Raw genomic sequence first — 57671 nt, 5'->3', positions numbered from 1 at the left:
TTGATTTTTTCACCATGCTGTCCGTAGCGACCGTTGCTGTTTTTCTCGGTCTCGGTCTTGTTGACGGCAGCATCTCGCTGGAGCCGGCTCTTGCCATTCTGATTCTTGCCCCTGAGTTTTTTCTCCCTGTCCGGGAAGTCGGCAATGACTATCATGCTACATTGAACGGACGCGAAGCCGGTAAAGCGATCAAGGCGATATTGGATTCGCCGGGTTTCAAGGATGAGGCGCCTTTAAGTCTTGAGCGATGGTCTGACGACGATCAAATCGAGTTCAAGCATGTAGATGTGCGGCATGAAGATGAGGAAAACTGCTCTTTATCCGGGATTTCTCTTTCATTTAAGGGAAAGAGAAAAATCGGAATCATCGGGGAAAGCGGTGCCGGAAAATCTACGCTTATCGATGTGCTCGGCGGCTTCCTGGAAACGAAAAGCGGCGTTATCAAAGTCGGGGGAAAAAAGAGAACGCATTTGCAGACGGACAGCTGGCAAAATCAGCTCTTGTATATTCCGCAGCATCCCTATATCTTTCCGGATACGCTCGCAGCCAATATCCGTTTTTATCATCCCGCCGCTTCTGACGAAGACGTTGAACAGGCAGCAAGAGCTGCCGGGCTCTCGGAGCTGATTGATCAGCTTCCAAACGGCTTGAAAGAGCGGATCGGTGAAGGCGGGAGGGCATTAAGCGGTGGACAGGCGCAGCGTACAGCCGTTGCCCGGGCTTTCCTTGGCAACCGTCCGATTATTCTTTTAGATGAGCCCACTGCTCATTTGGATATCGAAACAGAATACGAGTTGAAAAAAACGATGTTAAAACTGTTTGAAGACAAGCTGGTTTTTTTGGCAACCCATCGCCTTCACTGGATGCTTGATATGGATGAAATTATCGTGCTGAAAGATGGGCAGGTGGCTGAAACCGGTACACATCAAGAACTGATTGAAAAGCGGGGCGTTTATTACGAGCTCGTGAAGGCGCAGTCGTTTGGAGGTGCATCATGAACAATGAAGACGGGTGGATTCTGCCCTACATCAAGAAAAATACAAGGCTTTTGATCATTGTCGTGCTGCTTGGCGGGTTGACGGCATGCTCGGCGGCTGCTCTCATGTTTACCTCCGGTTATTTAATATCCAAAGCGGCTACGCGTCCGGAAAATGTTTTGATGATCTATGTTCCGATCGTAGCGGTTCGCACCTTCGGGATTCTGCGCTCGGTGTCGCGCTATGTTGAGCGGTTGACAGGGCACCATATCATTTTGAAAATTTTATCCGATATGCGCGTCAGGCTTTACAGGATGCTCGAACCTCAAGCTTTAAAATGGCGTGAACGTTTCCGAACGGGGGATATGCTCGGCATTTTGGCCGACGATGTTGAACATTTGCAGGACATGTATTTGAGAACGGTATTTCCCGGGCTGTCGGCTCTTCTTTTATATGGCGTATTCATCGCAGCTATCGGCTTTTTTTCATGGCCTTTTGCTGGACTAATGGCGGTCTATGCCGCGGTTTTCGTATTTCTTGTTCCGCTTGTTTCCCTGCTTGTGACAAGGGCAAAAAATGTTGCGCTGAAAAGAGGACGGAGCCACTTGTACCGTCAGCTGACAGACGCGGTCATGGGGGTGAGCGATTGGGTTTTCAGCGGCCGGCAAAACGACTTTGTCCATTCGTATGAAGCGGCAGAACATGAATGGCTGGCGATCGAAAAGAAACAGGTGCGCTTCAGTCGTTGGAGGGACTTTGCCATGCAATGCCTGGCGGCAGGACTTGTTCTTCTGATGCTAATATGGGCGGGCGGCCAAAGCGCGGAAGGGGCTCTGGCTCCTGTGTTTATTGCGGCGTTTGTCCTTGTTGTGTTTCCTTTGACGGAAGCTTTCTTTCCGCTTTCGGACGCAGCGGCTTCAATCCCTGAGTATCAGGATTCTTTAGAAAGAATGGACGGTCTGCAGCCGCCGAAAAGGGGGAACGGGGCCGATGTTCAGCAGGAACGGGCGGAGGCTGTAGGTTTGGACGATGTCACGCTTCGCTTTGAAGACGTTTCTTTTTCTTATGAGCAAGGCCAGCCGGTGTTGGACGGTGTTTCATTTATATTAAAGCAGGGTGAAAAGACCGCTTTGCTAGGCCCGAGCGGTGCGGGTAAATCGACCATCTTGTCGTTGATACAAGGGGCGCTTGCTCCTTCTAAAGGAAACATTACATTGAACGATATTTCTGTGCAGTCTCTTCAGGGAGAAATTTCACGCGTAGTCTCCGTTTTCAATCAGCAGCCGCACCTGTTTGATACGACGGTTTTGAATAATATCCGGCTCGGGAACCCTGACGCGAGCGATGAGGACGTGTATTGGGCGGCGCGCCAGGTGAAGCTTCACGATTATATTCAGTCTCTTCCCGATGGATATCATACATCTGTACAGGAAACGGGCATCCGTTTTTCAGGTGGAGAACGCCAGCGGATTGCTTTGGCGCGGATTCTGCTGCAGGACGCACCCATCGTCGTGTTGGACGAACCGACCGTAGGCCTTGATCCTAAAACAGAGAAGGAGCTTCTTTCAACGATGTTTCAAGTACTTGATGGAAAGACCGTTCTATGGATTACACACCATTTGGCAGGAGCCGAAGCGGCCGACCGGATTCTGTTTTTAGACAAAGGGAAGCTTGCAATGGCAGGGAGCCATCAGCAGCTTTTGGAAAACAATCCGCGCTATTCAAGACTTTATCGTCTGGATGCGCCTGTCAGCCGGCTTTTTTAGTCGAAAACGCCAAGCACAGCTTCAAGTTGTGAAGCTGTCTTTTTTATATGAACGTAAACTGATCCGTTCATCAGTGCTATTTTGCATGTTAAAGAGCAGTGAAGGGTATGATTCAGTTACAATTTAATTAAACGTTTGTTTAAACTATATTGAAAGGTGTGATCCGGGATGTCTGCAGAACAATTGCCGATATGGACGAAAGACTGCGTGAAGGGCTCATTGCCGAAAAGGGGAAATGATAGTCATAAAGGAACTTATGGAACCGGCCTTTTGCTCGCGGGAAGCGATGATATGCCGGGAGCGGCTCTCCTTGCAGGAATCGGGGCGATGCGGAGCGGTCTAGGAAAGCTTGTCATCGGAACGTGCGGGAGTGCGATTCCGCTGATCCTCCCCGTTCTTCCTGAGGCGACGTATTGGCGGGACGGCGCCGAAAAGGCGGCGTCAGGCGAGATTGCCGAACCTTACCGGGCGATTGCGATCGGGCCTGGGCTGCCGCCTTCGCAAATGACTGAGCAAGCGGTTCAAAGCGTATTAGCGAAAGACTGCCCGGTTGTGCTTGATGCGGGTGCTCTTTCAAAACGATCGTATCATGAACGGGAAGCGCCGGTGGTATTAACGCCGCATCCGGGCGAATTTTCGAAAATGACAGGCTTGTCCATTCGAGAAATTGAAGCAAACCGGGCCGGTTATGCTCGAGATTATGCGGAGGAACAAGGTATTACCCTTGTCTTGAAAGGCAATGAAACGATCGTTGCTTTCCCCGACGGCGAGTGCTGGAGGAATGTAACGGGAAATGGGGCGCTGGCAAAGGGAGGAACGGGGGATACGTTAACAGGTATGCTTCTCGGGATGCTGTGCTGTCATGAGAATTCGAGAGAAGCGGTGCTGAATGCTGTCCACTTGCACGGCGCATGTGCGGACGCATGGACAAAGACCAGATCGGCTCATGCGCTTCTTGCGCATGAACTTTCCGATCTGCTGCCAACGGTATGGAAAGCGTATGAGGATGGAAATAAGTGAAACGCCCGGAATGCCCCGGACGTTTCACCTCAAAGCTTATGGATTGATTTTGCCGACTCCGGCATTTTGCTTGACGATTGATTTTACATTGTCGACATTGTCGAGTGAGTAGCTGTATGGCGGATTATAGGTTGTAGTAGAGGTAGTCGGCATACTGCCCCTAGAGTTTACAAATTTGTTGTTGGATACATGCCAATAGCCCGGTGAACTGCTGTACCAAGAGACAATCGGATCTTTGGCGTTTTCAAAGAGGTTGTTCTCAATTCTGATGCGCGCGCCCATCCTCGAATTAATTCCGCTGTCGATGATTTTATTGAAATAGTTGTTGTAAATATGGCCTTCTCCGAAACGGAATGACGGCACACGCGAATTCAGATTCTCAAACCAGTTATGATGGAATGTAATCGTCCTGTTGTAATTATCGCTGTCCGATGAACCCATCAGCATTGATTTCCATCCATCGTGCACATAGTTCCAAGAGAATGTAATATATTCCGCATCTCTTTTGACGTCAAATAATCCGTCATAGTAATCTTTGTCAACGTTCAGGCTGTGGTAAAGCTCATTATGATCAACCCAAATGTTTTTAGAAGGGCCTTCAATGCCGATCGCGTCTTTATCGCCTGAGGCGACCTCGTGAATTTTCAAGTTGCGGATGATGATGTTGTTGGCCCGCCATATTTTGATGCCGATCCCTTTGAGTTCCCCTTTGGTCCCTGATCCGACAATCGATACGTTTGACACGTCTTTGACGTCAATCTTTGATGCGGATGTATTTGATGTTGTAATGGTGCCGTTGACATAAATTTTTAAAGGCGTATTTGCATTCTTATTTTTTAATGCCGCAATCAGCTGATCTCCCGTTGTTACGGTTACCGTCTGACCGCCTTCTCCGCCCGTTGTTCCGCCGTTTAGTGCGGCAAAGCCTTTTAAGCTGAAGTCGGCAAGCGGATTTACTTTGCCCGAGTTTAAGGCAGAAGCTGCTTCTGCCGAAACCGCCGCTGTCAATGACCCGACAACCCCTAATACAAAGATAAAGATGATGCTGATTAATTTCTTCATTATATTCCTCCTATTGTTTCTTTTTTGATGCCAACGCTGAATGGGAAGCGCTTACAATTACGGCGGATACTGAATGGTGGGCACCGATCATCCCTCCCTTTTATTGGAATCAGAGAGAGCATAGCATGTATTTCTGAATTGTCTGAATAATCATGTTGTGAGTTGGATTTGCTCATAAGCTGGTGATTATGCCAAATGACACGAATCTGAGAATAAGCGCATTTGGATGAAGGTCTTTCATCGTAATGTTGCAAAAAAAATCTATGGATGAAAATCCATAGATTTTGATTTTAAAACACGTTTTCTCTTTTAAAAGCTTTGCTGTTCTTTTTGATAAGCGCTTGAGGCGGACTGAGCTGAAGCAGTTCCGGCAGTTCTTCTCCATATTGGCATTGCAGCATGCCGTAGCCGACTCCGCTTAAACCAAGCATGAGCCCGGCTGAATCCACACCTCGTGATACCCCTTTACTGAATGGATTTTCTTGAAAATATGTCAACAGCCGATCTTCCGTATTCTGTATAATGGTGTTCAGTTCGCTGAATTCTTCCCTGAACCCTCTTAGGATTTCGAGTTGGCCGAAATCGCCGTGACAGAATGAGCGGTTATTGCCGAACCCATGCTTAACAGTTGTTTCAAGAGCGTTCAAGATGTCGGTATGCAGCCCGGGATCATTGACTCCGTTTTCTCGGAGGATGCTTCTCGACAACAATATGCCGGCAGCGCCATGGCACCATGCAACTGACAGTTGTTCTCTTCCTTTTGATCCCCAATTTTTTTCGGAAGCGATGTACAGCTGCTTTTCAAATGCCAGGCATTGCGAAATGATTTTTTTCAGTGATTGCGAATCAAACACTTTATTGAATCGGGATAAAGCTGCGGCGATGCCGGAAGTGCCGTGGGCAAATCCTGTGTAATAGTTTTGTGTATGAGGATCTTTCCAGGCCGCTCCGTTTTCAATATTTGTTTTATGCTGAAGCAAATGGCCGGCGCACTTTTCGGCGAGCTTTAGAAAAACCGGGTCATCCAGTTGTTCATACAATGACATCAGAACCATTAGAGCACCGGCAGAACCGCTGATGATATCGCAGTTTTCGTCTTGTTCGATGACAGCTTCAAGGACTGGCAGAGCTTCATGTATGAGTTCGATCCATTCGTTTTTTTTCTGAACCGTTCCCGCATGCTGCAGAAAATACAGATAGCCGGAAACCCCCGTGAATGCCCCAGAGTCGGCGTACTTCAGGAATTCTTCTTTTTCCTTCAGTTCATTCAACGCTCGCTGAATCGCAAATACACACTGCTCGGTTATATGCGAGTAAGTCTCCGGCCGTTTTGCGAAGCGGCTCAGATAGCTCATAAAAAATCCGATGCCTGCATTGCCATTATATAAATCAAGACTGACAGGGGAGATCGTCCAAGAGATTTCTTCGACGCCTTCAATAACTGTACTGATCCAAGTGACGTCCTTTCCATCATTGCCCTCAATTCGCTTTTCAGCCAAATCGTCAGCCGCTTTCTCAGCGATGGCGAGCGGCTGCAAGGCGCCTGATCTAGGACTCGGGTGATTTTGGTCTATATCAATTGCGTCTTTTTCATGTCTCGCGTTATATGCAGCCAGAATCGACATGCGTATGACATTCGCTTGTTCCTTTAAGTCCTGGTCTGAAAATGATGAGATCTTCTTAATTACTCTTGTGAAGGACGGCGTTTCAAAATAAGCGGCAATCGGTTCTTCTTCGCCATTGAGCAAATAGGTATCTAAAGGCTTCGACAGAAAATAGGGGATGTCTCCCCGAATGAGCTCTTTCAGCTCTGTTTTTGCCGCTGCAATATCTGTGTCTGCATCTTCAAACTTTTCCACCCGGCATAAAAACACTTCACGGTCTACCGCATCCCTGAGAAAATCAGGGTGGTAGCTTTTATTCAAAAGAGAGGCGTAGTGCGCTGTCGGCTTCAAAATATTTCGAACGGTGCAGTTTTTAAAATGTTCAATCGTAGCCAGGTAGCTTTCGCCATGATCAGAAATCAGACGGTATACTGCTGAAAATCCTTCGATGATACAATGAAGATAATCTGCGACAGGGACATGCTGGTGATCTAAAGTCGGCAGATTTTTCGCCTCGCCGATTTCAAAGCGGTCATGCTCCAGGCGAATGTCATCGCGGAAAAATCCTTTGATTTGAAGCGCCTGAAACGGTGATTCCTGAGCTTCCTGCCCCCCCATTCCGCTGATGTCCACAACTTTATCCCGGTTTTTCCTTCCGAAGTAAAGGTTGAACGGCAGGATTCCAGTAGACCGTACGGATCTGGAAAGAATGTAGTTTGCTTTGTCAACGGCGGTCGAGCCGGGTTCGTCTCGTTTTTTATATTGATGAAAAATTGATTCAAGATCGATTAAAACAGGATGCTCGCCGGAGGCGATAATGTTTTCGTGGTGAAAGTCAACGGCATCGATGCTGTATAAAACGGCCAAAAGTTTGCCGAGGCGTGTATAGTAGCCTTCCAGTTCTTTTTTCGTATGGCACGTTTCGTGAGGAATAAACTCGGACCATCCGTACCGTTTTTTATTGATTAATCTCAAAGTTTTTAAAGGGCTGCCTGAATTTCGGTCATTGATCCATGATAGAAGAAGTTGAAATGCGTCGTCAACATCATGGCTTCTCGGTTTATAGACAATCTTTTTTCCATCGGAATATGTAAGGATGGCTGCCATCTTTCCTTTATTGTGCGAGTCTCCCACCCCAAGCTCAATATGGACAGGATCGCCGGCAATATGAAATGCAGCCTGCAGCTGTTCGCGGTCCTGCCTCAGCCTCTTCCACAGTTCAGAAAAGTTTTGAACCCAGTAATCGGTTTTTGTGCACAGAAGGCGCAGCAATACGGGATACTCGTTGAACAGGGTCCGCAGGTATCCTGGATTGACTAAAAAGTTATCATTGAAATCAAGATAGCGCATTTCGGGGGTGTCGCCCTTCAATTGATCTTCAAGCCTTAAAATGTTTAGTTCCAGTATTAATGTTTGATGGGCAATTTGAAGAAGCGTCTGTTTTAAATGTGTCAGCACCTGCCGGCAAAGAGGAGGAGAAAGTATGATATTTTGTTCCTCCAAAGCATCTTGTGCTGCAGACGCAAAACGGGTCAGCAGGGAGTCGAACAGCAATTCTGAATCTTGCAGAGCAGAATCCTTGTAGGAAAAGGGCGTTTCAAAGATCCGCTTTTGCATCTTCTGCCATGGGCCGCGACGGCTGTCTTTCAGCCCGACTGACTGGGATACCGAGGATTGTGCGATGGAGGACAAAGGGTCATGGCTTAATAATGAAACTGCTTTATTGAGCCATTTATCATCATCGCCGAAAAGGGAACGCCAATACTTTATCTTATCGTTTACGAGCGGGGATTGAGTTTGGGCGACGGGAAGCCGTTCGTGATATCCGGCGGATTTTTCATTCATTCTATCGACCTCTTTTTCTATCAATATGCCAACGCGGGAGCAGGGCCCCCGCGTTGGGAACTTAGTTACAGCTTGGCATGCATTCTTTTGTCACTGTACACAGGTATCCGTTATTTCCTAACGGCTTGCTCAAGATGGCACAAGTGCTGAGCGTGATTGTGCCTCCGGCGATGCTGTGCTGTTCCTCTTCCTGGAGTTCTTTAAGGATGTTCCCTGCTGGATGATAAGAAGATTCAGTGCGATACATAGGATTTTTCCATGAAAGAATCATTTCCTTTTTTGACATATATTCCACCTCCTAGAAAATTTATAATTTTTTGTCGATTTCTTGATGTACTTATAGTATAATTTGACTGGAACGGCGAGTCAATTCTAAATTATAGGAAAATTTCGATAGTTTGCCCGTTCTAGGAGGTGAGAATCATGAAAACAATGAAAAATTCAGCTGCCCGTGAAGCCTTCAAAGGAGCCAATCATCCGGCAGGGATGGTTTCCGAAGAGGAATTGAAAGCTTTGGTAGGAGGAAATGACGTCAATCCTGAAACAACTCCTGCTACAACCTCTTCTTGGACTTGCATCACAGCCGGTGTAACGGTTTCTGCTTCATTATGCCCAACAACTAAGTGTACAAGCCGATGCTAGGGAATCATAAAAAATTCAAAAGAATCCATCCTTGCAACGGAGTTGCAGGGATGGTTTTCTTCGCCAAAGGGATGACGAGAATGAGCATGAAAGAATTCGAAATTTATCTGTATAAAGCTCTTTACAGCAATGAACGAGGCGGTCAAGGTCAAGAACATCCGTCCGGCTTTTTTCCGGAAAACGGAAAAACTCCGTCTCGTCCTACGGATTTTCACCTTTCTTCTGTCCAACATTCACCCAATGAGCCTGTGCAGCTGCAAGGCAAAATGCCGGAATGGGCTGCCTGTTTGTCTGAAATTATGAAATACAACCCTAAAGCGGTTTCCGAATTAAAACACCCGCTTCCCCACATGTCATTTGTCACCTTCTTTGTTCCTTTTCTTTTATTTGCACAAGAACGGATGTCGAAAGCTTTTTCTGAATTTGAGAAGCAGGAAGGCGGTCTATCCGGCATAATCGACGCTGCCGGCTATCAAGACGGCATCATGTCTGAACTTCACCAATGCCTTGATAAGCTGGCGACGAGAACACTTATCACAGAGCTGAATGTAGCCCGGGAAGACGGCCGGCTAAAGGGGGCGTCACCGGAAGAGCGATATGTTTACTTTGTTGAACAATACATTTCCGATCCTGAAATTTACCGGGAATTTTTCGAGCTTTACCCTGTGCTTGGCAGGCTGATGGCTGAGAAGGTTCTCAGGGTGCTCGAGATTCATGAAGAAATTATTGGGAGATTTTTAAGCGACCGCAGCCTGATTGCGAAAAAATTTAAGATCGCTTCCCCCGAATTGGTTGGATTTGAAGGGGATTTGGGAGATTCCCACAAAAACGGGCAGAGTGTCAAAGTGCTGGTGTTAAACAACGGAAAGCTCGTGTATAAACCGCGGTCCTTGTCAATTGACGAACATTACAGGGAGCTGCTGAACTGGCTGAACGGACGGGGAATGAAGTACAGCCTCCGTGCTGCGGAAGTGCTTGACAGGGGAAATTACGGCTGGCAGGAATTTGTAAAGCATGAAGGCTGTTCTTCAGAAGAAGAACTGGAAAGATTTTATTTCCGGCAGGGCGGACATTTGGCGATATTGTACGGATTGCGCTCCGTCGATTTTCATAATGAAAATATCATCGCCTCAGGCGAACACCCCATCCTGATTGATCTGGAGACTCTTTTTGACAACCATGTCAGCATTTTCGCTCAAAATCAAAACCTCCATGTCACCGCATTGGAGCTGAAGCATTCCGTGCTGTCTTCGATGATGCTTCCGGTCAAATTCAAACATGATGAAGTGCTCGATTTTGATTTAAGCGGGATCGGCGGCAAAGGCGGCCAGCAGTCAAAGAAAGCGAAGGGCTACGCCGTCCTGAATTACGGTGAGGACAGGATGTCTTTAAAAGAAACATCGCTGACCACCGAGGAAAAATTGAATGCGCCCAAACTAAATGGACGTCCGGTGTCCGCCGTTTCCTATACGGACTTTATCGTGGAAGGATTTAAAAATGCTTATGCCATTATGATGAAACATAAAGAAGAACTGGCAGGACCATCGGGGTTTTTGAATCTGTTTAAGCACGACGAAGTCCGCCACGTCTTCCGGCCGACACATGTGTACGGCAAGTTTCTCGAAGCGAGCACCCACCCTGACTACTTGACCGCCGGAGATAAACGAGAGCAATTATTTGATTATATGTGGATGCTCGCCAAACAGTCGGAAAAGGCAAACGTGTTTATTCCGGACGAAATTGTCGATCTGCTGCTCCATGATATTCCCTACTTTACTTTTTATGCTGGGGGCACTTCCCTGCTCAATTCAAGAGGGGAAGAATCGGAAGGTTTTTATGAAACATCAAGTATTGATTTGGCAAAGAAAAAAATTCAATCTTTCTCGGAAAAGGATTTGAATCATCAGCTCCGCTATATTTCTTTATCAATGGCGACGTTGATTGAAAATGTCTGGGACCATGCAGAAAGCGGGCTTGGACAGAAGGAAACGGTCGCTGATCTCGGAAAAGAGGTCAAGCATATAGCTGATGATTTGCTGCAGAAGGCGATCTATTCAGAGCGCGGTGAAGGTCCTTTCTGGATCAGCAATAATGCCGGAGACGAAAAAATGGTGTTTTTGTCGCCGCTTCCTATGGGGCTTTACGACGGAATGGCAGGGCTGGCAATATTTTTTGCACAAGCAGGCAAGGTTCTGAACGAGCAGGTATATACGGATACGGCAAGATCAATGATAGAAGAAATTCAAAAGGAAGAAAGTTATTGGGTTCAAAATGGGAATTCCCATTCTGCTTTTTTCGGCACAGGCTCATTCATTTACCTGTATTCCTATCTTGGCAGTCTATGGGAAGACGATTCCTTATTGGAAAGGGCGTTGAACCTCATTCCCCGAGTTTTGGAACAGCCGAATCAAACACAAAACCCGGATTTTATCGCAGGGGATTCAGGATTGCTGACAGTGCTTGTTAATCTGTACGAAATCAAGCAGCACCCAGCAGTATTGGACTCTATAAGACAGGTACTGAGCAGATTGAATGATCGAATTGGCCGCTTACTTGATTCAATCGAGCAGGATGCCGTTTCGTTGACGGGATTTTCACACGGCTTGACGGGGATCGCATTTTCTATCGCAAAGGCGGCGAAGGTGATACACGATGACAGCTGCAAAGAGCTTGTCCTAAAGCTTGTCGAAGAAGAGGACCGCTATTTTCAAAAGGATCATCTAAACTGGCTAGATTTACGAAATGATTCGCATACGCTGTCCCCAAGCTACTGGTGTCATGGAGCTCCCGGGATTTTGCTGGGGAGAGCGCACATTCAGGCTTTTATTCCTGAATTGACTACCCGGACTTTAAAGCTTCAAGAAGCGCTTCAAAGTTCTTTAAATCTAGCAGACTGTCAAAATCATTCGCTGTGCCACGGTTTAATTGGGAATTTGAACATTCTGCTGGATATCAAAAGGCTGAACCGGGAACTTCATGTCCCTGATGATATATTTTGCATTTATAAAACGAAAAACCGGGGATGGAAAACGGGTTTGCATTCCGATGTGGAATCGCTTGGCATGTTTGTCGGGACGGCAGGAATAGCCTACGGGCTTTTGCGGCTCCTCGATGAATCTGTTCCATCCGTATTAACTCTCGATATTCCGACGGGCAGGTGAGATAAGGCTTGTTTTTTCATAAGACACCGTTTATAGAACAGATGCAGCAGACGGAATGCGGACTGTGCTGTATGGCGATGGTAGCCGGACGGTATGGTTCGCATCATACTCTGCATGAGCTGAGGGATTTATCGGGATGCGGCAGGGACGGTATGACCCTTTTTCATATGCGTCAGCTCAGCGAAAATCTGGGATTTGACGCAAAGGTGTACAGGGCAGGCGCGGCAGAACTTCCACATGTGCGTCTGCCGGCAATCGCTTTTTGGTCCGATAATCATTATGTGGTTATTGATCAAATAAAAGACCGGCATGTCAACATCATCGATCCTGCGATTGGACGAAAAAAACTCAGTATCGAAGCTTTTCTCGAAAATTACAGCGGGATCGTGCTGGAGATGATCCCTACCGAGCGGATCAGGCCGAAGAAAAAACCGCCCGTCTGGAGGCATTTTCTTTTTCATTTAAAAGAATCCCCTTCTCTGCTTGCGACCGTGCTGTTGTTTGCGATGATCTTTCAGCTCGTTTCATTAGGCATACCGATGCTCGTGCAATACCTGATCGATGACATCCTTGCTCAAAATCAGCAGGCTCTGCTGCAAACATTTATGACGGGCGTTCTTGTTTTAATGCTCGTTCAAGGCACGGTTCAATTGATCAGGGGTCAATTTATCATTAAATTAAATAACTTCCTTGACAAACGAATGATGAGAACATTTTTCTCGCATATTCTGAAGCTTCCCTATCAATTCTTTCAATTGAGGTCGTTCGGGGATCTCCTTTTCCGCGCGACAAGCCTCCGGATTGTCAGGGATATGATGTCTTCCCAATTGGTCCTCGGCGTACTCGATTTTGGCGCACTTTTATTTATCTCGTTTTATATGTTTTATAAATCGCCGCCTTTAGCAGGGCTGGTTATTCTGCTGGCTCTTCTGAATGTCGGGATCACGGCGCTCAGCCGCGGGAAGCTGAGAGAAAAAAACCAGGACGAAATCGCAAAGACTTCGCAGATTCAAAGCTATCAGACTGAGTTTTTATATGGGATTTTTGGTATTAAGACTGCGGGAATCGAAAAAGAAACGTATCAAAAATGGGATCACTATCTGGGGGAACTGATCGGGGCATACCGACGCAAGGAAGGGTTTCTTAACATCGTGAACTCTCTGACAGGCACGATGCAGATCATATCACCAATGCTGATTTTATGGATTGGTGCAATGCTCGTGTTCGAAGGGAATTTATCGGTTGGGGAGCTGGTGGCATTTCATGCTTTATCCACACAATTCTTTAATACAAGCAGCTCGATCGTCCAAACCGTCAACTCGGTAATCTTGACGACGTCTTATCTTCATCGGATACAGGATATCCTTCAAAGCCCGATTGAAGAGACACCTGGAAATAAAGACAACTCCCCGATTAAGGGGGAGATCCGGCTTGAACGGGTTTCGTTCCGTTACAGCCCGCACAGCGAAGAAGTTATTAAAGACGTAAGCCTGCATATCAAGCCTGGCGAAAAAATCGCTATCGTCGGACAATCCGGGTCCGGAAAAAGCACGCTGGCAAAACTTATTCTTGGCCTCTATATGCCTACAAAAGGCAGTGTGTTCTATGATGGCGTGAATATTAAAAACAAGGATTTAAGCGCTCTTCGCAAACAAATTGGTGTTGTTCCCCAAGATGTAACGCTGTTCAACCGCAGCATTAAAGACAACATTTCTTTATACAGTGAAGATGTTGACATTGAGCGGATACATGAAGTCGCAAAAATGGCGCAAATATACGATGACATTCAAAATATGCCGATGGGCTTTAATACGATGATTTCTGAAATGGGGATGAATATTTCGGGAGGGCAGCGCCAGCGGATTGCCTTGGCCCGTGCACTGCTAAACCGCCCCGCTGTGATGCTGTTGGATGAAGCGACGAGTTCGCTGGATCATCAAAATGAAAAAAAAATCGACGCCTTTTTAAGGGAGCTGAAATGTACAAGAATTGTCATCGCGCATAAACTGACTTCAATCATGGATGCCGATAAAATCATCGTTTTGGAAGACGGCATGGTTTTAAATGTGGGTACGCATGAAACATTGCTGAATGAGAGCAAGTTTTACGGAGATTTTTATCGAAAGTTCCTTGAAAAAGAGCAATCTGCAGAGGTGATGATGTGAAAAGAATATATATTTTTCTCTTATGTTTTGCAGTCCTGCTGCCGGTCGGCGGAAAGACGGCTCAAGCAAAAGAACAAGCAGGAGAACAGTATCTTTTGCTTGAACATGTAAAAGATAAATCGAAACTGCTGGACACGGCGGAACAATTTCACATCCATGCCGATGTCATTGAAGAAATCGGATTTGCAAAAGTGACCGGTGAAAAACAAAAGCTTGCTCCTTTTACAAAGAAGCTTGCTGAAAAAGTCGGGGCTGACGTCATTGAAAAGCCGATTGCAAATACAGCAGTAAACGAAACGGAATCAGTCATCAGCGGTTCGCCTGCATGGGGGCTTGACGGTATTTTGGAACTAAAAGAATATCTATGGTTCGCTGCAAAGCAGACGGATTCCTATCGCACGTATCAAATCGAAAGAGGGCATCCGGACGTCAAAGTTGCCTTGATTGACAGCGGACTGGATCTTGACCATCCGGACTTAAAAGCGTCCGTCAATACAAATGGCGGCTGGAATTACATTGACGGCAAGCCTGTATCCGGAGATCCGACAGGACACGGAACACAAACAGCCGGGATGATCAATATCATTGCGCCAGATGTGACGATAACGCCTTATCAAGTGCTGGACGAAAAAGGCGGAGACAGCTACAACATCATGAAGGCGATGGTTGATGCAGTCAATGACGGGCATGAAGTCATCAACATCAGTACGGGAAGCTATACTTCTCTTGACAGGGAAGGAAAAGTGCTGATGAAAGCTTATCAAAGGGCTGCAAACTACGCTGCAAAGCATCAGGTGCTGGTCTTCTCTTCCGCCGGCAATAAAGGAGTCAACCTTGATGAGATGAGGAAAACGGAAAACAAGGTGCATTTGCCGAGCGCTTTGAAGCACGTCGTATCAGTCGGCAGCAATATGAAAAGCAACAATATTTCCCCATACTCCAATCAAGGGCGGGAAATTGAATTCACAGCCCCGGGAGGATATTTGGGAGAAACGTATGATCAGGATGGGATGGTTCGTGTGACAGACCTCGTACTGACAACGTATCCGAAAGGGAAGGACAACACCGCATTAGACCAGATGCTAAACATCCCAAAGGGATATTCCCTCTCATACGGAACAAGCTTGGCCGCCCCGCAGGTAGCTGGAACAGCTGCACTGGTTATATCTGAATACCGGGAGCGCCATCACAGGAAGCCATCGGCTAAACAAGTGCATCACATCCTGAGGAAATCGGCATTAGACCTGGGCAAACCGGGGAAAGATGTTATATACGGCTACGGGGAAGTACGCGCTTATCAAGCGCTGAAAATGATGAACAAGGAGTGAAGGGTATGTATGAATATCAAACAGTTTCAATCGCTGTAGGAGCATTCAACGGAAAACTTGAGAAAAATTATTCTGATGTGATTCATGAATATGCTGAAAAAGGCTGGAAGCTTCACAGCGTCTTTTCTGTTCCATCAAGGGCCGGAGGCCAGGTTTCTTCTATCGAACTGATTTTTGAAAAACCTAAATCTTGATTGTCGAAAAGATCTTCACACAATCATCACGTGAAGATCTTTTTTTAGTCTGTTTTGGTAAAAAACTTTTTACTTTTTGTTATAAACTCTTTACAATGTGTAAAAAACATTGTACTCTATATATGTAAATGATTTGCAAATAAAGAGGGTGATTGAGATTGAAAAGCAAAGCGGGGTGTTAACCAACCGGATTCCTGTGCTGCGAGCAGAGAAAGGGTGGACGCAAAAGCAGCTTGCCGATCTATTGGGTGTAACAAGACAAACTGTGATTTCCATTGAAAAGAATAAATACAAACCATCCCTGTTAATGGGGTTTCGCATTGCCGCGTTATTTGAGAAGGACATCAACGAGGTATTTCAATACCAACTAGAGGAGGATGATCGCTGATGCTAGAAATGATCAATTCAATTGGTGCTGTCGCAGGATTTGCGGGGTTTATCGGAATCATTATTTTAATCAGCCTTGACGGAAAGGATGAACGCGGGGCATATATTCAAAACAAATTCTTTCGGGTGATGTTCTTTTTGCTTACACTTGGAATATCCGCCGTTATTTTTACAAGTTCATGGGTCGATTTGTCGTTCGCCAATTATAAAAACATGGTCACACTGGCTTTTTCGCTGCCGTATTTCATTGGATTCTTCATTTTGTTGGGAATTCGTTCAAGGGTGTAGCCATGGTTGAGCTTCCAATTGTCATGAACCATGTTGAGGTGCGGGCGGGAGACAGGAAACTTCTTGAAAACGTCAGCCTTGCTGTGGACAAAGGGAGCCGGGTTTTGCTCAAAGGAGAAAACGGATCGGGAAAATCGACGTTTCTTAAAGCAATTACCGGCTTGTCTTTATTTGCGGGCGAAATTTTGATTTACGGTCAATCGATTATCCAAAACAGGGAAGCTGCTGTCGGGCATATCGGCTATGTCAGTGACGAAGTGCCGCTTCATGAGCACCTTACTGGAACGGACAATCTGAGAGTCCATGCCTTGCTTCACGGAATAGATGACGATGACCGGATCTATTCTGAACTAGAGCGGTTCGGTATCAATCCGGCTGATGACACGAAAGTACAGTACTATTCAACAGGCATGAGGCAAAAGCTGAAGATCGCAATGGCCTTATTTCATCAGCCTTCCATCTTAATATTGGATGAGCCTTTAAATGGGCTCGACCGAAAAGCGCAGGAAAGCGTTGTAGACATCATAAGGCGGTATGACGGGACCATCATGGCATCAAGCCATTGGAACGAAACTTTTATCGAATTGTTTGATCGTTTTCTAGCCATAGAAAGCGGGCGTTTAAATGAAATTGTTTAAAGTTTATTTTTGGTTAAGCTGTCCCGAAGCGGTGAAAAAGAGAATGAAATTTCAGACGTTTGCATGTACGGTTATGATCATCACGGTGCTCGCCGTTTTGCTTAATTATCTTCTCTTTTATAAAAACGGGGCAAATAAAGAAATCCGTAGCATGGAGGGAATGACTGTTTATGTCGTCTCGGTTTGGCTGACTTATATTACAGGCAGAAGATTATTTGGACGCATGATGCATCAAGCTTTTATCTTGCGGTATCCCGTTCGCCTGTTCACTTGGGTGCTGACTGGAATCGCCGTGATAACTATCGTCTCAGCGCTGGTCTTGCTTTACGGCTGTTTGGCAGTCAGTCTGCTGTTTCAAAAGGATGTTTTGTTTTCGCCAGAGCGTTTAGCCGCTGTTGCGATACTGGCGGTGATCATGTCTTCCGTCCAGTTTTTTCTGAAGACGTTAAAGGCAGAATATCTATTTGTGCTGTTGATGACGCTGACGCCGTTTTTTATGCAAAGTGGAACACTTTATTTGCCGTGGGGAGTTTCTTGGCTTTTGTTGACTGAATATTCAGTGAACGATATAGGCCTGGCAGTTTATCTTATTTCGGCGGGTTATATAGCGGTCTGTATGTGTTGGATCTTAAGGAGCGGGGAGGAAAAGATCCGTGAAAAATTTGCTCAAAGCGGAATGGATCAAACTCAGGAACTCTGATTTTACAATGACGAGCATATTCATTCTTACCGCATCTTTAGTGTTTACAGGGTTTATGGCAAAACGAATCACCCCGTTTGCGGGAGGGAATGAATGGACATCGTTAAGGCATCTTACATTGCTGTTGGTATTCAGCACGATTTATCCCTGGCTTGTCTCTTCGGTCACAGTATTTTTGCATAAGGATGAACTGAAAAACCGAGTGTGGCTGAATCGAATCTTATCGCCGCAGCCTTTCGCAGCCATGCTTTTTGCTAAGGTTTTGTTTATTGGACTGTTCGCAGCCGCATTATATGCCGTCTGTGTGATCGAATCGCTTGCCTTCGGTTTAATATCGGGGTTCCCCGGGCCTGCCCCTTGGTTTTCTTGGATGCTGGGCTTCATTCTCAATCTCTTGTCAACCTTTCCGCTGATCTGTACGGTCCTATGGCTTAAATTCACCAGTAAGGAAAAGACCTCATTAAACATTATCGTATTCATTTGTTCACTGCTGAGTTTCGGCGTTTCGCAATCCCCTTTAGGGCTTCTCTTTCCATGGTCTTTTCCTGTGACGGCCCTCATTGCAATGGAGAAGTCAGTTGCCGTTCTTATCGGTTCGATTGTTTGGTTCACGGCGGTTTCGCTGCTCTTTTTTTCTCTTCTATTGAAACAGATCAGGCCATACCAAAAAGGAGGAATACAAAATGAGTCAAGTCGAATTTGAAGGTGTAAGTAAACGAATAAAAGGCAGACCAATTGTCCAAAATATCACATTTCAAATTGCCCCAGGTACAATTTTTGGGCTGCTCGGGCCAAACGGCGCTGGCAAGACAACACTTATCAAAATGATTGTCGGGATGGCAAAGCCGACATCAGGAGATATCCGCATCGACGGCTATTCAGTTAAAAGCAATTACGAGGAAGCGGCAGCCCGAGTCGGTTCTGTTGTTGAAAACCCATCCTTTTATGAGCACTTAACAGGATACCAAAACCTTAAATATCTCGGCGGATTCCACAGCCACGTGTCAAAGGAGCGCATAGAAGAGATCGTTCAACTTGTTGATTTGACAGGAAGTATTCATAAACCAGTTAAAACGTATTCATTAGGCATGAAACAGCGTTTGGGCCTTGCCGTCGCGCTCTTGCATGATCCGGAATTTCTCATTCTCGATGAACCGACAAACGGCCTTGATCCTCAGGGAATCATTGATTTGCGCGAACACCTTCAGTACTTGGCGAAAACCTTCAACAAAACGATTTTGATTTCGAGTCATCTTCTGTCTGAGGTTGAGATGATTTGTGATGAATACGGCGTCATGAAAAACGGAGAACTCCTGCAAATTAAGAGCAATCACCGCGATACCGATACGGTTCGTTATCGGCTTACATTAAACGGCCACGCCGATGAAGCGGCTGACCTGTTGAATGAGTACCAGTATGCAGGCGGTCTCACGGAAGATAAAAATGAGATTTATGTCCTTTGCATGGAAGAAGACATTATGAAAGTCGTTAATCTGTTAATGGAGAACAAAATAAGAGTTCTGCATATGAAGCAGGAAAAACAGTCGATAGAACAAAGCTTTCTGGAATTGATCAATAAGGGGTGACCGGCATGAGGGTCTTGAAAAATGAACTTTACAGGCTGATGGTGACGAAAAGTACCTGGATTGTGTTAAGCTTGCTGCTTGTCATGACAATCGCTGTTGCATGGATGGTCAGCAATGGCGAAAAGGAGAAGGAGACAGGTAACTGGAAAGAGCAATTAACCGTTCAAAACGCTCAGTATGAAAGAGAAATGAGAGAGCTGAGCCCAGCGGTTCCCAAATACCAATTTTTAAAAGAAGAGATCGCGGTCAATCAATACCGGCTTGAGCATAATTTGCCGCCTTCTGCGAAATACAATGTTTGGACGATGCTGAAGGAGTTAAAACCGATCACAACATTAATCGCGTTGATTGCAATCGTGCTGGCAGCGAACTCCATCGCGCTTGAGCACAGCAAAGGAACTATTAAATTTGCGATTGCAACACCGGTCAAGCGTTGGCATTATCTATTGGGGAAATACTTGTCGATCTTGCTCAACACTGTATTTATGTTTGCTGCGACACTTTTATTTGCGTTTGTTTTAGGGTATGCCCTGCTAGGTTTGGAGGGAAGCCAATACTATTTGTCCTATCGAAGCGGCGAAGTGATAAAGATGTCAATGCTGAAGTTTTTAGCCTTAGACTATGGAGCCGCTTTATTGAATATTATTGTGCTGGCCACGCTGGCCTTTATGATTTCGGTCATCCTAAGAAGCGCGGTCGTCTCTGTCGGTCTTTCGCTGTTCGTCTTTTTTACAGGGTCTGCGATTACTCAATTTTTAGCGGCAAAATTTGATTGGACCAAGTATACGATCTTTGCAAATTCAGATCTCAGTCAATACATTGATGGGGAGCCGTTTATTCAAGATATGACTCTTTCATTTTCAGCGGCTGTGATTGCTGTTTATTTTATTCTTTTTCTGGCTGTCTCCTTTTGGGTTTTTCAAAAGCGGGATATTGTCACGTCATAACATTGCAGCAAAAAGCGGAGCTCGATTTACAGCTCCGCTTTCTCCTGTTCTGTGCTGTTGTATGTTCGCTCCACGACTGAAGCAAGCGTATCGATGAACCGCGGATCAGTGTTCGGCATAGGCGGACGGTGATAGCTTGCGCCAAGCTCGTCCGTAACCACTTTGCACTCATAGTCGTTGTCATACAGAACTTCCAGGTGGTCAGATACAAAACCGACTGGTGCGTAAATGAATGACCGGAAGCCTTCTTCATACAGTTCCTTTGTTAAGTCTTGGACGTCCGGGCCGAGCCAAGGATCGGGCGTGTTGCCCTCGCTTTGCCAGCCTACGGCGATCTGGTCAAATGACAGCCGTTCTCCGATTAGTTGTGCTGTTTTCTCGAGCTGATCCGGGTAAGGATCGCCATGCTCCCTGATTTTTTCCGGCAGGCTGTGTGCTGAGAATATGACGGCCGCTTTTTCCCGCTCTTTTTCAGACATGTCGTTTAAAATGCTGCCGATTTCTTCAGACCAATAGCGAATAAAGCCTTCTTCCTGATACCACTCGTCAATCGATGCGATCCGTGGTCCGCCGATTGCTGCTGCGGCCTGTTTGGCGCGCCGATTGTATACTTCGGTGCTGAAGGTGGAATAGTGGGGAGCTAAGACGACGGAAACGGCCTCTTCAATTTGGTCTTTTTTCATTTGTTCAACCGCATCCTCGATAAACGGAGAGATGTGTTTTAAGCCGAGATACATCACGTATTCGACTTTATCTTGGCGCTCGTTCAACGTTTTTTCCAGCTCTTTTGCCTGAGCGAGCGTAATTTTCGCGAGCGGAGAGATTCCGCCGATATGCTTGTAGCGTTTTTTCAAGTCTTCAATCATATCATCGGACGGTCGTTTTCCATGACGGATATGCGTGTAATACGGAATGATATCTTCTTCCTGATAAGGGGTTCCGTATGCCATGACTAACAGGCCGACTTTTTTTCGTTCCATATGTCTTCACCTCTGCTGCTGTTCTTGGCATGTTGTACAGATTCCATAGATTCCTAGAAAATGAGAGTTCACTTTAAAGTTCGTCAATTGTGCTGCCGCATGCTCTACCTCTTTGAGGTGAGGATAGTCCAGATCAGCGATCTTCCCGCATGATTTACAAATGACATGATAATGCTGTGATGTAAACAGTTCATATTTGCTTTTTGCGTCTCCGTGAGACAGCTCTTTTAAAATGCCGAGCTTCACAAATAGTTTCAAGTTGCTGTAGATTGTCGGGAGACTCATGTACGGCAATTCCCGGTGAATGTCTTCCGCCGATGGATGGCCGCCCAAAGAAGCAATCGTTTTTAAAATCAGGACGCGCTGAGCTGTAATTCGTAAACCCCGCTTTTTTAATAAAGGGACGAGCTGCTCGTCTTCCACACGTAACATCCCCTGTCGTTCTTTGATTAAGGGCAGGCACCCGCATGCTTAAGAGGACGGGTGCCTGTACCTGAGAAAATGAGAATTTCATTGAGAATGATTGAAATGATTTTAGCCTTAAACTTCCTGCGGAACAGACAAGCCCAATCCTTCGGCAACTCGTGTGCCGTACTCCGGATCTGCTTTATAGAAATGCTGAATTTGACGAAGCTTAATTTCGTCTTTTGTCACCTGCTTCATCGAACCTACGATATTGCTGACAAGGCGGGTCCGCTCTTCTTCGCTCAAGAGGCGGTAAAGATCGCCGGCCTGTGTATAGTGGTCGTTATGGTCGTAGGCCGTGCTGTCCGCCGAACCTGACACCGGATAAGCCGTTGTTTTGTTTTCCGGAGATTCCTGAGGGCCTCCGAAGCTGTTCGGCTCATAGTAGACAGAGCCGCCGCCGTTTGAATCAAAGCGCATTTGTCCGTCTCTTTGATAATTATGAACTTCCGCTTTCGGACGGTTGATCGGCAGGCTGTTATGGTTTGCGCCGACGCGGTAGCGGTGTGCATCCGCATATGCGAACAGGCGTCCCTGAAGCATTTTGTCGGGAGACGGTTCAATGCCGGGCACCAATGTTCCAGGGGAGAATGTAGCTTGTTCAACCTCTGCGAAATAGTTTTCCGGATTCCGGTTTAGAACCATGCGGCCGACTTCAATCAGCGGATAATCTTTTTGCGACCATACTTTTGTCACATCGAACGGATCAAAACGGTACGTATCCGCATCCTCCAGCGGCATTATTTGAACGTACAGCTTCCATGCCGGGAAGTCGCCTTTTTCAATCGCCTCATACAAGTCCTGTGTGTGATAATCGGGGTTTTCACCTGCAATCTTTGTCCCCACTTCTTCGGTCAGGTTTTTAATGCCTTGTTCTGTTTTGAAGTGGTATTTGATCCAGACGCCTTCTCCTTCGGCATTCACCCATTTGAATGTGTGGGAGCCGAAGCCGTGCATGTGCCGGTAAGTCGCAGGGATGCCCCTGTCAGACATCAGGATGGTTACCTGGTGCAGGGATTCAGGAGACAATGACCAAAAATCCCATACGGCATCCGGGTTTTTCAAATGTGTGACCGGATGGCGCTTTTGTGTATGAATGAAGTCAGGGAATTTAATCGCATCGCGGATAAAGAAAACAGGTGTATTGTTTCCAACGAGATCATAGTTCCCTTCCTCTGTATAAAATTTAACAGCGAAACCGCGCGGGTCGCGGACGGAATCGGCTGAACCGTTTTCGCCGGCAACAGTTGAAAAACGGACAAATAACGGCGTGCGTTTTCCGACTTCTGATAAAAATTTGGCTTTTGTATATTTGGAAACGTCATTTGTGACTTCAAAATAACCGTGCGCACCGGCGCCTTTTGCATGCACAACCCGTTCAGGCACACGCTCTCTATTGAAGTGGGCGAGCTTTTCGAGCAAGTGGACGTCCTGAATCAGCGTCGGTCCGCGTGAACCAGCTGTCATTGAGTTTTGGTTGTCTCCAACTGGAGCGCCCCAGCTGGTTGTTAGGTTGTTTTTATTTGTCGTCATCAAAGGATCACCTCGCGTAAATTTTAATTACAAAACAATGATAACATTTCTCAAGAAAAAAACAATATTTATTTATAATTATTATAAAGAAAAATTTATTATCGTTGATTTGATCATGATAAATGCTGAATAACTTTTCTGGATTGGGATAAATTATTGTTAATTCCAAATAAAGGAGGAAGAAGAATGGATCAGCATTCAAACGAGCAGAAATCTGACATGGAGACTGATGATACGTTAACAAACCGGCAGGGCCACCCGATCACAAACAATCAGAATATCAGAACCGTGGGCAACCGGGGGCCATCAACATTGGAGAACTATGATTTCCTGGAGAAGATCAGCCACTTTGACAGGGAGAGGGTTCCAGAGCGGGTCGTCCATGCCAGGGGAGCCGGAGCGCACGGCTATTTTGAAGCTTATGGGACAGCAGGCGATGAGCCGGTCTCAAAGTATACGAGAGCAAAGCTTTTTCAGGAAAAAGGCAAGAGAACCCCGGTGTTTGTCCGTTTTTCGACGGTGACTCACGGGATATCCTCACCGGAAACGCTGCGGGATCCCCGCGGATTTGCGGTCAAGTTCTACACTGAAGACGGTAACTGGGATCTGGTCGGAAACAACTTGAAGATCTTCTTTATCCGCGATGCGGTAAAGTTTCCGGATTTAATCCATGCATTTAAGCCGGACCCGGTTACGAATTTGCAGGATGGCGAAAGAATCTTTGACTTCATTTCCAACACGCCTGAAGCGATGCATATGATCACATTTTTGTTTTCGCCTTGGGGTATTCCGGCGAACTACCGGCAGATGCAGGGGTCCGGGGTGAACACGTACAAATGGGTGAATCAAGAAGGGGAAGCCGTGCTTGTGAAATATCACTGGGAACCGAAGCAGGGCATAAAAAACTTGACGCAAAAAGAGGCGGAAGAAATTCAGGCGAAGAATTTCAATCACGCCACACAGGATTTATATGAAGCGATTGAGCGCGGAGATTATCCCGAGTGGGAGCTGTTCGTTCAAATCATGAGCGATGATGAGCATCCTGAGCTCGATTTTGACCCGCTTGACGACACGAAGCTGTGGCCTGAAGATCAATTTCCTTGGCTGCCTGTCGGCAAAATGGTTTTAAACAAAAATCCGGAAGACTACTTTACAGAAGTCGAACAAGCGGCATTTGGAACAGGGGTTCTTGTCGACGGACTTGACTTTTCCGATGACAAAATGCTTCAGGGACGTACTTTTTCCTACTCGGATACACAGCGCTACAGAGTGGGAGCCAACTATCTGCAGCTGCCGATCAATGCGCCGAAAAAAAGGGTGGCAACCAATCAGCGGGGCGGCCAGATGCAGTACAAGGTCGATTTAGGCAAAAATCAAAGCCCGCACATCAACTATGAACCTTCAACCATCAACGGGCTGAAAGAAGCAAAGCAGGATGGCAAAGAATACACCCCGCATGTGGAAGGAAACCTTGTGCGCGAAAGTATCGACAGGCAGAATAATTTCAAGCAGGCCGGGGACACTTACAGGCATTTCGAAGACTGGGAAAAGGACGAGCTGATTACGAATCTGGTCAATACACTTGCCCCGTGCGACCAAAGAATTCAAACGAAGATGATCGATATGCTGAAGCAATGCGACAAGGAATATGGAAGCAGAGTCGAGGAAGGATTAAAAAACGCCTCCAGCCAAAATACATCCAGCCGGGAGCCGATCGGAGCAGAAGGCGCCGAAGATGCCCCGAGACAGGCGGAAGAAAAAGGGCACTCTCAAGACCCGTATTAAAGAAGAAAACAGCGATGAACCTCTTGTGGGATTCATCGCTGTTTCACTTACGGAAGACCTTCGTCGGCTGAACGATATTTGAGGATTTATCCCGTCTTCCTGCTGTAAATATACGAAACTGTTTGGAAAAAAGCATGATACATGCAGCGGCCAGTGACAATGCGCCGGCAAACCAAAACACCTCCGGCAGCCCGAACAGTTCAGCCACTTTTCCCGCCACAACCGGTCCGAGAAAAAAACCGAGCGCATAAAAAGATTGATAGAAACCCATCACAGACATTTTGAGCTGAGGCGTACCAAGCTGAACGACTTTGCTGACCAAAAGCGGAAAAATAAATCCCAATGTCAGTCCTGTCACGGCGTGGACGATACATACCGCGAAAAGGGTTTCGGCAAACGGCAGCAAGCAAAAGAAAACAGCCGTTATCACATAAGATATCCATATCAGTGCATCGGCGGCCTTTACTTTGTAAAAGATACACCACACGGAAGCCAGCGTTTGCGGAACAAAAAAGGCGAACATAACCCAAATCAGCTGTTTCTCATCGATTCCGACCGATTCCGCGTAAATCGGCGTAAATCCGAACACGGTCATAAATAGTACAGCGTGGGCTAAAAACGATAATGTTGTAATCGCTTTTAAATCAGGAAGACGCAACGTCTGTTTAACATAGTCTGACAAAGCCATCCCCTTGGCCGTATGGCGGGGCCCGTTATCTTTAATGTAAAATGACAGAATCAGTCCGATGCATGATACGGCAACACCGATCCAAAACGGAAACATCCAGCCGAACAAATGGACGAGGTAGCCGCTGACTGCCATGCTGATGAATTGGGGAAGGACCGTTAAAAACTGCAGGATGCCCATCGCTTTTGATGATTGATCTTTTGTAAAATACTGCGAGTATAAAACGGTTGCCATCACCCACATCGCCGCGGTCATACCGGCGAGCAGCCTGGCTGTGATCACCATGATGAACGAATCGGACAACAGAAATATGCAGCAGCTCAACAGAGACATTGCAAAGCCGCTGATCAACAGCTGTTTTCTAAGCGGCGAAAGAACATCAGACAGGATGCCGAACGGAAAACGCAGTAATATCTGAGTGACGCCGTAGCTTCCAAGTACGATTCCTATCGCTGAATATGAAAATCCGATGTTGTCTAAATATAATCCGAAAACAGGGACATAGATGTATGTAGCAAACCAGAAACAAAAGACGGCACCCCAAAAGATCATATGATCTTTCCTTAAAATTTGTTTTTCTTCATAGACGATTTGTTTTTGCCGCTCCATCCCTTTTTACTCACACCCCTTTAAATTCAAGTACATCATAAATCCCGGCCGAAAAACAAGATGATTTTTTATCTTATTGAAATAGAATTGAACGGTTTGCTTGCAGGCGTCGTCCTAGATACAGAGACAAAAAGAAAGGGGGTTTGCGTTTTAGTGGATCAAGCAGATGAAAAAGAACTGATCATACGGGCAAAAGACGGTGAAGATGCGGCTTTTACGAAACTGTTTCAGCTTCATTACCCCTTTGTATATCAATATGTTCTGAAATTAACGCTGAACCCAGATCTCACAGAGGACTTGGTCCAGGAAACGATGCTGAAAGCGTATGTCAGCCTTCATCAGTTTCAGGGCAATGCAAAATTTTCAACATGGCTGATCTCAATTGCTTCCCGGCTGTTTATCGACCATCAGCGCCGGAAAAAACGCGAAAACCGCAAAACGCAAGCAGCAGGAGAGGAAGCCTTGCGAAAAATGAAATGGAATTCTGCCCTTCACGGCCACGAATGGAGCGAATACTTGGAGCTGTTTGCTGCGCTTGAGCCTGAGTTCAGAATGCCAATCTTGTTAAGACACTATTACGGGTTTACTTACCCTGAAGTGGCAAACATGCTGAAAATAAAAGAAGGTACCGTCAAATCGCGCGTGCATCATGGATTAAAGAAAATTCGAAAGGAGTGGGGACAGTGAATGAACGAGATGAAAAAGAAACGGTTACACATTTGAAACGCGAACTCGAAAGAATTGATGATAATTTTGTGCCGCCGGTTCCTCAAGCATTTGAACTGAATCAGCGTTTAGCGCGGTTTAAGCAAGAGCGCAAGCGGGCGCTTAAAAAGGAATTGCTTTGTTTTATCGTCATGGCGCTGGTGATTTTATCGGCCTACTTGACGATTTCCGTTCAAGTACCGGCTGTTTTTATCATGGTGCAGGGAGCGGCGCTTATCTTGCTGCCAGCGCTTGCCCTGATAGAAAAAAGGCGGCATACGGCTGATGAGGAGGCTGATTAAATGAATCTTGACATGACTCAGGAAAAACTGCTGCTGCTGCTTTGCATTTCACCGCTTTTATTTGCGCAGAGTATCTTTCTATTTCTTAATGCGAAGAAAAAGGGAGCCAATGCGTGGTTCTGGGGAATATGGGGCTTGATCCAAACACCGATGCCTTTATTATTCTATTATTTATTTGTTGTAAGGCCGTTTCATAAAAAAAGGAGGCCGTTATCATGACTGGAGCAGATATACCTTGGGCGCTGCTCGCCCCTTTCATTGTGCTGTATTTCATTTTAGCAGTGTCCGCATTGGTCAGTTGCATAAAACAGGAGAAAACGAATGGCCCAAAGTGGATGTGGATTTTGATCATTTTCGGGATCAGTTTTGTCGGTCCCGTCTCTTACTTTATCATCGGTAAAAAAACATATGAGAGGAGGCGGGTGTGATGCTGTCCGTCAATGGCTTAACAAAAATGTATCAGCAGCACCAAGCTGTCCAAAATGTCAGCTTTGACCTTGAATATCAGCAATGCGTTGCCCTTCTCGGGCCGAACGGAGCGGGAAAAACGACCACATTGCAAATGCTTTCCGGTTTATTGGCCCCTACATCAGGACGCATCCGCTTTTTGGGGAGAGAATCGATAAACAGGCTGGAAATCGGATATTTGCCTCAGCATCCTGCGTTTTTTTCATGGATGACAGCTTTAGAATATACGGTATTCGCTGCAAGGCTTTCCAAAATGAAACGTCGTGAAGCCCTGGAAAAGAGTCGAACCGCTTTGCGCTATGTCGGTCTGGAAAAGGAAGAAGACCGGAAAATCGGCGGTTTTTCAGGAGGGATGAAGCAAAGGCTCGGGCTGGCGCAGGCTTTGGTTCATGAGCCGAGGCTGTTGATTTTGGATGAACCTGTTTCCGCGCTGGATCCGGCGGGGCGGCGCGAAGTGCTTGATATGATGAAGGATTTAAAAAAGAAGATGACAATCCTATTTTCGACTCATGTGCTGCATGATGCCGAAGAGGTGTGCGATCAAGTGATCATGCTGAAAGAAGGGGCTGTCAAATGGTCTGGTCCGCTTCACAGATTGAAGAACCGTCATTTAAAGCCATCATATATGCTGACAGCTGAAGAAAGTCTTGAAGGATGGCTGGAACACCTGCCTTATGTCAGCAAAGTCGTGTATCATAAGCCTTCACAAGCTGAATTTTATTTAACAGATCGGTCTGACAGCCGCCGACTGTTGGCTGAATGCTTGAACAGACAAGTATCGATTGTTCGTTTTGAACAAAAAACGATGTCCTTGGAAGATATGTATCTGAAGGTGATGGGGCTATGAATTCATTTTTTATGTTATTTCAAAAAGAATGGACGGAAAGCTGGAGAGACGGAAAGCTGCTTTGGCTGCCTGTCATTTTGATCCTTCTGGGCTTGATTCAGCCGCTCAGCCTGTATTATATGCCTCAAATTATCGATATGGCCGGGAATTTGCCTGAGGGATCCGTGATCGACATACCAAGGCCGAGAGGTGAAGAGGTAATGGCGAGCACCTTGTCCCAGTTCGGCACGGTTGGTACGGCAATTTTCGTTTTCAGTGTGATGGGCAGCATTGTTCACGAACGAAACCAAGGATCCCTTTCATTGGTGATGGCGAGACCTGTCAGCCCGCTTCAGTATATCGGCAGCAAGTGGCTTCAGCAGGTGCTGCTCGTATTGGTTTCGTTTGCTGCAAGCTACGGTTTGGCTTTCTACTATACAAATCTGCTATTCGGCAAGGTTGAATTTGACCGGTTTTTAGTTAGTTTATCCGTGTACAGTATATGGATTATATTTGTCATGTCGGTCACGATGTTTTTCAGTGCTCTGTTTCGCCATATCGGGGGGATTGCCGGCATGAGCATCTGTTTCATCGCCTTCGTTTCATTGGCGGGATCCTTATTTCCCCGCTTTACCGAATGGATGCCTGATAAGGCGAAAAGCCAGGCTGATTATTTTATCATGCACGGTTCATGGGACCATGCTTTCGGCTGGATGGTGTTTTCGTCTTTGGGAATTGTAATTCTTTTGTTCATGTGCACCGTTTTTGTTTTTAAAAGATATGAATCTTACTAATCAGCCGGGCTCGCCCGGTTTTTCTAATTGTCATCTTCATAACTTAAGGTATACAATACACTGGAAGGTTTCGAGGGCGTATTTAAAAATATAATAAAGGAGTGATCCAATGGGTACGCTTAACAGCCAGGCAGATCTTGCGGCTCATTCGAAAGCAAAGCCGAACAGGGTATGGATCGCTGTCATATTGGGTATTTTATCGGGAATCGGTCCGGTTGTGATCGATTTATATTTGCCCGGCCTTCCACAGATGGCAACTGATTTACATACGAATGCTTCCGTCGTTCAGCTCAGTTTAACATCGTGTTTACTGGGGCTGGCAATCGGCCAAATTGTCATCGGCCCTTTCAGCGATGTCCTTGGAAGAAGGCTTCCGCTGATCGTGTCGCTGTCCGTTTTTGCCGCGGCCTCTTTTTTATGTGCTATGACATCTTCTGTATGGGTTTTGATCGCGATGCGCTTTATTCAAGGCGCGGCGGGGGCAGGCGGCATCGTCATATCACGCGCGATTGCCCGTGATCTATATTCTGGAACAGAATTGACAAAGTTCTTTTCGCTCTTGATGCTTGTTAACGGGATAGCGCCTATCATATCTCCGGTAGCGGGCGGACAGCTGATGAAATGGACGACGTGGAACGGCGTATTTTTCATCATCGGCCTTTTTGGCCTGCTGATGATTTTGTCCGTTATATTCGGGGTTAAAGAGTCGCTGTCTCCGGAAAACCGTACGGCAGGCGGATTCAAAGAGACGTTTGTATCATTTGGAAGGCTCTTCGGCCAGCGTACATTTATGGGATACGCCTTGGCGCAAGGGCTGATCGTAGCGGGGATGTTCGGCTATATATCGGCCTCTCCGTTTGTTTTGCAGGACATTTACAAATTGTCGGCTCAAGCCTTTAGTTTTTGTTTCGCATTAAACGGCCTGGGCATTATTATCGCAGCTCAGATTACGGGCAGGCTTGCCGGCCGGTTCGGTAAAGCGTCCCTTTTGCGGAGCGGTTTGCTGCTGTCTTTTACCGCAAGCGTTGTTTTATTTGTTTCTGTCTTTTTTAAAGCTCCGCTGATTCTTATTTTAATCCCGCTGTTTGTCGTGGTTTCCTGCATCGGAATCGTGACGACGACCAGCGGATCCTTGGCCATGCAGAGCCAGGGGAAATCAGCCGGGAGCGCATCTGCGCTTCTAGGACTGCTTCCGTTTATTTTAGGAGCTGCCGCGGCGCCGCTCGTCGGTATTGCCGGAAGCCATACAGCTTTGCCGATGGCAGTCGTCATTCTGTTTTGCAATATCAGCGCGCTCGCTTGTTTTAACATACTGGTTCGGCGGGCAGCGCTTAAATGAAAAAAAGCCTGGCGGCTCTTATGCCGGCGGGCTTAAAATTTTACCGTGGCAGGATATCAACTGTAGCTTCTGCGTGGTTGTAGTTTCGCCCGAACTTTTGCAGCTCCGCGGTGATTCTGTGAGTGCCGGCGTTTGGAAGCGTTTTCCTAACCATGACCAGTTTGAACTCAGAAGAGCTGAAAGCGTAAACCGGCACTCTGACCGTTTGCCCGTCATTTAAAATCTGTGTATAGTTCAGTGTTCTGCCGTTCAGCGAATCTCTCGTATTCGCATGGAAGCGGTATGGGAAGTTAAATTCAACATAGCTTGAACCGACAAAAAAGTTCGGTTTGTAAGTGACTTCAATGTCTGAAGTTGTCCATTCTTTATTGCTGTCAACCGTCTCGACATGCAGCGTCGGAGCGTTTCTGTAAAAAGTGGCGCTCGCCTCTTCCGTCGGAAGAATGAAAGAAAACAATGCGGCTGAAGTTAATAGGCCGACTCCAATTTTACCGATAAATTTACGTTTCAACATGTACTTACCCCTCCTAATAAATGTTTTTAAAAAATGATGAAAAAGGAAAAAATAAGTTCGGAATCTACTATATTCCTTTTCCCGCTCCATCAATCTATCATCATTTACCAATCAAGTAAATATTTTTAAAGGAAAATTCTAAAAACATTTAAAAAATGCATGATATGTAAAGAAAAATACTATAGAACGGCTGCCGGCACATTCATGCCGGCGGGCCGAACATTGATTTAACGAGGGACAATCTCCAAAGTTGTTTCAGCATGGTTGATGTTTTTTCCATTTTGCTGCAGTTCAGCAGTAATTCTGTGAGTGCCGGCATTTGGAAGCGTTTTCCGAACCATGACCAGTTTGAACTCAGAGGAACTTAAAGCATAGACAGGAACTCTGACCGTTTGTCCATCATTTAAAATTTGTGTATAGTCAAGCGTTTTTCCATTTAGTGTATCTCTTGTGCTTGCATGAAAGCGGTACGGAAAATGAAATTCAACATAGCTTGAACCGACAAATGCGTTTGGTCTATAAGTAATTTCGATGTCTGAAGTTGACCACTCTTTATTGCTGTTAATAGTTTTTGCCTCAAGCACAGGCTTCTGAGTCGGGTTATCCGGTTGCGGATTGTCCGGCTGCGGTTTTTGAGGCGGCTGTGGTTTAGGTGCCGGCTTGAATGGCGGCGGACAAAAGATCGGTCCTCTAAAATGATTTGTTTTCACCTCTTGAGCATTTGCTCCTTGGGTAGGAATGATAAATGAAAACAATGCTGCAGAAGCTAATAGACCAACACTGATTTTACGAATGAATTTTCGTTTAAGCATCGATAAGTTCCTCCTAATTGCAATGTTTAAGTTAAAGTAGAGGACGTCCTATTATTTTCAAGAAAAGGCAGAAATGAGATCGCGATCAACTATATTCCTTTTCTTGTTTACTTAATCTATCACCATTTACCATCCAAGTAAATATTTTTAGATAAATTTCTAAAAAAATTAGTATAAATTGATAGTTTTCTGTCAATTGACGCCCTTTTTTTATAAAAAGGAGTCGTATAAAGAACAAAATGGTTAATTGTGTATATTTGTTGCAGTTCCTTGAGGGGCGTTTTAATATAAATAAAAAGGGATCAGGGGGATGGATGATGCGAGACATTCAGTTGTTTTTGGCCGGGGACTCAACGGTTTGCGATTATGATGAGAATAGGGCGCCGCGTGCAGGCTGGGGGCAGAAAATCGGCGAGTTTTTAAGCGCAGGTGTTTTGATCCGCAATGAAGCGGCATCAGGAAGAAGCTCAAAAAGCTTTATTGAAGAAGGCAGGCTGAAGCGAATCATAACACAGATCAAAAGCGGCGATTATTTGTTTGTCCAGTTCGGTCATAACGACCAAAAACCGGATGATCGCTATACAGAGCCATACACAACTTACAAGCAGCATTTGACCCGGTATATAGATGAGGCACGGTTAAAGAAAGCCAATCCTGTTCTGATTACACCGGTCCAGAGAAGATCATTTGCAAGCGATGGCCGCTTTAAAAATACCCATGGCGACTATCCTGATGCGATGATACAGCTTGCGGAAGAGCTTCGGGTGCCGCTTATCGATCTCGCCTTCAAAAGCCGTCAATTGCTTGAATCGCTAGGACCGGAAGCTTCCAAAAAGCTGTATTTATGGCTTGAACCGGGGGAACACCCCAACTATCCGGACGGAGCCAGGGATGACACCCACTTTTGCGACTTCGGGGCAAAAGAAATCGCTAAGCTTGTTGCACAGGAAGCAAAAGAAGCGGGAATTCCTTTATAAAACAGCCTACTTGAGAATAATTTTCAATTATTTTTCGAAATTTTTGCACTTCCGATGCCAAACTGTGATACGATCAATCTCGTAAAGATTTTCAAAAGGAGTGCACATCATCCTATGATACGCCGCTTTTTTTCATACTATAAACCTCATAAACGTTTGTTCTTCATCGATTTCAGCAGCGCGATCGTCGTTGCAGTGCTGGAGCTGGCTTTTCCTCTAGTTGTTCAGTGGTTCATTGATACGCTGATTCCCGGGGGAGACTGGCTTGAAATCGTCTGGGTAAGCATCGGCCTCTTACTGATCTACCTGCTCAGCACAGGTCTGCAGTACATTGTCAATTATCTCGGGCATAAGCTGGGCATCAACATTGAAACAGATATGCGCCAGGAGCTTTTCCAACATGTACAGCGCCAATCTTTCCGCTACTTTGACAATACAAAAACAGGACATATCATCAGCCGCATCACAAATGATCTGTTTGATATCGGAGAGCTGGCCCATCACGGACCGGAAGATTTGTTCATCGCCGTGATGACCTTTTTAGGTGCATTTTGGATTATGCTGACGATTAATGTGAAGCTTGCATTGGTTGCAGTTCTGTTTGTGCCGTTATTGATTATCTTGATCACCTATTCCAATATCAGGATGAACCGGGCTTGGCGCCAGATGTACAGCGAAATCGCCGATGTTAATGCCAGGGTTGAGGACAGCGTTTCAGGCGTTCGCGTCGTTCAATCTTTTACGAATGAGCGCTTTGAGATATCCCGGTTTTTAAAAAACAATCAAAAGTTCCGCAAGGCGAAGCTGAAGGGCTACAAAACGATGGCTCTCACGACTGCCGGAACCTTTTTGATGACGCGGCTGATGATTCTGGCAGTGCTCGTGTTCGGAGCTTGGCTCAGTTTTTCCGGGAATATGTCCTACGGGGAATTCGTCGGGTTTGTTCTTTATGTCAACGTGCTGTTTAAGCCGATTGATAAAATCAGCGCCATTTTGGAGCTTTATCCTAAAGGAATGGCAGGATTTAAGCGGTTTACGGAGTTGATCGATACAAAGCCGCAGATTGTCGACCGCAAAGATGCGATTGATGTTCCGGCGCTGGAAGGAAACATCGTCTTCAAGAATGTGACGTTCGGCTATGAAAAACATAAACCCGTCCTGCGAGGCATCGATCTGTCAATTAAAGCCGGAGAAACCGTCGCCTTTGTCGGGCCGTCGGGAGCGGGCAAAACGACGATCAGCTCGCTGATTCCGCGCTTTTACGATATAGACGGCGGGGCCATCACAATTGACGGCATCGATATTCGCGATATGACAAAACGCTCTCTCCGTTCGCAAATCGGCATCGTCCAGCAGGATGTGTTTCTTTTTACGGGAACGCTCCGCGAAAACATTGCCTACGGAAAACTGGATGCCACAGATGAAGAAATTCAGCGGGCCGCCAAAATGGCGCATTTGGAACAGCTGATCGAGTCGCTCCCCGACGGTTATGAAACCCAGGTCGGCGAAAGGGGGCTGAAGCTGTCAGGGGGCCAAAAGCAGAGGATTGCCATCGCCAGGATGTTTCTAAAAAACCCGCCGATTCTCATATTGGACGAAGCCACATCAGCACTTGACACAGAGACGGAGCAGGTGATTCAAAACGCTTTGACGGAGCTCGCAAAAGACAGGACGACGCTTGTCATTGCCCACAGACTTGCTACGATCCGCAATGCCGACCGGATCGTGGTCGTGACAGAGAATGGAATCGCAGAAGAAGGGACACATGATGAACTGGTTGAGCGCGGCGGTATTTTCGCAAATCTTCATCGTGTACAGTATCAGTCGTAAATGATTGGAAACAGGCAAGCCCATGTTTGGGCTTGTTTTTTTAAGGGCAAAAGACCTTGAAAAGAAAGGGAACGGATGCTACACTTTCGTTATATATTATCGATATCGGATTTCGATATTGAATTTCGTTAAAGGGGGTGCGGTATTGGAAGATAAGGTATTGCGAAAGCTATTTCTAGGATTTATTCAAATTCATATTCTGCACCACGCCACCGAACACCCGATTTTCGGATTGTGGATGCTTGAGGAATTGAAAGAGCACGGATATAACATCAGTGCGGGAACGCTGTATCCGATCCTTCATTCTATGGAAGCTGACGGACTTCTTCGAAAAGAAGAACAGAATGTGGACGGAAAGATCAGAAAATACTATTCAACCACGGAAAAAGGAGCAAGCGTACTGAAGGAAGCCAGATTGAAAGCATATGAACTGTTTAAAGAAATTAAAGAATAGAGGAGTGGAATGATGACAAAGCATAAAGCGGACAGAAGCTTGAAGTCGCTGCTTGAAATTCTATTCGTTTCAACCAGGCTTGGATTGACATCATTCGGAGGTCCGATCGCACATTTAGGATATTTTCATGCCGAATATGTCCGTAAAAGAAAATGGATGGACGAAAAAAACTATGCCGATCTGGTCGCTTTATGCCAGTTTCTGCCCGGTCCTGCCAGCAGCCAGGTGGGGATCGGAATCGGCGTGATGAGAGCCGGCGTCCTCGGCGGAATCTCAGCGTTCATCGGGTTTACTCTTCCATCTGTCATAGCGCTTGTATTATTTGCCATGGTTCTGCAAGGCTTCGATATTGGAACAGCCGGCTGGATTCATGGACTGAAAATCGTCGCCGTCGCCGTAGTCGCCCATGCCGTTATGGGGATGGCGCAAAAGCTGACACCTGATAAAAGGCGCAAAGCGATTGCGCTGTTTGCTCTGGTCGCCACTCTTCTCTGGCAGACGGCTTTTACACAGGTCGGAGTCATCCTGCTCGCCGCTTTCGCCGGATATCTTATCTATAAAGAGCAAGTTGAAACGGATGATTCCGTCATGCAGTTTCCTGTGTCGCGCCGGTTTGCAGCGGTCTGTCTCAGCTTGTTTTTCGGGCTTCTCATTTTGCTGCCGGTGCTCAGGGAAATGACATCTTCCGGCTGGATTGCCATGTTTGACAGCTTTTACAGGTCGGGTTCTTTGGTCTTCGGAGGAGGGCATGTTGTCCTGCCATTATTAGAACGGGAATTTGTACCGGCGGGATGGTTAAGTGAAGAGGCATTTTTGGCCGGATATGGAGCCGCACAAGCTGTTCCGGGGCCTTTGTTTACATTCGCTGCATATCTTGGTGCGGTGATCAGCGGCTGGCAAGGCGGATTGCTCGCCACAGCGGCGATTTTTCTGCCGGCGTTCCTGCTGATTCTGGGGACGCTGCCCTTCTGGGATACGCTGCGCCGCAATCCTAAAGTAAAAGGCGCTTTAATGGGAGTGAATGCAGCTGTTGTGGGGATATTGATTTCCGCGTTTTATCACCCGATCTGGACCAGCTCCGTATTGGCGCCGATCGATTTTGCATTCGCTGCGGTTTTGTTCAGCCTGCTTGTCTACTGGAAGCTCTCGCCGTGGATCATCGTTGCAGCCGGTGCTGTCGGCGGTGCGATGTTGCAGCTGTTGTAAGTGGAGAAGGCTGCCGATCATTCGGCAGCCTTGTTTCGCGTATCAACGGTGTTCTTTTCCGATTTCGGGAAGCACCGTTTTGGCAATATTTTCGTCCAGTTTTTCATAGTCGTAGTAATGAATCGCATCATATAATTCTTCGCGTGTCTGCATGTCATCGAGCACACCCTTTTGCGTGCCTTTTTCGAAAATCTCCGCGAAGACCCGCTCATAAGCTTTCGCGGCGGCGCGCAGGGAAGTCACAGGGTAAATAACCATGCTGCAGCCGAGCATTTGGAATTCGTCAGCCGTATAATAAGGCGTTTTTCCGAATTCGGTCATATTGGCCAGGAGCGGCGCTTTAATGGAAGAAGCCATTTCCCGGAATTCGGCTGCGCTCGTTAATGCTTCAGGAAAGATGGCATCGGCTCCCGCGTCGGCATATAAATTGGCGCGCCTGACGGCGGCTTCCATCCCTTCTGCTGCTTTTGCATCCGTCCGAGCCACGACAACGAGCGAAGGGGCGGTTTCTTTTATCGCTCTAATTTTTGCGATCATGTCCTCTGCGGGTACGAGCGTTTTTCCATTTAAATGTCCGCATTTTTTAGGCAGTTGCTGATCTTCGATTTGGACGGCTGCGACTCTGCTCTCGGCCATTTCGGCGGCCGTGCGTGCCGCATTTAGGACACCGCCGTAGCCGGTGTCGATATCGACCAAAAGCGGAAGATTTGCGGCTCTCACAAGTTCGCTTGCTTTTTCAGCGATTTCCTGGGAGTGTATCATTCCGAGGTCAGGGAGCCCGCGGCTTGCCGTGTAGGCGGCCCCGGAGAGATAGAGCGCTTTGAAGCCGATGTTTTTTGCGGTAATGGCAGCCATTCCGTCATGAACACCGGGTATTTTCAAAATATCAGGTGCTTTCATCAGTTTTCTGAATGCATTGGCCAGCTCTTCCTGAGTTGATTGTTTCGAGACAATCCACATATTCAAAACCTCCTAAATGACAAACAATTCCATGAAATCCGGTACAGGTGTACCGCTTAATCTGTGAGGATCATTCAGCAGGGCGTTGATTCGTTCCGCTTGCCCCGCCGGAAAGCGCGTTTTTAAATTATTGATAAATTTGTCTTTTAAGAGCGGGATGCCCTCGTTGCGGCGGCGCCGATGACCAATCGGGTATTCGACCGCGATTTTTTCCGAGTGTGTGCCGTCTTTATAAAACACTTGAACAGCGTTGGCGATCGAGCGTTTTTCCGGGTCGAGATAATCGACGGAATACTGTTTGTTTTCGACTGTCGTCATTTTTTCGCGCAGCCTGTCGATCTCCGGATTTTGCGCGGTTTCGTCTTCATAATGGTCAGCGGTAATATCGCCGTAGATCAGTCCGATCGCTGTTATATACTGAAGGCAGTGATCACGGTCAGCCGGATTGTGTAATTCTCCCGTTTTGTCGATAATCCGGATGGCCGATTCGTGCGTCGTGATCACGATTTGGCCGATGTCATCAAGTCTGTCCTTCACTTCAGGGTGAAGCCTGATCGCGGCTTCAGCAGCCGTTTGAGCGTGGAATTCAGCCGGATACGAAATTTTAAAAAGGACATTTTCGATGACATAAGAGTCGAGCGGTCTGGCGAGCGTCAATTCTTTTCCTCCGAATAAGACATCCTGAAAACCCCACATTGGAGCAGACAAAGCGGTTTTATATCCCATTTCGCCTTTCAAGGTCATCATCGCGAGCCTCACGCCGCGGCTAGTCGCATCACCGGCTGCCCAGGACTTACGCGAGCCGGTATTCGGAGCATGGCGGTACGTCCGCAGGCTTGAATTATCGACCCAGGCCTGGGAGACGGCATTGATAACATCCTGTTTTGTGCCCCCCAATAGTGAGCATGCCACAGCAGTGGAGGCGACTTTTACGAATAGCACATGGTCAAGCCCGTTTCTGTTTAAGCTGTTGTCGAGAGCAAGGACGCCTTGGATTTCATGAGCCTTAACAATTGCCGTCAGGACATCGTTAATCGTGAGCGGTTCCTTGCCCGCCGCGAGCAGCTGCCTGCTGACATAGTCGGCGCAGGCTAAAATCGCTCCGAGGTTATCTGACGGATGGCCCCATTCGGCCGCAAGCCATGTGTCGTTATAATCGAGCCAGCGGATCATGCAGCCGATATTAAAGGCGCCGTGAACAGGATCAAGCTCAAATTGCGTTCCCGGGACGCGGGTGCCGTTCGGGACGACGGTACCCGGGGCAATCGGGCCGAGATGCTTGGCGCATTCCGGATATTTGAGCGCCAATATTCCGCAGCCCAGTGTATCCATTAAGACGTAACGGGCGGTTTCAATCGCTTCTTCGCTTGAAATCTTGGCATTTACCGTATAGTCGGCGATCTCTTCCAGCAATTGATCACAGTTTTGGAGCGTTTGACTTTCAGTTTTCATAACATCTATCTCCCTTCTTTCTGAATCAAAGCGAATTATGGATGAAGATGACGCGGTCCCGTATAGTGAACTCTCGGGCGGAACAGCCTGTTGTCTTCATGCTGTTCAATGACATGCGCGCTAAGACCGACCGACCGTGCCGCGAAAAATATCGGAGTATAGAGATCGATCGGTATGCCGAGCAGGTAATAGACTGGAGCCGCATAGTAGTCGAGGTTCGGATACAGGCCTTTTTCTTCGCGCATCAGCTTTTCGCCGGCATCGCACATCTCATATAAATCCTGTCTGCCGGTTTTATGAGAAAGCGAATAGAGCGCCTTTTTCAGCAAGGCTGCGCGCGGGTCCATTTTTCTCATATAGACGCGGTGCCCAAAGCCCATGATTTTTTCTTTTCTGCTTAACTTATGTTCAATCAGCTTGCAGAAGCCCGATTTTGTTTCTCCTTCGAGCAGCATGTACATGACCGCTTCATTCGCACCGCCGTGCAAATGTCCTTTTAGCGATGCTGCAGCGCCTGTGAAAGCACCGTATATATCTGTGTTTGTCGATGCGATGACTCTTGCGGCAAATGTGGAGTTCGGCATTTCGTGCTCGCTGTAAAGCATTAATGTCTGATCAAAGACGGCTGTTTCTTGGGGAGTCGGTTCTTTTTCCGTCAGCATATATAAAAAGTTCTGGCTGAATGAAAGCTGTTTGTCAGGCGTGATGACGTTTTTCTGGTGAAGGATGCGGTAGCTGTTGGCGGTAATATTCGGAACCTGTGCGATCAAGCGCAGCGCTTTGCTTCTGTTTGCTGCTTGAGATCTGTCATTCAATTCGGGATCATATCCTGCTAAAGCGGAAATCCCGGTTCGGAGCGCATCCATCGGATGGGTATTATTCGGAAGCGACTTCAGAATAGTATAGATTCCGCCGGGCAGTTCATACGCACTTTTTAAAGCGCTTTCAATTCCTTTCAATTCCATTGGATCTGGCAGCTTATCTTGAAGGAGAAGATAGACGAGGTCAAGATATGTTTTTTGTTCTGCAAGTTCGATTAAATCATAGCCTTTAATGACGATTTGTTCCGCTTCCGTATCTAAGAAAGAAATGTTCGTTTCTCCAGCAATAACGCCTTCTAATCCCGGTTTAAATACACCTTGTTTGCCCATTTTTCCACCTCTTATTCGTTTTTTAACATTTGTGTCAAAAACGTGCTGTGAGAATGGCATTGGCTGTTCGGCGGATTAGTATGAACGTTCGAGCGTTTCTTCAATTGAACGTAAGCTTCGTTTAATGTGGGAACGCATGGCGGCTTCTGCCAAAACGCTGTTTTTTTCTTTGACGGCATTAAAAATATCCAAGTGTTCATTGAAAGATACAGACGGTTTGTAGTCAGGATTTTTGTATCCGCTGATTCTGCGATACCGTTCAATCCTGCTTTCAAGCTGATCCAGAAAACGTTTTGCGGTTGCATTTGTGCTGATGGCGTGCAAGATAGAATGAAATTCTGATCCGTATTTGACCGTATCTGTTTTGCGGCCCTTTACGGCAGCCAGCTTCATCAGTTCGATGCGGTCTTCAAGCTGATGAAGGCTCTCCGGCGTCACCAGCTGTGCGGCTTCGGCAGTGAGTAGTCCTTCAAGCGCTTCACGCACTTTAAAAACCTCTTTCGCTTCAGCGAGCGAAATCGGGCATACGCGAAGCCGGCCGTTCGGCTGTTTACTGACCAATCCTTCAAGCTCCAGCCGGTAAAGAGCCTGGCGAAGAGGAGTTCTGCTGATGTTTAAACCCTTTGCAAGACTGTCTTCAGCAAGCTGTTCAGAGGGAGGATATTCAAGTTCGATGATTTTCGTTCTTAATTCGTTATAAGCGTAATCACTTGCAGACTGTCTTTTGACTGGATTTGAAGAGTGCATGAAAAAAGCTTTCGCCTCCTTTTTTCAGAATATAATTATTATTGTATACAATAATACAGATATGTCAATGTCATCCACTGAAGACCAATAAATCATCTCATTCATCATTGCCTTCATTTCTGGCATCTCGTCTGTCGAAAATGGTAAAATATATCACAATCGACAAAGAGGCGATTTGCTTTTTAGCAAAAAGGAGGCCAACAAAAATGAATCCAGCTCACGAACCTCTCCCGCTCGAATTTTACAACAAGCCAACAATTGAACTTGCCAGGTCCCTGTTGGGCTGTCTTCTCGTTAAAGAAACGGAAGAAGGGCCTGCTTCAGGATATATTGTGGAGACAGAGGCTTATAAAGGGCCAGGGGACAGAGCAGCTCACAGCTATGGCAACCGCCGGACAAAGCGCACCGAAATCATGTATCGTGAAGCCGGCGTGGTGTATACGTACACCATGCATACCCACACACTCATCAATGTTGTAAGCGGAGGAGCCGATGAACCTGAGGCCGTGCTGATCAGAGCGCTTGAACCTCATGAAGGCCTCGCGCTGATGGAGAAGCGAAGGAGCGGAAAGAAACCGCGCGATTGGACAAACGGTCCGGGAAAGCTGACAAAGGCGCTTTCCATCACGATGAACGATTACGGCAGACCGCTGACGGGGCCGCCGCTTTATATCGCAAAAGGGTATGAACCCCAAGATATTTTGAGCGGTCCGCGAATTGGCATTGACAACTCAGGTGAAGCGAGGGAATACCCTTGGCGATTCTGGATAAAAGGGAACCGCTATGTCTCAAGATAGTTAAAAGGTTTGGCTCCCGTTCATCAGGGAAAACAGTAAAAAAAACAGGAGGGAGTCAAGCCATGAAAAAAATGATTAAAAGCGCCGTCAAATGGGCGCCTGTCATCTATCCGATCGCATGGAAAATCATTAAAAACCGAAGGGAGAAAAAGAATCTGAAAGCCGGTTAAACCGGCTTTTTTCTTGGAGAAAGGCCAAATTGACTTGAAAGCGCAGTCATAATAGAATTTACTTAACTATGAGACAAATTTCACAAAAAAATGAATATACCTGAGTGTATAGGTTTGTTCTCGGTTCAAGTATCTTAGTGGGAGGGTCTTTTTCTATGCTCAATGCTCGGCTTAAGCTTATCCTCGGCGAATTGATAGGGGCAGAATCACCATTAACCAGCGCATATTTGGCCAATGAGCTAAATGTGACCTCTCGGACGATCAGATCAGATGTGAAAGAATTAGACCGGCTTCTCTCCAAAAACGGCGCTGCCGTCCAATCGATCAGGGGTGCAGGCTATCGGCTCTCCATCAAGAATGACCGCCTCTTTCGCCAGCTTCTGCAGCACACATTTCATCAAGAGCTTTCTACTCCCGTTTTTCCAAATGAGCGTATTCTCTATTTATTAAAAAGGCTTCTCTTAACTGAGGAGTATGTCAAACTTGAAGATTTAGCCGCTGAGATGTATATCAGCAAATCGACGGTCCAAAACGATATGAGAGATGTGAAGAAAAGGCTTAAACCTTACGACATTGAGCTGAAGATCAAGCCGAATTACGGCTTTAAGCTGAAGGGAGATGAGATGAAGCTGCGATCGTGCATCGCAGAGCACCTTTTTCCAAAGCGGGAAACGGATATTGATATTATGAACACCCGGATATCCATTCTCCCAAAAGAAGAGCTTGCTATGATCCGTCAAACGATTTTAGAAAAAATAAGCGAAGATCAAATTTCTCTTTCAGATATCGGACTAAACAATCTTCTCATCCACGTCGCCATTGCATGCAAACGCATCCGAAGCGGCAAACATGTTTCTCTTTATTCCAAAGATGTAAAGGAGATTATGAATCATAAAGAATATGAAGTGGCGAGGGCGATTGTCCGCACTCTTGAACAAAAGCTGCACGTGGCGTTTCCAGAAAAAGAAACGGCCTACATCGCCATCCATTTGCTTGGCGCGAAAAGGACGGTTATGGCCGCCATTCGCAGCGGTGCAATCGAAAGCATGATGGATGAAGAAGAGACAGACCGGCTGACGCAATTGATCATGAAAACCATCGATCAAAAATTCACCCTCGGCATTGGGGATGACAAAGAATTAAAAATCGGTCTCGGCCTTCACCTAAAACCGGCTTTGAATCGCTGCAGATACGGCATGAATATCAGAAATCCAATGCTGGATGCAATTAAGGCCAATTATCCGCTCGCATTTGAAGCGGGTATTCAAGCCGGTGAAGTCATCAAAAGAGAGACGGGATTTGACATTCAGGAAAGCGAGGTCGGCTACCTCGCGTTGCATATAGGCGCAGCCATGGAAAGAAGAAACATGAACAGGCCCTCAAAACGCTGTATGATTGTCTGTGCTTCAGGGGCCGGAAGCGCCATGCTGCTTCAGGACAGACTGCGGGCAACATTCGGTTCAAAGCTTGAGATCCTTGGAACGGTTGATTACTACAAGCTGAATCAAATGTCGCTCCATGCACTCGACTTTGTTATCAGCACAATACCGCTGTCCGATGATCTTCCCATTCCGGTGATTCAAGTAAACACAATACTGGGAGGGGGAGATTTAACGAAAATAGAACAAGTGCTTGCCGAAGATGACGGAATCGCTTCGACTTATACGAGAAAAGAGCTTGTCTTTTTGCGGGAAAGTCTGTCTTCAAGAGAGGATGTCCTTCGCTTTCTGTGCGGAAAAGTGACGCAATCAGGGCTTGCAGACGCGGGGCTTGAAGCCTCGGTCTTTGAACGGGAGGCCGTTGCGCCCACTTGCTTCGGCAATCTGGTTGCGATTCCGCATCCGATGACACCAAAAACCGCTTCAACTTTTTGGGCGGTTTGCACGCTGCAAAAACCGATAGTCTGGGAGAATAAGAGGGTTCAATTCGTCTGCCTTCTTTGTGTAGAAAAGGACAATACAGCAAATTTGCAGGAGATGTACAAATTTTTGGGCCGTGTTTTAGATGACAGGGCGATTGTCCGGGAACTCCTGAAATGCAAAACGTACTGGGAGTTTATGTCCGTCTTTAAAAAAAGCGGGCCGGCTCATCGATATGCCAAATGAAGATGTCCCCTTGTCTTTTTTCCTCTTCGCTGAGGAAAATCATTAAGTGTATATGAAAACGGTTTCATTATATGATGAAACTGTAAGAGAGATCAGACACGATACGTAAAAGGGGGACTATTTAACATGAATATCTTATTAGCTTGCGCCGCAGGAATGTCAACGAGTCTGCTTGTGACGAAAATGGAAAAAAGTGCAGAGGAACAAGGAAAAGACTATAAAATCTGGGCCGTTTCCGGAGGAGAGGTTCAGAATCATATCGATAAAGCCGACGTATTGCTTCTTGGCCCGCAAGTCCGTTACATGCTCCCGCAATTAAAAAAATTAGGAGAATCGAAAGGTGTACCCGTCGATGTCATCAATACGGTCCATTACGGAACTTGTAATGGAGCTGAAGTGTTAAAATCCGCCGAACAGCTTGCCGGCTCTTAAAGGAGGCGGCACAAGTGAACAAGTTTAATGCATTTTTAGAGGAGAAGATCATGCCGGTTGCCGGCAGAATTGCCGCCCAGCGCCATTTGCAGGCTCTCAGAGACGGCATTATTCTGACCATGCCATTAATCATTATCGGATCGCTGTTTCTCATTTTAGCCAATTTGCCGATTCCGAGATATCCGGAATTCATGGCGGGGATTTTCGGCGATCAATGGGCTGAGAAATTAAGCTATCCGGTTAATGTCAGCTTTGACATTATGGCGCTGATCGCCACGTTTGGCATCGCCTACCGTCTGGCGGAGAAATATGATATCGATGCCCTGTCATCGGGCGCCATTGCCGTAGCAGCTTTTCTGCTTGCGACCCCCTACCAGATTCCGTTCACACCCGAAGGCGCAACAGAGGAAATTTTAGTGTCAGGCGGCATCCCGATTTCATTAATGGGAAGCAAAGGTCTGTTTGTCGGCATGCTGATCGCGATGTTCTCCACTGAGGTTTACCGCTGGGTCGTTCAAAAGGATATTGTCGTCAAAATGCCGGACGGCGTACCGCCGGCTGTCAGCAAATCATTTATCGCTCTGATTCCGGGATTCGCCGTTATCGGCTCGATCTGGGCGGCCCGCCTTTTAATTGAAATGACGCCGTTTGAAAGCCTCCATAATGTCGTCAACGTCCTTTTGGGAACGCCTCTTTCCGTCCTTGGCGGCAGTCTCGGCGGAAGCCTTATTGCCGAAACTGTGAAAATGCTGCTGTGGTCCTGCGGCCTTCATGGAGCAAACATTGTCGGCGGAGTGATGTCGCCGATCTGGTACGGAGCGATGGACGAAAACCGTCTCGCTTTCCAAGCCGGAGAAGCGCTCCCGAACATATTTACGACGCAGTTTTTTGAGATTTGGATCAACATCGGCGGCAGCGGCGCTACTTTGGCTTTGGTCATTACGATGTTTCTTAGGGCGCGAAGCAAGCAAATGAAACAGCTCGGCAGACTCGCCATCGGCCCCGCTGTTTTTAACATCAACGAACCGATTATCTTCGGCATGCCGATCGTCATGAACCCGATGCTGCTGATCCCGTTCATCGTGTCGCCGCTGCTGATGATAACGGCAACCTATATTGGAATGAGCACAGGTCTTGTTGCAAAGCCGGCTGGGATTGCCGTGCCGTGGACGATGCCGCCCGGCTTTTCCGGATATTTGGCAACAGGAGGGAAAATTTCCGGAGCGGTCATGCAGCTGATCAATCTGTTGATCTCGTTTGTCGTATACTATCCGTTCTTTAGAATGTGGGATAAACAAAAGCTGAAAGAAGAGAGCGAACTGGAGACCGGAACGGCTGCAAGCGATGGTCAACAGGTCAGTGTATAGAAAAGGGGTGCCAAAATGTCCGAGGAATTGGAACGAACGATATTTCAAATTATCCTTCACGGAGGAAACGGCAGGAGCTTTTGCATGGAAGCGATAGCCGAAGCCAAAAAGGGAGATTTCGCAGCTGCAAAAGAAAAGATCCGGGCGGCTGACGAAGAACTGATCAGGGCGCATCACTTTCAGACAGCTTTGATTCAAAATGAAGCGAAGGGTGCGAAAACCGAACCTTCACTGCTCATGATTCATGCCCAGGATCATTTAATGAATGCGATGACCATGAAAGATTTGGCCGCGGAGATTGTCGAGCTCTATGAAAAAATGAATATCCACGGAGGTGTCAATTGATGAAAAAAGGATTGAAAATCGTAACAATTGGCGGAGGTTCAAGTTATACGCCCGAGCTTGTCGAGGGATTAATCAAACGGCATGACGAGCTTCCGGTCAGCGAGCTCTGGCTCGTCGATATACCGGAAGGGGAAGAAAAACTTAATATCGTCGGCACGCTGGCGAAGCGAATGGTCGAAAAAGCAGGCGTCCCGATCAAAGTCCATCTGACGCTAGACCGCAGGGAGGCTTTAAAAGACGCTGATTTTGTCACGACGCAATTCCGCGTCGGCTTGCTCGAAGCGAGAGCAAAAGATGAACGAATTCCTTTAAAATACGGGGTGATCGGTCAGGAAACAAATGGACCGGGCGGCCTTTTCAAGGGGCTTCGCACCATTCCGGTCATCCTTGAGATTGCAAAAGACATCGGAGAACTGTGCCCCGACGCGTGGCTTGTCAATTTTACCAACCCGGCAGGCATGGTGACTGAAGCGCTGCTCCGCTATTCTAATTTGAAAAAAGTCGTCGGGCTCTGCAATGTGCCGATCGGCATGAAGATGGGGGTTGCAAAGGCGCTCGATGTTGATGAAAGCCGCATAGACATTCAATTTGCAGGATTAAATCATATGGTGTTCGGACTCGACGTTTTCCTTGACGGCGTCAGCGTCAAAGACAAAGTGATCGAAGCGATGGCAGATCCAGAAAATGCGATGACGATGAAAAATATCTCCGGAGAATCGTGGGAACCCGACTTTATCCGCGGCCTTGGCCTGATTCCGTGCGGCTACCACCGCTACTACTATAAAACACAGGAAATGCTTGAACACGAACTGGAGGCTTCAAAAACGGAAGGAACGCGTGCAGAGGTTGTTCAGCAAGTTGAAAAGGAATTGTTTGAGCTGTATAAAGATCCGGAGCTGGCGATCAAACCGCCCCAGCTTGAAAAGCGCGGCGGCGCATATTACAGTGATGCCGCCTGCAACTTGATCAGCTCGATTTACAATGACAAGCACGATATTCAACCTGTTAACACGATGAATAACGGAGCGATCGCAAGCATTCCTGATGACTCCGCAGTGGAAGTCAACTGTGTCATGACGAAAAACGGGCCGAAACCGATCGCGGTCGGAGATTTGCCTGTCACCGTGAGAGGTCTTGTCCAGCAAATTAAATCGTTCGAACGCGTTGCGGCTGAAGCGGCTGTTACAGGCGATTACAACACTGCACTTGTGGCCATGACGATCAACCCGCTCGTTCCGTCCGACAAAATTGCGAAACAAATACTGGACGAAATGCTTGAAGCGCATAAAGAGCATCTTCCGCAGTTTTTTAGATCTGTAGAAGCATAGGAATAGATTTGAGGTTCCGGTGTGTTTGCCGGAACCTTTTCATTGTTGGAGGCGCCGCTGCGCCCGCCTGACCCGGTGAAACTGCGGCCGTCACATTCGTACTACATATTTGCGCTAGCTTCTTTTTCTTTTATCAGATCTGACCGCCGGGCCCTGGCAAGCTGAGTAAATATGAGGATGCCGATGCCCGCAATGATTTCGATGAAGCCGCCGATTGCAATCACGTTTCCCGCGCCAAGCATTTTTGCGGCATATCCGCAGGCAATTGCCCCTAAAGGAAGCGATAGATTTGTGATCATATGGATGACTGCAAACACTTGAGGCTGGTCATCCCCTTCGACAGATGTCTGGATAATCGTGAATTCGGGGACATTAATCGAGCTGATGGCTGCCCCGAATGCAAAGGCGGCGAGAAATACGAGCGGCAGGAAAGTATTCAGTCCTGCGATAAAATAAGCTGCACCTTCGAGAATGCCTGCCGTAATAAAAAGGAGTCCGTACCTGTTGATTTTTACTTTTGCAAGGATAAATCCCAGTAAAAATGCTCCTCCTGCCGTCGTCGCCTTCAGCAGCGAGTGGATGAACGGCGTTCCGTTTAAATCCTCAGCAACATATACCGCGGAAAGGGCTTCCCAGGGTGAAGCCGCCAGGTTCATGAAGATGCAATAAATCGCGAGCGGATATAATATTTTGTGGTTTTTCACCAATGTAAATCCTCTTTTTAATCTCGCAAAATATGTACCTCTTTGAGCAAGAGACTTAGACTGTGAATGAGTCCGGGTGATGCTGTATTTGATGCAAAGCATGAATAGGCCCGATATGATATAAAAGATAAATGAAAAGACCAAAGTCGTTGCAGGACCGATAAAAGTCAGCAGCACTCCGCACAATGTAACGGCTCCCAGCCTGATGATTTCTGAAGAAGACTGGAGAATCGCGTTGGCTTTTTGGATGAGATTTTCGTTCACGATCTGCGGAATCAGCGTAATTGACGCCGGGTTATATGTCGCGCCTGTTGCCGAATGGATGATCATGAGGCCTAAAACAAACCACATCGGTGAAAAGCCGTTTAAATAGCAAATCGGTATAGTAATGACGACGGCTGCCCTTGTTAAATCCGAAAAGTACATCCAGAATTTCAGGGCGCTTCTTTTGACTAAAGGCCCTGTAATCGGCGCCAAAAAGGCTTCGGGGAGAAAAGTGACGGCAAGAAGCAGGGAAGTGCCGATTGCACCTTTTCCGTCAAAGATTAAAAACCATAAAATAGAATTGAAGGCAAAACAGTCAGCAGAGATTTTGATTAGCCTGGAGATGAAAAGGAACGTGTAATTCTTTTCCCAGACGCTCAATTTTGTTTGATCCATCGTTCAGCGTCCTTTCTTGATTTGCGTGTTACATCAGAACGGATAATCTCTCCTTTCCGGCATGGTTATTGATAATTTTAACATAAAGTATATAAAATGGAATCGTTTTATGCGGGAGGGATTGCAAGTCGGATTGAAAAAGAGGCAAGTAGGGTGGAAACAGAGCCTGCCGCCGGCGAATTTTACGATAAGGGTGCAAGCCCTCTTTTTTGCAAAAGAGAGCTTAAACCGCTTAGCAGGACTGGCTTACTTTATCAACTTCAACTGTCCAGCCGAATGTGTCAGGCAAAGCGCCTTTTTGAATACCGGTGATCGTTTGGTAGAGCCTTTTGGCGATTTCTCCAGTTTGACCGTTGTTGATCACAAGGCTTTCGTCTTTCCAGATCAGCTCGCCGACGGGGGAAATGACAGCGGCGGTTCCGGTGCCGAATGCTTCCTCAAGCAGGCCGTCTTTGTGAGCCTGAACCAGTTCATCAACTGAAATTTTTCTTTCGGTTACGGAGAGTCCCCATTGTTTTAAGAGATGGATGACGGAGTTTCTCGTAATGCCTTCCAAAATGCTTCCGTTTAGAGCCGGAGTGACAATTTCACCGCTGATTTTGAAGAAGATGTTCATGCTGCCTACTTCTTCAATGTATTTCTTTTCAACTCCGTCAAGCCACAGCACTTGTGAGAAGCCTTTGCTTTCCGCAACTTCCTGAGCCTTCAGGCTCGCAGCGTAGTTTCCGGCCGTTTTCGCATTGCCTGTACCGCCTGCCACAGCACGGACAAATTCGCTTTCAACAGCAATTTTCACAGGGCGGATGCCTTCTTTGTAATAAGATCCGACCGGCGATAAAATGATCAGCATTTTATACATATTGGATGGGGCGACGCCAAGGTACGGTTCTGTTGAAATAATGAACGGACGGATATAAAGGGATGTCCCCTCAGCTTGAGGAATCCATTCCTTGTCGATCTGAACCAGCTGCTTCAGCCCTTCCAGAACGATTTCAGGATCAATCCGGGGAATGCAGAGGCGGTCGTTGGATTTATTGAGTCTCTCGAAGTTTTTTTCAGGTCTGAACAGAAGAACTCTGCCTTCGCTTGATAAATAAGCTTTTAATCCTTCAAAAACGGATTGTCCGTAGTGGTAAACCATTGCAGCCGGGTCCATTTCAATCGGCTGGTAAGGAACGATTCTCAGATCGTGCCAGCCGTTTTCAGCCGTATAGTCCATGATAAACATGTGGTCGGTAAAGGTCCGGCCGAATTCGAGCTTGTCAGCCTCTGGCTTTTGCTTTTTTGCTGTACTGAGCTGTACGCTGATCGTTTGTTTTGTCATATTCATTCTCCCTGCCGTTTCTAGTCTTTTTCCAAAAAATATTTATCTTCTATTTTAAACCTTCTCTTGATAATCGCAATAGATTTCAGAGAAATTTGTAAAATAGAATTTTTGGAAACATTAAAAATTTAAAACAGAAAAAAAGGGACTCCCCAGCGGGGAATCCTTTTTTATGATGACTTTTTATAAAAAGCTTCGATCTCCTGATCGACGTAAACCCAGCCTTTCCAGCCAAGGTGGAGCGTATCTTTCAAGAAGTACGGATCATATTCATGATTCGTTAAATCAGCAACTTGAAAGCCCTCTTGTTCGATTTCTTTTTTGATCTTTTTATAGAAATCCGTCCGGCCTTTTTTAGGGAAGCCGGTATAGTCGTAAAATTTGCCGTGGACCGGAACCGAGATGAACAGCGGTTCTGCGCCGGATTCTTTCAAAACATCCATCATGAGATGGAAATCGTGGAACTCGACGGACTCGGCATAGTTCATCTTTTTATTATGGCCTTTAAGCTTTTTCAGCTTCGGCTTCAATTTCTTATAAACGCCGTTTGAGATTTTAAACTCATTGTTCCGGGATTCTTTGGCGCCGACCTTTTCGGCCATCTGTTTTAATTCATCCCACGATTTGTTTTTTACATCTTGGGAAATGGTCCGCTTCGGTCCGTCTCCTTCAACCATGGAATAATAGATGTCCTTTTTCTCCAGAATGCTTTGGTAAGCTTTTGCCGGCGGCGTCAGAAGAGACAGTGCCACCTTGTCCTGGTCGAGCTCGGCTTTAAAAAGGGCTGAAAGCAGAGCGTCATTTTTCACTGCATGAAATTTAAGCATGCGTTTGATGATTTTTTTCTTCAGCCCGGAATCGACATTTTGATTGAACACAAGATCGTATGCCTGCAAAGCCGAGAAGTTCGGCGCAAAGTGGGCTTCGTCCGAGCCGTGTTTTTGAAACCACTGCGGAGAGATAATGAAAACGATTTTCTTGCCCTTTAATTGATCAGACTGCGCCGCAAAGTTGATCGCGTGAATCAAGGACTGTGAGCCGCCTTTTCCGACCAGGTAAGGCGTGAACCCTTGATTGTTTACTTTAAAATAGTTAGACGGATGGAATGCATCTAACCGGGACAATTCCGATGATCCGAAAATCGGCAGATATTTCGGGTCTTCAAGCGCTTTGCCTTGAAGATACATCCCCTGGAACATCATCGGGTTTAATTCTGTAGCTGAAGTTTCGACGCGATCTTTAGGAACCAGCTTTGTCAGCCATGCATTTGGGATCAAGATCGCGGTGAAAAAAAGTAAAAATGCCAAGATGATTGGCCCGAATAAAAAACGCTTTTTCATTATCTCAACTCATTCAGCTGCTTTATGATTTGATTTGGCGTGTTCCATGCATCCCGGTCAAACTCTGTAATCGGCACTGTGATGTTAAAATGGCTTTCGAATGCGAGCAGCAATTCCACCGTGCCGAAGGAATCGAGGATTCCCTCTTCGAATATATCAATATCCGGATTTTCCTTTACGATATCGTCCTGACATACCTCTGCTAAAACTGAAAGTACTTCTTGATTAAAATCCATTATGAAAATCTCCTTTTAGTGTATTAGTTTCCCTGAGAAAATTAAAAATCCAAAACATACAAAGTGGAAGGTCACCACAATTGAGACGGCTGTCGTCCACTTGTTGTTCGGCCACCACTTGTGCTTCTTATTCCATTTTTCAAAGAAGTTAAAGCCGACCATGAGCAGCGCGTGATACAGCCCGTAGACGATGTACTGAGGGGCAAGGCCGTGCCAGACGCCCATCAGAAGGAACAGCAGCACATATCCGATATTGGAAACAGCCATCCGGTTTGTGATCCATTTTTTCTTCGTCATCCAAAGGACAAAGCGCATGAAGACGTAGTCTCTGAACCAGAAGGAAAGCGACATATGCCAGCGGTTCCAGAAATCTTTAATATTGCGGCTGATGAACGGCTTATTAAAGTTTTCAGGGGATTTGATTCCCATGATATAGCTGACGCCGACCGCAAAAGCCGTGTATCCGGCGAAGTCAAAAAACAGATAAAGGCTGTACGCATACATGTATGCCAATCCATGCGAGAAGCTGCCGGAAGTCAAAAACGGCAGTTTCATTATGACATACGTATTAATGCAGTAGCCGATAATGAATTTGTACAAAAAGCCGAGAAAAATTTTATTGATTCCTTTGTAAAGCAGTTCTTCGTATTGCTCCTTTGTCCAAACCGTCTGATCGTCTTTTTCAAAACGGCGGTACCTGTCGATCGGACCTGACGAGATGGTTGGAAAAAAGAGAATAAAGTAAAGCAGTCTGCTGATTGGGAGCTGCTTTTTAATGAGACCGTCGCGGGTTTCAATGATGAGCTGAACCCCTTTAAAAGTTAAATACGAGATTCCGAGAAATGTTGCCCAGTTGTCAACGGCGAAAAACGGCAGCAGCTTTGACAGTGCCAGAGGCAGGATAGAAGCTGCTGCAGCCAGACAAAATACGATGCCGCTGTTCGCTTTTAGACGGTAAGCGATATAGCCTTTGATCAGAACCGTCTGCCAAAGCGTAAACAGGCACAGCATGATCAGCCCGTGCAGGCTGTTCGAAAAAATAAGCGCCAGAACCAGAACGGAAACCGCCATATTATATAAGCGGAAGCTTTTTCCGTTCAATCCGAGAATGATGGTCGGCGCCAGTAAAATTCCTAATATAATGAAGAAAAGAAATGAACCATAAGGCGTCATACGGTTACCTCTTCTTTTAATCTCTTGCGGTCGATTTTACCGTTTGCTGTCATCGGAATCTCTTTTTGATACATGAATTTTCTCGGAATCATATAGGCCGGCAGCTTGCTGCCCAAATCTTTCTTAATCGCGCTGGTTAACTGGTATTCCTTTTCGAAATCGTGTTCGGCAGGCACAATCATGGCGATCAGATACTCGATTTTCTCCTCGCGGTAGAATGGAATAACGACTGCCGACTGCACATATCGGGACTGATTGATTTGATATTCGATTTCTTCAAGCTCAATCCGGTAGCCGTGCAGTTTGATTTGGAAATCGAGTCTTCCGAGGAAGAAGAGCTGGCCGTTTTCTTTGTAACCTGCGTCACCGGTGCGGTAAGCAGGGGAGCCGTTGTAAGAGAAAAACGCTTTTTCCGTCAGCGCTTTTTCGCCTAAATAGCCTTTGCTGACGCTTGCTCCGGTAATTATGATCTCGCCTTTTTCCCCGTCTTGGACGGCTTTTCCGTCTTCATTGATGATTACGATTTCGGTTTCGGGCTTTTCAGAACCGACGGGAAGAGAAGAATACTTGTTTAATACGTCGTCTGTTACTTCGATGGAAGTGACGGCAACGGTCGCTTCGGTCGGGCCGTATGTGTTAAAAACACGAGCCTTTGGAAATCTTTCTTTAAGCTGTCTGGCGACTGACGCAGGAAGCGTTTCTCCGCAGAACATAAACAAGCTCAGCTCCGGAAGCAGCTCTTCCGAATAAGACGGATCCATCAAGCACATTTGTGCGAATGAAGGCGTCGATGTCCAGACGTTGACGTTGGACTGTTTCAGTGCTTCAAACAATAGTTTCGGCCGATTAATCATGTCTTTCGTAACCGTCCATAAGGTGCCTCCGGACTGCAGGCACGGATAAAGGTCCATTACCGATAAATCAAAGGAAAACGGGGCTTGATTTAAGAACACTTGGCCGCTTTCCACCGGAAAGTCATTCGTGATCCAATCTGTGAAGCTCTGAAGGTTATCGGCTGAGATTTGCACGCCTTTTGGATTTCCCGTGCTTCCGGATGTGTAGATAATGTAAAAAGTATCTTCCCCATGTACCCAGCGTCCGGGATCTGTCTCCGGCACCCCGTCTCCTTCAAGAACGCCCGGTTCCACTACGGAAATGAGGGCATCTCCCGTGTCAACCGAAGTGCCTGAATTATTGAGCAGAAGCTCGGCTTTTGAACTGTTGATGATTTTCAGAATCCGGTCTGCCGGAATCGATACGTCAACTGGAATGTACGGATGCCCGGCTTTTACACAAGCCAGGAAGGAAACCGCCATAACCGGTTTCATATGTCCGTAGACAATGATCGGAGAAGCATCTGTTAAAGCTTCGCTTTGAATCCTTGCGGCAAGGCGCTCAGATTGTGACCAAAGCTCTCCGTATGTCAGCTTTTCTTCTTCATTCACAAAAGCAAGGGTATCGGGTTGTGTTTGCGCGTATTTTTTAATTGTTTCAATCAGTTTCATTGTTTTCTTCTCCATTAAAAGTCATTATAAATATATGAACCTGTATTTGCTGTATGGAATCCGTAAATTAAAAACAGCAGCACCAGAATGAGAAAGTAATAGGAAGTGTTGAGCAGCCACTTCATTGTTGTTTTTTCATACAACATTCTTAGCTTATTTAACATTGATCTTTTCCTTTCCGTTATTGAATTGCCTTAACAACAGTATAAGACGAAAATGTTGTATAAAAGTTTCATTTGTGGGAGAGTTTTTATTTCCGAGCGCCGTCAGCCGTCAGCTCAGAGCCTATCCTATTATAAACATTTTTTGTTATTGTGGAAATAAATTCTTTTTAAATTACAAAAAAACAGGCTCATATGAAAAGCGGAGCGCCTTTCGATATGAACCTGCAGTTTTTCGGAAGAAGGCTTCGTGCGCGAATGAATTAATACTTTACAAAAGCGGAGCCCACAATGATCAGCAAAATAAATAATACAACAATCAAAGCGAAGCTATTAGAGTATGACATATTCTCACCTCCGAAAAGTGGTATTACAGAATATGATAGTTTTATGACTTTTGAAAGGGGTATAAATTTAAAAATGTGGAAAATGGTAAACCAGGCTATTTTTTGATCTCCGCTTTAAGTCGAAACTTTACCATGGAGGTACCCGTCTATTAACTGAAAAAACGAAACGAAATGATGTTATAAGGAGAAAAATACAATGGATATGGCGATAGATAAGATGATAGGACTGCCTGAAGCCCAGATAGAAGATTTGAGAAACCTGATGGAGGACTGGAAGAACGAACTCCTCGTCTATAAATTTGCCTTGGATCAAATGGATACGAAGTTTTCGATTATCAGCCAGGAATATAATTTAATTCACGGCCACAACCCGATTGAACATACGAAATCAAGGGTGAAAAGCTTTGAAAGCCTGATTAACAAGCTTGTGCGGAAGGGCTGCGATATTACGACAAAGGCCGCTAAGGAGCACATCAATGATATCGCCGGTCTCAGAATCGTCTGCTCGTTTTTATCCGACATTTACAATATGGTTGAAGTGCTGAAGGAACATGAAGACATCAAAATTTTAAAAATGAAGGACTACATTAAAAATCCGAAGCCGAACGGATACAGGAGTCTTCACTTAATTGTAGAAGTGCCCGTTTACTTGACCAACCGCGTCGAGCACGCCAAGGTGGAGATTCAAATCAGGACGATCGCGATGGATTTCTGGGCGAGCCTCGAGCATAAAATCTACTACAAATTGAACAATGAAGTGCCGAACCAGCTCACTGATGAGCTGAAAGAAGCGGCTGACATCGCGAACTACTTGGATGAAAAGATGCTTCATATTCGAACAAAAGCGGATCAATAAAAGGAAGCCGGGCTAAAGAAATGCCCGGCTGCTATTTTTTTCTGCCGCTTGACCCGAAGTTGTCAATGTTGATATCAACATGATATGTAATATCGGCTTCGGTGAAAATCTCATCCCATTTCCCTTCCGCTTTTTCGATACCCGAATTTCAAGACGTCCGCCCGGTATTTGCCCTGCAGTTTGCCGAGCGCGCTCTTAATCCACACTTTCACTTGATCTCCGGCAAGACGCTCGACTTCTTTCCGCTTTTTGTTTTGGAAATCATGGCCCGGCGATGGCGTTCTTCTTTTGTCAGCGTACTGATAAGTTTTTTTGAACTTTTCACTATGCCAGCTCCGTCAAATGCGTTTTTCAACTAACAGAAAAGAGGAAGAACGCTCCTCTGTATCAAAGGTTATGACTGTCATGAATCGAAAAAGGAAAACAAGAAAATGATAAGAGCACGAGGAGGTCTAAATATGAAATCGGATATTGAAAAACGTGCGGAATGCGGTTTGCAAAACGGAACGGAAGCAATGATGAACCGGGAGTCGCAACGGCTTGATGCTGCTTTATACGGGGCCGTCCTCAATGCTTTCGGCTGTGATGATAGGAGCCGTCTGATGAGCGGGGAAGCGGGGGCGGGCGGTAAAGCGGGCGGAGCTGGCGAAAGGCTGCTGTACCCTAAGTAAATGGCCGGATTGAAAAAGAAACGGGCCCTGTTTTTAACAGCCGTTGCATCAGGGACGATGCTGAATCCGCTCAACTCTTCAATGATTTCTTTGGCGCTGCACAGCATCCAGCATGAGTTTCACCTTTCATTTGCAACCGTATCGTGGCTGATTTCATCTTTTTATCTAGCCAGTGCGGTCGCACAGCCTGTCACAGGAAAAATTGGCGATTTAATCGGCCGGAAAAAGATGTTTTTGTCAGGGCTTGTTCTCGTTGCCGTATCGGCAATCGGCGCTCCTCTCGCACCGGCTTTTTCCGTCTTGTTGATCATGCGTTTGTTTCAATCGATTGGGAGCGGCGCCATTTACCCTTCGGGAGTGGGCCTGATCAGAAGCCACATTCATGAGAAGCAGGCGTCTGCACTCAGTGTGCTGTCCATTTTTTCTTCGGCAATGACCGCCTTTGGACCGACCGTGGGGGGATTTTTAATCGTACTCGGGGGATGGCCCGCCATCTTCCTCGTGAACTTTCCATTTATTTTGTTCAGCTTTTTGCTGGGGATGTACATGTTCCCGAAAGATGAGAAAAAAGCCGGCTTAAATGTCCGCGCCGTGATCAAGCGGCTTGATCTCACCGGAATTCTTCTGTTTGCGGGCGGAATCGTTCTCCTGCTGGCATTTCTGCTCTCATTGAGCACGGGCGAGCCCCGTTTTGCCGAGGGGATGTTCGGACTCGTCTTGCTTTTGATGTTTGTTTGGTGGGAGCTGAGAGTGAACAGTCCGTTTATTGATATCAGGCTGTTGATCGCACGCAGGACGTTAACTTCGGTCTATGCTCAATTTATTATGCTGAACATCTTTAACTACTGTTTGTTTTTTGGACTTCCGAGTTATTTTCAGGATGAAATGCACCTTTCCGTTCAAACGAGCGGTCTTTTGATGCTGTTCATGTCCGGGACGAGCGTATTGATCTCGCCTTTCGTCGGGAAATGGATTGACCGTTCAGGAGAAACGCAGCCCGTGTTAATTGGTTCTTGCTTAATGGCAGCGGGCGCTATCCTGCTCACATTGTTTTTTGTCGATGCACCGATGTTGTGGAAAGGCATCATCCTCTCTTTGCTCGGGGTCAGCTACGGCCTCGGCAATGTCGCCCTGCAGGCTGCCATGTTTACGGCAAGTCCGCCGGACATCGTCGGGACGACTTCGGGGCTTTTTCAAACATGCCGCTATCTTGGCTCGATCTTTTCGTCCGTCATTCTGGGTC

The 57671-nt window shown here is 46.5% G+C and carries 57 protein-coding genes (2 of these 57 running past the window's edge); 36 read left to right on the top strand and 21 right to left on the bottom strand.

Features of this window, described 5'->3' with window-relative positions; translation table 11 throughout:
- From cydD to H7F26_RS05055, 3 genes are all read left to right on the top strand, one after another.
- A protein-coding gene (cydD, locus tag H7F26_RS05065) for a thiol reductant ABC exporter subunit CydD (protein ID WP_009329862.1) crosses the window boundary here: on the top strand, nt 1-998 show its 3' portion. It extends 727 nt beyond the left edge of the window; only the last 998 of its 1725 coding nucleotides appear in the window; its start codon lies off the left edge, out of view; it ends in the stop codon at nt 996-998.
- Nucleotides 995-2743 carry a thiol reductant ABC exporter subunit CydC gene (cydC, locus tag H7F26_RS05060; protein WP_003186390.1) on the top strand — a complete coding sequence of 583 codons (1749 nt, stop codon included), beginning with the start codon at nt 995-997 and terminating at the stop codon, nt 2741-2743. Before cydD ends, cydC begins: the two co-directional genes overlap by 4 nt.
- Nucleotides 2744-2911: 168 nt before the next feature.
- Entirely contained in the window at nt 2912-3763 is an 852-nt protein-coding gene (locus H7F26_RS05055) for an NAD(P)H-hydrate dehydratase (RefSeq protein ID WP_003186389.1), read from the top strand.
- A 36-nt stretch (nt 3764-3799) separates the two neighbouring features.
- Here H7F26_RS05055 and H7F26_RS05050 read toward each other — a convergent pair whose 3' ends face one another.
- From H7F26_RS05050 to H7F26_RS05040, 3 genes are all read right to left on the bottom strand, one after another.
- On the bottom strand, nt 3800-4825 hold the full coding sequence (locus tag H7F26_RS05050; RefSeq protein WP_003186388.1) for a pectate lyase family protein: 1026 nt from the start codon (nt 4823-4825) through the stop codon (nt 3800-3802).
- A gap of 290 nt (nt 4826-5115) precedes the next feature.
- On the bottom strand, nt 5116-8274 hold the full coding sequence (locus tag H7F26_RS05045; RefSeq protein ID WP_185855239.1) for a type 2 lanthipeptide synthetase LanM family protein: 3159 nt from the start codon (nt 8272-8274) through the stop codon (nt 5116-5118).
- 61 nt (nt 8275-8335) lie between these two features.
- On the bottom strand, nt 8336-8560 hold the full coding sequence (locus H7F26_RS05040; RefSeq protein ID WP_003186381.1) for a plantaricin C family lantibiotic: 225 nt from the start codon (nt 8558-8560) through the stop codon (nt 8336-8338).
- 137 nt (nt 8561-8697) lie between these two features.
- Here H7F26_RS05040 and H7F26_RS05035 point away from each other — a divergent pair, with 137 nt between their 5' ends.
- From H7F26_RS05035 to H7F26_RS04980, 12 genes are all read left to right on the top strand, one after another.
- The gene (locus H7F26_RS05035) at nt 8698-8916 is read left to right on the top strand and encodes a class II lanthipeptide, LchA2/BrtA2 family (protein ID WP_003186379.1); all 219 of its coding nucleotides are present in this window, start codon (nt 8698-8700) and stop codon (nt 8914-8916) included.
- An 80-nt stretch (nt 8917-8996) separates the two neighbouring features.
- The gene (locus tag H7F26_RS05030; RefSeq protein WP_225315869.1) at nt 8997-12077 is read left to right on the top strand and encodes a type 2 lanthipeptide synthetase LanM family protein; all 3081 of its coding nucleotides are present in this window, start codon (nt 8997-8999) and stop codon (nt 12075-12077) included.
- An 8-nt stretch (nt 12078-12085) separates the two neighbouring features.
- Nucleotides 12086-14242, top strand: coding sequence for a peptidase domain-containing ABC transporter (locus H7F26_RS05025; RefSeq protein WP_003186373.1), 2157 nt, complete (start codon nt 12086-12088; stop codon nt 14240-14242).
- Complete coding sequence (locus H7F26_RS05020; protein ID WP_003186371.1) at nt 14239-15570, top strand: S8 family peptidase; 1332 nt, start codon at nt 14239-14241, stop codon at nt 15568-15570. The genes H7F26_RS05025 and H7F26_RS05020 overlap by 4 nt, the downstream gene beginning before the upstream one ends.
- Nucleotides 15571-15575: 5 nt before the next feature.
- The gene (locus tag H7F26_RS05015; RefSeq protein WP_003186368.1) at nt 15576-15764 is read left to right on the top strand and encodes a DUF4177 domain-containing protein; all 189 of its coding nucleotides are present in this window, start codon (nt 15576-15578) and stop codon (nt 15762-15764) included.
- A gap of 148 nt (nt 15765-15912) precedes the next feature.
- Entirely contained in the window at nt 15913-16152 is a 240-nt protein-coding gene (locus tag H7F26_RS05010) for a helix-turn-helix transcriptional regulator (protein WP_009329858.1), read from the top strand.
- Nucleotides 16152-16439 (top strand): hypothetical protein, encoded by a 288-nt coding sequence (locus tag H7F26_RS05005; RefSeq protein ID WP_003186361.1) that lies wholly within the window; start codon nt 16152-16154, stop codon nt 16437-16439. Before H7F26_RS05010 ends, H7F26_RS05005 begins: the two co-directional genes overlap by 1 nt.
- Before the next feature lie 2 nt (nt 16440-16441).
- Nucleotides 16442-17077: an ATP-binding cassette domain-containing protein gene (locus H7F26_RS05000; RefSeq protein WP_003186359.1), complete on the top strand. Its 636-nt coding sequence runs from the start codon at nt 16442-16444 to the stop codon at nt 17075-17077.
- Nucleotides 17064-17777 (top strand): hypothetical protein, encoded by a 714-nt coding sequence (locus tag H7F26_RS04995; RefSeq protein WP_016886310.1) that lies wholly within the window; start codon nt 17064-17066, stop codon nt 17775-17777. The genes H7F26_RS05000 and H7F26_RS04995 overlap by 14 nt, the downstream gene beginning before the upstream one ends.
- A complete protein-coding gene (locus tag H7F26_RS04990; RefSeq protein WP_003186355.1) occupies nt 17731-18480 on the top strand; it encodes an ABC transporter permease in 750 nt (249 codons plus the stop codon). The genes H7F26_RS04995 and H7F26_RS04990 overlap by 47 nt, the downstream gene beginning before the upstream one ends.
- Complete coding sequence (locus H7F26_RS04985; RefSeq protein ID WP_003186353.1) at nt 18461-19363, top strand: ABC transporter ATP-binding protein; 903 nt, start codon at nt 18461-18463, stop codon at nt 19361-19363. Before H7F26_RS04990 ends, H7F26_RS04985 begins: the two co-directional genes overlap by 20 nt.
- Before the next feature lie 5 nt (nt 19364-19368).
- A complete protein-coding gene (locus H7F26_RS04980) occupies nt 19369-20310 on the top strand; it encodes an ABC transporter permease (protein WP_003186351.1) in 942 nt (313 codons plus the stop codon).
- Nucleotides 20311-20336: 26 nt separating this feature from the next.
- On the opposite strand, the gene hemH is transcribed toward H7F26_RS04980, so the two are convergent.
- The 3 genes from hemH to katA all read right to left on the bottom strand — a co-directional run bounded on the left by hemH (nt 20337) and on the right by katA (nt 23288).
- Nucleotides 20337-21290, bottom strand: a complete 954-nt coding sequence (hemH, locus tag H7F26_RS04975; protein WP_009329855.1) for a ferrochelatase — start codon at nt 21288-21290, stop codon at nt 20337-20339.
- Nucleotides 21291-21296: 6 nt separating this feature from the next.
- The gene (locus H7F26_RS04970) at nt 21297-21713 is read right to left on the bottom strand and encodes a Fur family transcriptional regulator (RefSeq protein ID WP_003186347.1); all 417 of its coding nucleotides are present in this window, start codon (nt 21711-21713) and stop codon (nt 21297-21299) included.
- Between the two features lie 117 nt (nt 21714-21830).
- Nucleotides 21831-23288, bottom strand: coding sequence for a catalase KatA (katA, locus tag H7F26_RS04965; RefSeq protein ID WP_003186345.1), 1458 nt, complete (start codon nt 23286-23288; stop codon nt 21831-21833).
- Between the two features lie 186 nt (nt 23289-23474).
- On the opposite strand from katA, the gene H7F26_RS04960 reads away from it, so the two are divergent.
- Nucleotides 23475-25073, top strand: coding sequence for a catalase (locus H7F26_RS04960; protein WP_003186342.1), 1599 nt, complete (start codon nt 23475-23477; stop codon nt 25071-25073).
- A gap of 43 nt (nt 25074-25116) precedes the next feature.
- Here the strand turns inward: H7F26_RS04960 and H7F26_RS04955 are convergent, their stop codons facing one another.
- Complete coding sequence (locus H7F26_RS04955) at nt 25117-26370, bottom strand: MFS transporter (RefSeq protein ID WP_003186340.1); 1254 nt, start codon at nt 26368-26370, stop codon at nt 25117-25119.
- Between the two features lie 153 nt (nt 26371-26523).
- Here H7F26_RS04955 and sigY point away from each other — a divergent pair, with 153 nt between their 5' ends.
- The 7 genes from sigY to H7F26_RS04920 all read left to right on the top strand — a co-directional run bounded on the left by sigY (nt 26524) and on the right by H7F26_RS04920 (nt 30804).
- A complete protein-coding gene (gene sigY, locus H7F26_RS04950; protein ID WP_003186337.1) occupies nt 26524-27057 on the top strand; it encodes an RNA polymerase sigma factor SigY in 534 nt (177 codons plus the stop codon).
- Nucleotides 27054-27377 (top strand): YxlC family protein, encoded by a 324-nt coding sequence (locus tag H7F26_RS04945; protein ID WP_003186335.1) that lies wholly within the window; start codon nt 27054-27056, stop codon nt 27375-27377. The genes sigY and H7F26_RS04945 overlap by 4 nt, the downstream gene beginning before the upstream one ends.
- Nucleotides 27378-27596: a hypothetical protein gene (locus tag H7F26_RS04940; protein WP_003186332.1), complete on the top strand. Its 219-nt coding sequence runs from the start codon at nt 27378-27380 to the stop codon at nt 27594-27596.
- On the top strand, nt 27593-27805 hold the full coding sequence (locus tag H7F26_RS04935) for a PLD nuclease N-terminal domain-containing protein (RefSeq protein WP_003186330.1): 213 nt from the start codon (nt 27593-27595) through the stop codon (nt 27803-27805). Before H7F26_RS04940 ends, H7F26_RS04935 begins: the two co-directional genes overlap by 4 nt.
- Nucleotides 27805-28692, top strand: coding sequence for an ABC transporter ATP-binding protein (locus tag H7F26_RS04930; protein WP_009329850.1), 888 nt, complete (start codon nt 27805-27807; stop codon nt 28690-28692). Before H7F26_RS04935 ends, H7F26_RS04930 begins: the two co-directional genes overlap by 1 nt.
- Entirely contained in the window at nt 28689-29465 is a 777-nt protein-coding gene (locus tag H7F26_RS04925; protein ID WP_003186326.1) for an ABC transporter permease, read from the top strand. The genes H7F26_RS04930 and H7F26_RS04925 overlap by 4 nt, the downstream gene beginning before the upstream one ends.
- 109 nt (nt 29466-29574) lie before the next feature.
- Complete coding sequence (locus tag H7F26_RS04920; RefSeq protein ID WP_003186323.1) at nt 29575-30804, top strand: multidrug effflux MFS transporter; 1230 nt, start codon at nt 29575-29577, stop codon at nt 30802-30804.
- Between the two features lie 40 nt (nt 30805-30844).
- Here H7F26_RS04920 and bslB (H7F26_RS04915) read toward each other — a convergent pair whose 3' ends face one another.
- Nucleotides 30845-31318, bottom strand: a complete 474-nt coding sequence (gene bslB, locus H7F26_RS04915) for a biofilm surface layer hydrophobin BslB (RefSeq protein ID WP_003186322.1) — start codon at nt 31316-31318, stop codon at nt 30845-30847.
- A gap of 227 nt (nt 31319-31545) precedes the next feature.
- Entirely contained in the window at nt 31546-32130 is a 585-nt protein-coding gene (gene bslB, locus H7F26_RS04910) for a biofilm surface layer hydrophobin BslB (protein ID WP_003186319.1), read from the bottom strand.
- A gap of 314 nt (nt 32131-32444) precedes the next feature.
- On the opposite strand from bslB (H7F26_RS04910), the gene H7F26_RS04905 reads away from it, so the two are divergent.
- From H7F26_RS04905 to H7F26_RS04890, 4 genes are all read left to right on the top strand, one after another.
- Nucleotides 32445-33107, top strand: coding sequence for a rhamnogalacturonan acetylesterase (locus H7F26_RS04905; protein WP_003186317.1), 663 nt, complete (start codon nt 32445-32447; stop codon nt 33105-33107).
- A gap of 114 nt (nt 33108-33221) precedes the next feature.
- Nucleotides 33222-34937 (top strand): ABC transporter ATP-binding protein, encoded by a 1716-nt coding sequence (locus H7F26_RS04900; RefSeq protein ID WP_003186314.1) that lies wholly within the window; start codon nt 33222-33224, stop codon nt 34935-34937.
- A 145-nt stretch (nt 34938-35082) separates the two neighbouring features.
- Nucleotides 35083-35391 carry a PadR family transcriptional regulator gene (locus tag H7F26_RS04895; RefSeq protein WP_003186313.1) on the top strand — a complete coding sequence of 103 codons (309 nt, stop codon included), beginning with the start codon at nt 35083-35085 and terminating at the stop codon, nt 35389-35391.
- 12 nt (nt 35392-35403) lie between these two features.
- Nucleotides 35404-36597, top strand: coding sequence for a chromate transporter (locus H7F26_RS04890; protein ID WP_003186312.1), 1194 nt, complete (start codon nt 35404-35406; stop codon nt 36595-36597).
- Between the two features lie 42 nt (nt 36598-36639).
- On the opposite strand, the gene prpB is transcribed toward H7F26_RS04890, so the two are convergent.
- The 4 genes from prpB to H7F26_RS04870 form a co-directional block, all read right to left on the bottom strand.
- Nucleotides 36640-37557 carry a methylisocitrate lyase gene (gene prpB / locus H7F26_RS04885; protein WP_003186310.1) on the bottom strand — a complete coding sequence of 306 codons (918 nt, stop codon included), beginning with the start codon at nt 37555-37557 and terminating at the stop codon, nt 36640-36642.
- Nucleotides 37558-37569: 12 nt separating this feature from the next.
- Nucleotides 37570-39009, bottom strand: a complete 1440-nt coding sequence (locus H7F26_RS04880; protein WP_003186308.1) for a bifunctional 2-methylcitrate dehydratase/aconitate hydratase — start codon at nt 39007-39009, stop codon at nt 37570-37572.
- Between the two features lie 35 nt (nt 39010-39044).
- Nucleotides 39045-40160, bottom strand: a complete 1116-nt coding sequence (mmgD, locus tag H7F26_RS04875; RefSeq protein WP_003186306.1) for a citrate synthase — start codon at nt 40158-40160, stop codon at nt 39045-39047.
- A 75-nt stretch (nt 40161-40235) separates the two neighbouring features.
- Nucleotides 40236-40907, bottom strand: coding sequence for a GntR family transcriptional regulator (locus H7F26_RS04870; protein WP_003186304.1), 672 nt, complete (start codon nt 40905-40907; stop codon nt 40236-40238).
- 206 nt (nt 40908-41113) lie between these two features.
- On the opposite strand from H7F26_RS04870, the gene H7F26_RS04865 reads away from it, so the two are divergent.
- From H7F26_RS04865 to licH, 6 genes are all read left to right on the top strand, one after another.
- On the top strand, nt 41114-41704 hold the full coding sequence (locus H7F26_RS04865; protein ID WP_003186302.1) for a DNA-3-methyladenine glycosylase: 591 nt from the start codon (nt 41114-41116) through the stop codon (nt 41702-41704).
- Nucleotides 41705-42029: 325 nt separating this feature from the next.
- Nucleotides 42030-43979, top strand: a complete 1950-nt coding sequence (locus tag H7F26_RS04860; protein ID WP_003186299.1) for a BglG family transcription antiterminator — start codon at nt 42030-42032, stop codon at nt 43977-43979.
- Between the two features lie 126 nt (nt 43980-44105).
- A complete protein-coding gene (licB, locus tag H7F26_RS04855) occupies nt 44106-44411 on the top strand; it encodes a PTS lichenan transporter subunit IIB (RefSeq protein WP_003186297.1) in 306 nt (101 codons plus the stop codon).
- A 14-nt stretch (nt 44412-44425) separates the two neighbouring features.
- On the top strand, nt 44426-45778 hold the full coding sequence (celB, locus tag H7F26_RS04850; RefSeq protein ID WP_061565868.1) for a PTS cellobiose transporter subunit IIC: 1353 nt from the start codon (nt 44426-44428) through the stop codon (nt 45776-45778).
- Between the two features lie 15 nt (nt 45779-45793).
- A complete protein-coding gene (locus H7F26_RS04845; RefSeq protein WP_003186294.1) occupies nt 45794-46123 on the top strand; it encodes a PTS lactose/cellobiose transporter subunit IIA in 330 nt (109 codons plus the stop codon).
- On the top strand, nt 46123-47451 hold the full coding sequence (gene licH / locus H7F26_RS04840) for a 6-phospho-beta-glucosidase LicH (RefSeq protein WP_017474086.1): 1329 nt from the start codon (nt 46123-46125) through the stop codon (nt 47449-47451). The genes H7F26_RS04845 and licH overlap by 1 nt, the downstream gene beginning before the upstream one ends.
- Nucleotides 47452-47552: 101 nt before the next feature.
- On the opposite strand, the gene H7F26_RS04835 is transcribed toward licH, so the two are convergent.
- The 8 genes from H7F26_RS04835 to H7F26_RS04800 all read right to left on the bottom strand — a co-directional run bounded on the left by H7F26_RS04835 (nt 47553) and on the right by H7F26_RS04800 (nt 54901).
- The gene (locus H7F26_RS04835) at nt 47553-48815 is read right to left on the bottom strand and encodes an MFS transporter (protein WP_003186290.1); all 1263 of its coding nucleotides are present in this window, start codon (nt 48813-48815) and stop codon (nt 47553-47555) included.
- Nucleotides 48816-49047: 232 nt separating this feature from the next.
- On the bottom strand, nt 49048-50139 hold the full coding sequence (locus H7F26_RS04830) for a branched-chain amino acid aminotransferase (protein ID WP_003186288.1): 1092 nt from the start codon (nt 50137-50139) through the stop codon (nt 49048-49050).
- Between the two features lie 170 nt (nt 50140-50309).
- Entirely contained in the window at nt 50310-51479 is a 1170-nt protein-coding gene (dltD, locus tag H7F26_RS04825) for a D-alanyl-lipoteichoic acid biosynthesis protein DltD (RefSeq protein ID WP_003186286.1), read from the bottom strand.
- The gene (dltC, locus tag H7F26_RS04820) at nt 51479-51715 is read right to left on the bottom strand and encodes a D-alanine--poly(phosphoribitol) ligase subunit 2 (protein ID WP_003186284.1); all 237 of its coding nucleotides are present in this window, start codon (nt 51713-51715) and stop codon (nt 51479-51481) included. Before dltC ends, dltD begins: the two co-directional genes overlap by 1 nt.
- 15 nt (nt 51716-51730) lie before the next feature.
- Nucleotides 51731-52888: a D-alanyl-lipoteichoic acid biosynthesis protein DltB gene (gene dltB / locus H7F26_RS04815; RefSeq protein ID WP_003186281.1), complete on the bottom strand. Its 1158-nt coding sequence runs from the start codon at nt 52886-52888 to the stop codon at nt 51731-51733.
- Nucleotides 52885-54393 carry a D-alanine--poly(phosphoribitol) ligase subunit DltA gene (dltA, locus tag H7F26_RS04810; RefSeq protein WP_003186280.1) on the bottom strand — a complete coding sequence of 503 codons (1509 nt, stop codon included), beginning with the start codon at nt 54391-54393 and terminating at the stop codon, nt 52885-52887. Before dltA ends, dltB begins: the two co-directional genes overlap by 4 nt.
- Before the next feature lie 14 nt (nt 54394-54407).
- A complete protein-coding gene (locus tag H7F26_RS04805) occupies nt 54408-54557 on the bottom strand; it encodes a teichoic acid D-Ala incorporation-associated protein DltX (RefSeq protein WP_003186278.1) in 150 nt (49 codons plus the stop codon).
- Between the two features lie 260 nt (nt 54558-54817).
- Nucleotides 54818-54901: a YjcZ family sporulation protein gene (locus H7F26_RS04800; RefSeq protein ID WP_016885663.1), complete on the bottom strand. Its 84-nt coding sequence runs from the start codon at nt 54899-54901 to the stop codon at nt 54818-54820.
- Between the two features lie 217 nt (nt 54902-55118).
- On the opposite strand from H7F26_RS04800, the gene H7F26_RS04795 reads away from it, so the two are divergent.
- The 3 genes from H7F26_RS04795 to H7F26_RS04785 form a co-directional block, all read left to right on the top strand.
- Nucleotides 55119-55757 (top strand): GTP pyrophosphokinase YwaC, encoded by a 639-nt coding sequence (locus tag H7F26_RS04795; RefSeq protein ID WP_031314764.1) that lies wholly within the window; start codon nt 55119-55121, stop codon nt 55755-55757.
- Between the two features lie 458 nt (nt 55758-56215).
- The gene (locus H7F26_RS04790; RefSeq protein ID WP_003186274.1) at nt 56216-56428 is read left to right on the top strand and encodes a hypothetical protein; all 213 of its coding nucleotides are present in this window, start codon (nt 56216-56218) and stop codon (nt 56426-56428) included.
- Nucleotides 56429-57671 carry the 5' portion of an MFS transporter gene (locus tag H7F26_RS04785; protein ID WP_003186272.1) on the top strand. 119 nt of this gene lie beyond the right edge of the window, so 1243 of the gene's 1362 nt are visible here — the first part of the coding sequence; it begins with the start codon at nt 56429-56431; its stop codon lies beyond the right edge, outside the window.

It is taken from the genome of Bacillus sp. PAMC28748 (assembly GCF_014250415.1).
Classification (GTDB): domain Bacteria; phylum Bacillota; class Bacilli; order Bacillales; family Bacillaceae; genus Bacillus; species Bacillus licheniformis.
This window is presented reverse-complemented; position numbering and strand designations above follow the sequence as displayed.

What these genes read in the sequence shown, in the direction of transcription:
- H7F26_RS04790 (WP_003186274.1), top strand. Translation starts at nt 56,216, where the DNA reads ATGAAATCGGATATTGAAAAACGTGCGGAATGCGGTTTGCAAAACGGA.
- H7F26_RS05050 (WP_003186388.1), bottom strand. Translation starts at nt 4,825, where the DNA reads ATGAAGAAATTAATCAGCATCATCTTTATCTTTGTATTAGGGGTTGTC.
- H7F26_RS04865 (WP_003186302.1), top strand. Translation starts at nt 41,114, where the DNA reads ATGAATCCAGCTCACGAACCTCTCCCGCTCGAATTTTACAACAAGCCA.
- bslB (WP_003186319.1), bottom strand. Translation starts at nt 32,130, where the DNA reads ATGCTTAAACGAAAATTCATTCGTAAAATCAGTGTTGGTCTATTAGCT.
- H7F26_RS04995 (WP_016886310.1), top strand. Translation starts at nt 17,064, where the DNA reads ATGAAATTGTTTAAAGTTTATTTTTGGTTAAGCTGTCCCGAAGCGGTG.
- H7F26_RS04955 (WP_003186340.1), bottom strand. Translation starts at nt 26,370, where the DNA reads ATGGAGCGGCAAAAACAAATCGTCTATGAAGAAAAACAAATTTTAAGG.
- H7F26_RS05055 (WP_003186389.1), top strand. Translation starts at nt 2,912, where the DNA reads ATGTCTGCAGAACAATTGCCGATATGGACGAAAGACTGCGTGAAGGGC.
- H7F26_RS04805 (WP_003186278.1), bottom strand. Translation starts at nt 54,557, where the DNA reads ATGTTAAATAAGCTAAGAATGTTGTATGAAAAAACAACAATGAAGTGG.
- katA (WP_003186345.1), bottom strand. Translation starts at nt 23,288, where the DNA reads ATGACGACAAATAAAAACAACCTAACAACCAGCTGGGGCGCTCCAGTT.
- prpB (WP_003186310.1), bottom strand. Translation starts at nt 37,557, where the DNA reads ATGTGGATTGTCTCGAAACAATCAACTCAGGAAGAGCTGGCCAATGCA.
- H7F26_RS05040 (WP_003186381.1), bottom strand. Translation starts at nt 8,560, where the DNA reads ATGTCAAAAAAGGAAATGATTCTTTCATGGAAAAATCCTATGTATCGC.
- dltD (WP_003186286.1), bottom strand. Translation starts at nt 51,479, where the DNA reads ATGAAAAAGCGTTTTTTATTCGGGCCAATCATCTTGGCATTTTTACTT.
- H7F26_RS04835 (WP_003186290.1), bottom strand. Translation starts at nt 48,815, where the DNA reads ATGGATCAAACAAAATTGAGCGTCTGGGAAAAGAATTACACGTTCCTT.
- H7F26_RS05005 (WP_003186361.1), top strand. Translation starts at nt 16,152, where the DNA reads ATGCTAGAAATGATCAATTCAATTGGTGCTGTCGCAGGATTTGCGGGG.
- H7F26_RS04845 (WP_003186294.1), top strand. Translation starts at nt 45,794, where the DNA reads ATGTCCGAGGAATTGGAACGAACGATATTTCAAATTATCCTTCACGGA.
- licB (WP_003186297.1), top strand. Translation starts at nt 44,106, where the DNA reads ATGAATATCTTATTAGCTTGCGCCGCAGGAATGTCAACGAGTCTGCTT.
- H7F26_RS04870 (WP_003186304.1), bottom strand. Translation starts at nt 40,907, where the DNA reads ATGCACTCTTCAAATCCAGTCAAAAGACAGTCTGCAAGTGATTACGCT.
- mmgD (WP_003186306.1), bottom strand. Translation starts at nt 40,160, where the DNA reads ATGGGCAAACAAGGTGTATTTAAACCGGGATTAGAAGGCGTTATTGCT.
- H7F26_RS04960 (WP_003186342.1), top strand. Translation starts at nt 23,475, where the DNA reads ATGGATCAGCATTCAAACGAGCAGAAATCTGACATGGAGACTGATGAT.
- H7F26_RS04925 (WP_003186326.1), top strand. Translation starts at nt 28,689, where the DNA reads ATGAATTCATTTTTTATGTTATTTCAAAAAGAATGGACGGAAAGCTGG.
- H7F26_RS04985 (WP_003186353.1), top strand. Translation starts at nt 18,461, where the DNA reads ATGAGTCAAGTCGAATTTGAAGGTGTAAGTAAACGAATAAAAGGCAGA.
- cydC (WP_003186390.1), top strand. Translation starts at nt 995, where the DNA reads ATGAACAATGAAGACGGGTGGATTCTGCCCTACATCAAGAAAAATACA.
- H7F26_RS04795 (WP_031314764.1), top strand. Translation starts at nt 55,119, where the DNA reads ATGATAGGACTGCCTGAAGCCCAGATAGAAGATTTGAGAAACCTGATG.
- licH (WP_017474086.1), top strand. Translation starts at nt 46,123, where the DNA reads ATGAAAAAAGGATTGAAAATCGTAACAATTGGCGGAGGTTCAAGTTAT.
- H7F26_RS04980 (WP_003186351.1), top strand. Translation starts at nt 19,369, where the DNA reads ATGAGGGTCTTGAAAAATGAACTTTACAGGCTGATGGTGACGAAAAGT.
- H7F26_RS04830 (WP_003186288.1), bottom strand. Translation starts at nt 50,139, where the DNA reads ATGACAAAACAAACGATCAGCGTACAGCTCAGTACAGCAAAAAAGCAA.
- H7F26_RS04880 (WP_003186308.1), bottom strand. Translation starts at nt 39,009, where the DNA reads ATGAAAACTGAAAGTCAAACGCTCCAAAACTGTGATCAATTGCTGGAA.
- hemH (WP_009329855.1), bottom strand. Translation starts at nt 21,290, where the DNA reads ATGGAACGAAAAAAAGTCGGCCTGTTAGTCATGGCATACGGAACCCCT.
- H7F26_RS05035 (WP_003186379.1), top strand. Translation starts at nt 8,698, where the DNA reads ATGAAAACAATGAAAAATTCAGCTGCCCGTGAAGCCTTCAAAGGAGCC.
- H7F26_RS04935 (WP_003186330.1), top strand. Translation starts at nt 27,593, where the DNA reads ATGACTGGAGCAGATATACCTTGGGCGCTGCTCGCCCCTTTCATTGTG.
- H7F26_RS05030 (WP_225315869.1), top strand. Translation starts at nt 8,997, where the DNA reads ATGAGCATGAAAGAATTCGAAATTTATCTGTATAAAGCTCTTTACAGC.
- H7F26_RS04920 (WP_003186323.1), top strand. Translation starts at nt 29,575, where the DNA reads ATGGGTACGCTTAACAGCCAGGCAGATCTTGCGGCTCATTCGAAAGCA.
- H7F26_RS04800 (WP_016885663.1), bottom strand. Translation starts at nt 54,901, where the DNA reads ATGTCATACTCTAATAGCTTCGCTTTGATTGTTGTATTATTTATTTTG.
- H7F26_RS04890 (WP_003186312.1), top strand. Translation starts at nt 35,404, where the DNA reads ATGACAAAGCATAAAGCGGACAGAAGCTTGAAGTCGCTGCTTGAAATT.
- H7F26_RS04905 (WP_003186317.1), top strand. Translation starts at nt 32,445, where the DNA reads ATGATGCGAGACATTCAGTTGTTTTTGGCCGGGGACTCAACGGTTTGC.
- dltC (WP_003186284.1), bottom strand. Translation starts at nt 51,715, where the DNA reads ATGGATTTTAATCAAGAAGTACTTTCAGTTTTAGCAGAGGTATGTCAG.
- H7F26_RS05015 (WP_003186368.1), top strand. Translation starts at nt 15,576, where the DNA reads ATGTATGAATATCAAACAGTTTCAATCGCTGTAGGAGCATTCAACGGA.
- H7F26_RS04860 (WP_003186299.1), top strand. Translation starts at nt 42,030, where the DNA reads ATGCTCAATGCTCGGCTTAAGCTTATCCTCGGCGAATTGATAGGGGCA.
- dltB (WP_003186281.1), bottom strand. Translation starts at nt 52,888, where the DNA reads ATGACGCCTTATGGTTCATTTCTTTTCTTCATTATATTAGGAATTTTA.
- H7F26_RS05000 (WP_003186359.1), top strand. Translation starts at nt 16,442, where the DNA reads ATGGTTGAGCTTCCAATTGTCATGAACCATGTTGAGGTGCGGGCGGGA.
- H7F26_RS04930 (WP_009329850.1), top strand. Translation starts at nt 27,805, where the DNA reads ATGCTGTCCGTCAATGGCTTAACAAAAATGTATCAGCAGCACCAAGCT.
- H7F26_RS04940 (WP_003186332.1), top strand. Translation starts at nt 27,378, where the DNA reads ATGAATCTTGACATGACTCAGGAAAAACTGCTGCTGCTGCTTTGCATT.
- dltA (WP_003186280.1), bottom strand. Translation starts at nt 54,393, where the DNA reads ATGAAACTGATTGAAACAATTAAAAAATACGCGCAAACACAACCCGAT.
- H7F26_RS05045 (WP_185855239.1), bottom strand. Translation starts at nt 8,274, where the DNA reads ATGAATGAAAAATCCGCCGGATATCACGAACGGCTTCCCGTCGCCCAA.
- H7F26_RS04900 (WP_003186314.1), top strand. Translation starts at nt 33,222, where the DNA reads ATGATACGCCGCTTTTTTTCATACTATAAACCTCATAAACGTTTGTTC.
- bslB (WP_003186322.1), bottom strand. Translation starts at nt 31,318, where the DNA reads ATGTTGAAACGTAAATTTATCGGTAAAATTGGAGTCGGCCTATTAACT.